50 protein-coding genes, 1 tRNA gene, 1 other RNA gene and 3 pseudogenes are annotated in these 46,191 nt (G+C 28.3%); 44 read left to right on the top strand and 11 right to left on the bottom strand.

Annotated elements, in window-relative coordinates:
• Together BM119_RS14135 and BM119_RS14140 are read right to left on the bottom strand one after the other, a co-directional pair.
• A pseudogene (locus BM119_RS14135) lies at positions 1–180 on the bottom strand (IS256 family transposase); the annotation flags it as partial.
• 263 nt (positions 181–443) lie between these two features.
• A pseudogene (locus tag BM119_RS14140) lies at positions 444–1,765 on the bottom strand (IS3 family transposase).
• A 152-nt stretch (positions 1,766–1,917) separates the two neighbouring features.
• Here BM119_RS14140 and BM119_RS14145 point away from each other — a divergent pair.
• From BM119_RS14145 to BM119_RS14185, 9 genes and pseudogenes are all read left to right on the top strand, one after another.
• On the top strand, positions 1,918–2,244 hold the full coding sequence (locus BM119_RS14145) for a hypothetical protein (RefSeq protein WP_090042396.1): 327 nt from the start codon (positions 1,918–1,920) through the stop codon (positions 2,242–2,244).
• Between the two features lie 74 nt (positions 2,245–2,318).
• Positions 2,319–2,561 (top strand): hypothetical protein, encoded by a 243-nt coding sequence (locus tag BM119_RS20130; protein ID WP_207647686.1) that lies wholly within the window; start codon positions 2,319–2,321, stop codon positions 2,559–2,561.
• A gap of 270 nt (positions 2,562–2,831) precedes the next feature.
• The gene (locus BM119_RS14155; protein ID WP_090042398.1) at positions 2,832–3,038 is read left to right on the top strand and encodes a hypothetical protein; all 207 of its coding nucleotides are present in this window, start codon (positions 2,832–2,834) and stop codon (positions 3,036–3,038) included.
• Between the two features lie 48 nt (positions 3,039–3,086).
• Positions 3,087–3,272, top strand: coding sequence for a CPCC family cysteine-rich protein (locus tag BM119_RS14160; RefSeq protein ID WP_207647687.1), 186 nt, complete (start codon positions 3,087–3,089; stop codon positions 3,270–3,272).
• Between the two features lie 81 nt (positions 3,273–3,353).
• Positions 3,354–4,079, top strand: a complete 726-nt coding sequence (locus BM119_RS14165) for a hypothetical protein (RefSeq protein WP_090042399.1) — start codon at positions 3,354–3,356, stop codon at positions 4,077–4,079.
• 417 nt (positions 4,080–4,496) lie between these two features.
• Positions 4,497–4,928 carry an NUDIX hydrolase gene (locus tag BM119_RS14170; RefSeq protein WP_090042400.1) on the top strand — a complete coding sequence of 144 codons (432 nt, stop codon included), beginning with the start codon at positions 4,497–4,499 and terminating at the stop codon, positions 4,926–4,928.
• A gap of 36 nt (positions 4,929–4,964) precedes the next feature.
• A complete protein-coding gene (locus BM119_RS14175) occupies positions 4,965–5,327 on the top strand; it encodes a VOC family protein (RefSeq protein WP_090042401.1) in 363 nt (120 codons plus the stop codon).
• Between the two features lie 13 nt (positions 5,328–5,340).
• Positions 5,341–5,598: pseudogene (locus tag BM119_RS14180) on the top strand (MBL fold metallo-hydrolase); the annotation flags it as partial.
• A 355-nt stretch (positions 5,599–5,953) separates the two neighbouring features.
• Complete coding sequence (locus BM119_RS14185; RefSeq protein ID WP_090042403.1) at positions 5,954–7,651, top strand: ATP-binding protein; 1,698 nt, start codon at positions 5,954–5,956, stop codon at positions 7,649–7,651.
• Positions 7,652–8,089: 438 nt separating this feature from the next.
• Here BM119_RS14185 and BM119_RS20250 read toward each other — a convergent pair whose 3' ends face one another.
• Both BM119_RS20250 and BM119_RS20255 read right to left on the bottom strand, forming a co-directional pair.
• On the bottom strand, positions 8,090–8,476 hold the full coding sequence (locus BM119_RS20250) for an ATP-binding protein (RefSeq protein ID WP_242948437.1): 387 nt from the start codon (positions 8,474–8,476) through the stop codon (positions 8,090–8,092).
• The gene (locus BM119_RS20255; RefSeq protein WP_242948435.1) at positions 8,473–8,709 is read right to left on the bottom strand and encodes an AAA family ATPase; all 237 of its coding nucleotides are present in this window, start codon (positions 8,707–8,709) and stop codon (positions 8,473–8,475) included. The genes BM119_RS20250 and BM119_RS20255 overlap by 4 nt, the downstream gene beginning before the upstream one ends.
• Before the next feature lie 199 nt (positions 8,710–8,908).
• Here BM119_RS20255 and BM119_RS14200 point away from each other — a divergent pair, with 199 nt between their 5' ends.
• Positions 8,909–9,235, top strand: coding sequence for an SdpI family protein (locus BM119_RS14200; protein WP_090042404.1), 327 nt, complete (start codon positions 8,909–8,911; stop codon positions 9,233–9,235).
• A 226-nt stretch (positions 9,236–9,461) separates the two neighbouring features.
• Here BM119_RS14200 and BM119_RS14205 read toward each other — a convergent pair whose 3' ends face one another.
• Positions 9,462–9,923 carry a rhodanese-like domain-containing protein gene (locus BM119_RS14205; RefSeq protein WP_177199440.1) on the bottom strand — a complete coding sequence of 154 codons (462 nt, stop codon included), beginning with the start codon at positions 9,921–9,923 and terminating at the stop codon, positions 9,462–9,464.
• Positions 9,924–10,255: 332 nt separating this feature from the next.
• Here BM119_RS14205 and mgtA point away from each other — a divergent pair, with 332 nt between their 5' ends.
• From mgtA to ric, 5 genes are all read left to right on the top strand, one after another.
• Positions 10,256–12,901, top strand: a complete 2,646-nt coding sequence (gene mgtA / locus BM119_RS14210) for a magnesium-translocating P-type ATPase (protein WP_090042405.1) — start codon at positions 10,256–10,258, stop codon at positions 12,899–12,901.
• A gap of 280 nt (positions 12,902–13,181) precedes the next feature.
• Complete coding sequence (locus BM119_RS20445) at positions 13,182–13,313, top strand: hypothetical protein (RefSeq protein ID WP_278336800.1); 132 nt, start codon at positions 13,182–13,184, stop codon at positions 13,311–13,313.
• Complete coding sequence (locus BM119_RS14215) at positions 13,310–13,657, top strand: CidA/LrgA family protein (protein WP_090042406.1); 348 nt, start codon at positions 13,310–13,312, stop codon at positions 13,655–13,657. The genes BM119_RS20445 and BM119_RS14215 overlap by 4 nt, the downstream gene beginning before the upstream one ends.
• 11 nt (positions 13,658–13,668) lie before the next feature.
• Entirely contained in the window at positions 13,669–14,379 is a 711-nt protein-coding gene (locus tag BM119_RS14220; protein ID WP_090042407.1) for an LrgB family protein, read from the top strand.
• 303 nt (positions 14,380–14,682) lie between these two features.
• Positions 14,683–15,396 carry an iron-sulfur cluster repair di-iron protein gene (gene ric / locus BM119_RS14225; RefSeq protein WP_090042408.1) on the top strand — a complete coding sequence of 238 codons (714 nt, stop codon included), beginning with the start codon at positions 14,683–14,685 and terminating at the stop codon, positions 15,394–15,396.
• An 89-nt stretch (positions 15,397–15,485) separates the two neighbouring features.
• On the opposite strand, the gene BM119_RS14230 is transcribed toward ric, so the two are convergent.
• The 4 genes from BM119_RS14230 to BM119_RS14245 all read right to left on the bottom strand — a co-directional run bounded on the left by BM119_RS14230 (position 15,486) and on the right by BM119_RS14245 (position 18,695).
• Positions 15,486–15,815 carry a thioredoxin family protein gene (locus tag BM119_RS14230; protein WP_090042409.1) on the bottom strand — a complete coding sequence of 110 codons (330 nt, stop codon included), beginning with the start codon at positions 15,813–15,815 and terminating at the stop codon, positions 15,486–15,488.
• 145 nt (positions 15,816–15,960) lie between these two features.
• A complete protein-coding gene (locus tag BM119_RS14235) occupies positions 15,961–16,422 on the bottom strand; it encodes a hypothetical protein (protein ID WP_090042410.1) in 462 nt (153 codons plus the stop codon).
• Between the two features lie 156 nt (positions 16,423–16,578).
• Positions 16,579–18,030, bottom strand: a complete 1,452-nt coding sequence (locus BM119_RS14240; protein ID WP_090042411.1) for a sensor histidine kinase — start codon at positions 18,028–18,030, stop codon at positions 16,579–16,581.
• Positions 18,031–18,032: 2 nt separating this feature from the next.
• Positions 18,033–18,695: a response regulator transcription factor gene (locus tag BM119_RS14245; RefSeq protein ID WP_090042412.1), complete on the bottom strand. Its 663-nt coding sequence runs from the start codon at positions 18,693–18,695 to the stop codon at positions 18,033–18,035.
• 392 nt (positions 18,696–19,087) lie between these two features.
• On the opposite strand from BM119_RS14245, the gene BM119_RS14250 reads away from it, so the two are divergent.
• From BM119_RS14250 to BM119_RS14295, 10 genes are all read left to right on the top strand, one after another.
• Positions 19,088–19,720 (top strand): VanZ family protein, encoded by a 633-nt coding sequence (locus BM119_RS14250; protein ID WP_090042413.1) that lies wholly within the window; start codon positions 19,088–19,090, stop codon positions 19,718–19,720.
• 69 nt (positions 19,721–19,789) lie between these two features.
• On the top strand, positions 19,790–20,050 hold the full coding sequence (locus BM119_RS14255) for a hypothetical protein (protein WP_090042414.1): 261 nt from the start codon (positions 19,790–19,792) through the stop codon (positions 20,048–20,050).
• Between the two features lie 185 nt (positions 20,051–20,235).
• The gene (mtnK, locus tag BM119_RS14260) at positions 20,236–21,438 is read left to right on the top strand and encodes an S-methyl-5-thioribose kinase (RefSeq protein WP_090042415.1); all 1,203 of its coding nucleotides are present in this window, start codon (positions 20,236–20,238) and stop codon (positions 21,436–21,438) included.
• 267 nt (positions 21,439–21,705) lie between these two features.
• Positions 21,706–22,761 carry an S-methyl-5-thioribose-1-phosphate isomerase gene (mtnA, locus tag BM119_RS14265; RefSeq protein ID WP_090042416.1) on the top strand — a complete coding sequence of 352 codons (1,056 nt, stop codon included), beginning with the start codon at positions 21,706–21,708 and terminating at the stop codon, positions 22,759–22,761.
• Positions 22,761–23,405: a class II aldolase/adducin family protein gene (locus tag BM119_RS14270; protein ID WP_090042417.1), complete on the top strand. Its 645-nt coding sequence runs from the start codon at positions 22,761–22,763 to the stop codon at positions 23,403–23,405. Before mtnA ends, BM119_RS14270 begins: the two co-directional genes overlap by 1 nt.
• A gap of 170 nt (positions 23,406–23,575) precedes the next feature.
• Entirely contained in the window at positions 23,576–24,493 is a 918-nt protein-coding gene (glsA, locus tag BM119_RS14275; RefSeq protein ID WP_090042418.1) for a glutaminase A, read from the top strand.
• A gap of 321 nt (positions 24,494–24,814) precedes the next feature.
• Positions 24,815–27,412: a DNA polymerase I gene (gene polA / locus BM119_RS14280; RefSeq protein ID WP_090042419.1), complete on the top strand. Its 2,598-nt coding sequence runs from the start codon at positions 24,815–24,817 to the stop codon at positions 27,410–27,412.
• Positions 27,413–27,429: 17 nt separating this feature from the next.
• Complete coding sequence (coaE, locus tag BM119_RS14285; protein WP_090042420.1) at positions 27,430–28,023, top strand: dephospho-CoA kinase; 594 nt, start codon at positions 27,430–27,432, stop codon at positions 28,021–28,023.
• A gap of 27 nt (positions 28,024–28,050) precedes the next feature.
• Positions 28,051–28,611 (top strand): lytic transglycosylase domain-containing protein, encoded by a 561-nt coding sequence (locus BM119_RS14290; protein ID WP_090042421.1) that lies wholly within the window; start codon positions 28,051–28,053, stop codon positions 28,609–28,611.
• Positions 28,612–28,883: 272 nt separating this feature from the next.
• Positions 28,884–28,969 (top strand) — tRNA-Leu (locus BM119_RS14295).
• 199 nt (positions 28,970–29,168) lie between these two features.
• Here BM119_RS14295 and BM119_RS14300 read toward each other — a convergent pair.
• The gene (locus BM119_RS14300; RefSeq protein ID WP_090042422.1) at positions 29,169–30,383 is read right to left on the bottom strand and encodes a CapA family protein; all 1,215 of its coding nucleotides are present in this window, start codon (positions 30,381–30,383) and stop codon (positions 29,169–29,171) included.
• Positions 30,384–30,603: 220 nt separating this feature from the next.
• Positions 30,604–31,194 (bottom strand): hypothetical protein, encoded by a 591-nt coding sequence (locus BM119_RS14305; protein WP_090042423.1) that lies wholly within the window; start codon positions 31,192–31,194, stop codon positions 30,604–30,606.
• 184 nt (positions 31,195–31,378) lie between these two features.
• Here BM119_RS14305 and ssrS point away from each other — a divergent pair.
• The 19 genes from ssrS to tnpA form a co-directional block, all read left to right on the top strand.
• Positions 31,379–31,573, top strand: a non-coding RNA gene (gene ssrS, locus BM119_RS14310) — 6S RNA.
• A 144-nt stretch (positions 31,574–31,717) separates the two neighbouring features.
• Complete coding sequence (locus tag BM119_RS14315) at positions 31,718–32,551, top strand: sulfurtransferase (RefSeq protein ID WP_090042424.1); 834 nt, start codon at positions 31,718–31,720, stop codon at positions 32,549–32,551.
• A gap of 101 nt (positions 32,552–32,652) precedes the next feature.
• Entirely contained in the window at positions 32,653–32,829 is a 177-nt protein-coding gene (locus BM119_RS14320) for an HTH domain-containing protein (RefSeq protein WP_090042425.1), read from the top strand.
• A 323-nt stretch (positions 32,830–33,152) separates the two neighbouring features.
• Complete coding sequence (locus tag BM119_RS14325) at positions 33,153–33,815, top strand: TVP38/TMEM64 family protein (protein ID WP_090042426.1); 663 nt, start codon at positions 33,153–33,155, stop codon at positions 33,813–33,815.
• An 84-nt stretch (positions 33,816–33,899) separates the two neighbouring features.
• Positions 33,900–34,388, top strand: a complete 489-nt coding sequence (locus BM119_RS14330) for a GNAT family N-acetyltransferase (protein WP_090042427.1) — start codon at positions 33,900–33,902, stop codon at positions 34,386–34,388.
• Positions 34,389–34,508: 120 nt separating this feature from the next.
• Positions 34,509–35,243, top strand: a complete 735-nt coding sequence (locus tag BM119_RS14335; RefSeq protein WP_090042428.1) for an SPOR domain-containing protein — start codon at positions 34,509–34,511, stop codon at positions 35,241–35,243.
• 217 nt (positions 35,244–35,460) lie between these two features.
• A complete protein-coding gene (locus BM119_RS14340) occupies positions 35,461–35,721 on the top strand; it encodes a DUF4321 domain-containing protein (RefSeq protein ID WP_090042429.1) in 261 nt (86 codons plus the stop codon).
• An 11-nt stretch (positions 35,722–35,732) separates the two neighbouring features.
• A complete protein-coding gene (locus tag BM119_RS14345) occupies positions 35,733–36,302 on the top strand; it encodes a Maf-like protein (RefSeq protein WP_090042430.1) in 570 nt (189 codons plus the stop codon).
• Positions 36,303–36,356: 54 nt separating this feature from the next.
• Positions 36,357–37,043: a RadC family protein gene (gene radC / locus BM119_RS14350; protein ID WP_090042431.1), complete on the top strand. Its 687-nt coding sequence runs from the start codon at positions 36,357–36,359 to the stop codon at positions 37,041–37,043.
• A 20-nt stretch (positions 37,044–37,063) separates the two neighbouring features.
• Positions 37,064–38,083 (top strand): rod shape-determining protein, encoded by a 1,020-nt coding sequence (locus BM119_RS14355; RefSeq protein ID WP_090042432.1) that lies wholly within the window; start codon positions 37,064–37,066, stop codon positions 38,081–38,083.
• A 2-nt stretch (positions 38,084–38,085) separates the two neighbouring features.
• Positions 38,086–38,919 carry a rod shape-determining protein MreC gene (gene mreC / locus BM119_RS14360; protein ID WP_090042433.1) on the top strand — a complete coding sequence of 278 codons (834 nt, stop codon included), beginning with the start codon at positions 38,086–38,088 and terminating at the stop codon, positions 38,917–38,919.
• Between the two features lie 41 nt (positions 38,920–38,960).
• On the top strand, positions 38,961–39,449 hold the full coding sequence (gene mreD, locus BM119_RS14365; RefSeq protein ID WP_090042434.1) for a rod shape-determining protein MreD: 489 nt from the start codon (positions 38,961–38,963) through the stop codon (positions 39,447–39,449).
• A gap of 15 nt (positions 39,450–39,464) precedes the next feature.
• On the top strand, positions 39,465–42,224 hold the full coding sequence (locus BM119_RS14370) for a peptidoglycan D,D-transpeptidase FtsI family protein (protein WP_090042435.1): 2,760 nt from the start codon (positions 39,465–39,467) through the stop codon (positions 42,222–42,224).
• Positions 42,225–42,352: 128 nt separating this feature from the next.
• A complete protein-coding gene (minC, locus tag BM119_RS14375; protein WP_090042436.1) occupies positions 42,353–42,985 on the top strand; it encodes a septum site-determining protein MinC in 633 nt (210 codons plus the stop codon).
• Positions 42,986–43,006: 21 nt separating this feature from the next.
• Positions 43,007–43,804, top strand: coding sequence for a septum site-determining protein MinD (minD, locus tag BM119_RS14380; protein ID WP_090042437.1), 798 nt, complete (start codon positions 43,007–43,009; stop codon positions 43,802–43,804).
• Positions 43,805–43,817: 13 nt separating this feature from the next.
• The gene (gene minE, locus BM119_RS14385) at positions 43,818–44,078 is read left to right on the top strand and encodes a cell division topological specificity factor MinE (RefSeq protein WP_090042438.1); all 261 of its coding nucleotides are present in this window, start codon (positions 43,818–43,820) and stop codon (positions 44,076–44,078) included.
• A 262-nt stretch (positions 44,079–44,340) separates the two neighbouring features.
• Positions 44,341–45,441, top strand: coding sequence for a rod shape-determining protein RodA (gene rodA, locus BM119_RS14390; RefSeq protein ID WP_090042439.1), 1,101 nt, complete (start codon positions 44,341–44,343; stop codon positions 45,439–45,441).
• Between the two features lie 19 nt (positions 45,442–45,460).
• On the top strand, positions 45,461–45,832 hold the full coding sequence (gene mgsA, locus BM119_RS14395) for a methylglyoxal synthase (RefSeq protein WP_090042440.1): 372 nt from the start codon (positions 45,461–45,463) through the stop codon (positions 45,830–45,832).
• Between the two features lie 169 nt (positions 45,833–46,001).
• A partial coding sequence (gene tnpA, locus BM119_RS14400; protein WP_143087332.1) for an IS200/IS605 family transposase occupies positions 46,002–46,191 on the top strand: 190 nt, incomplete at its 3' end.

The following is a 46,191-nucleotide window of genomic DNA, read 5'->3' on the forward strand; positions in this document are numbered from 1 at the left end:
TTGAGATCTTACATATCTTTCACGTTGAAGATGTTCATCCATCTCAACATCTAGAAACTGTTCAATAATTCCTCCAAATAGTCTGTGCATTAATCCATTTTTCCCAATAATGTCATTCATATCTCTGCACTTTGCTAATTCATCCTTTAAATTTATATCTAGTACTTGAATTTCTCTCATTTTTTACGCTCCTTAAAAATATTCTTATAGATATTATTACCATAAATACCAGTTACACATACAAAAAAATAAAAGTAGATTTGTTTTTACACAAACCTACTTACATTCTCTCATGCTCAGTTAGCAGTAAATTGTGCTATGACATTTACTAGCTTTATATTAAATTCATATATATATCAAAAAACTTTAAAAAAATAAAAAGCTGTTATTACAGCTTTTTTTATATTAAAATGGTACCTATGTAAAGGACATTTTGAAAAAGGCTAGGCAGCTAAAAGCTGGTTCCTGTATTGTACAGGGGCTAGCTTTTTAAGTCCACACTGATATCTATAATTATTATAGTAATTCATATAATTGTCGATTGTTGCTTCTAATTCTGCAAAGGTTGTACAACCTTTAAAATCTATTTCATCTTTCATATGACCAAAGAAGGATTCCTGTGGAGCATTATCCCAACAATTTCCACGCCTAGACATTGATTGTCCTATTTTATATTTTTTAAGAAGCTTTTGGAAACGTGGACTAGTGTAATGAACACCTTGATCTGAATGAATAAAAACATCTTTATTTAGCAATTTTTTATGATTTTTCATCAATTTTTTAATAGTTTCAGTAGCTATATCTAATGTAAGACTGTCTGAAAGTTGATATGAAAGAATTTCATTTGTAGAAGCATCTTTAATAGTTGATAGATACGCTCTATTTGATGCTCCATATGTCAAATAAGTTATATCAGTTAATAAAACTTTTCCGACCAAATCTTGTTTGAATTTTCTATTTAAGATATTAGGTACAACGGTATGTTCACGAGTTGCTTTCATCATTCTACGATAAGGATTAGCTTTTCTAATTGGACATACAATTTTATATTTTCTCATAATTCGTTGTATACACTTTCGATTTATTGTACAATTAAATTCGTGTTCTAAAACCATCTTTATTGAACGGGAGCCTTTCTTATAACCTCTATGATTAAATGCTTGAAGTATAATGTGCTTCAATTCTAAATCTCTTTTTTCCTTATAACTACATTTGTTACTTGATTTTAAATAATTGTAATACCCAGATCTAGATACTTTGGCTATTTCACATAAATGAGAGACCATATTTTTATAGCTATATTTTGAAATTATATCTTGTATGATCTTAAATATTAATATTCAACTTAAGTTACTATTTTTCACCTGCCTTTCTTGCAGCTCGATTTTTTTAATAGTTCTGCCTCCGCTTTCCAATAAGCAATTTCTGCATCCTTTTTTGCTATTATTTCTTCAACGGTCAGTTCACGTTTAAGTGGACGCCCACTATTTAATTTTCTAGCGTCTCTTAACCCCAGTTCTCCGGACTCATTATAACTACTACGCCATCGTTTGCTGGCACACCAGATTCTATTATTTCCAATAACTTCGACATCAAATCCTGCGTCTTGAAAAATATGAATAGGTAGTTTTCCTTTGCTACGCTCAGCGATAAACAATATTTTAAATTCATCTGTATATGTAATTCCACGCATACTTACAGATTTAACATATTTATTTTTTGATAGACTTTTAATTTCTTCATCTGAAAATAATTTCTTACTCATTCTTTTTACATTCTAACTATATTTATACTTATTTTATTGTACAAAAAAAGAACCTATTAAAATAGTCTTTTTTAAGTGTCTATTTCATAGATTCCATTTTATATAACAAGTAATAATATAATTGCTTAATTATATATAAGAGAGGGATTTTCGTGGTTAGAAATTATTATGATAATAGTATTATAAAAGCAGATGAAAAGGGAAGAGTGTTTATTGATAGAATTTATTGCTTAGATTTTCATAAATTTAATGATGATTTATGGAACAAACTTGGACATGTTTATAATTCACTGCCTTATAGAATAGATACTAGTTTTCCTAATTGGTATGGAATAGAAGGTGAATCAGAATCCTACTTGTGGGCATCTGTTGAATCATCTGGATTACAAATATCTGGCGAACTAAAGGAGGTAGAGTGGAATGCGTGGGTAAAAATTTTAAATGAGTGTCTAAATATGTTTCCGTTGTTTCAGGTATGAAAGAAATATATTTCTTATAAGTATTTTTTCGTAAATTAGTTTTTATTGTAATTTATGATAGGAGGACTTAAACAATGAAAGAGTATTTATTAAAAAATATTTATGAGCAAGAAGAGGAAATGGGGGATTCATTACCTGTAGTCACATTAGAACTATTTTTTGAAGAGAACAATGATATAGGATCAATAGTATGTAATCTATTAAATCATCCAGGAATAGAAGAGTTTTATTCTATATTAAAGCAAATAAGAAATAAGCCAAACGTGCAAGATGTTTTGGTAGAAATAATGGAATATGATGAAGGGGATAACATATGACCATTTTCGGAAAGAGTATATATACTTACAGATGCAGAAGAAGATGAAGTAATAAACTGTGTAAAGGAACTTGAAATAAGTGATGTTTCGGAAGGGTATATGTATGAACACCCTAAAGTTGCACCAAAACTTGGAGAAGGTTATAGAGTATATTCCTTGTGGTGGGATTAGTAGCAATGGTGTTGTAATACTTTGGTATCAAAGGAATTATTTTTGTTTAATAATATAGAGAAAAATAAGTGGCATCATTAGAAAATAAGGATGAGAATTATGGATAGAAAATTGAGTAAAGAAGAATTAGTAACAAAAATTTGTAATGTTTATGGCAATGAAGAGGAAATTGATAATTGGATAGAGATTCTTGAAAAAGAAAGAGGGTGTCCTGAAATAGCTGATTATATTTATTGTGATCAGGATAATTTATCACCAAAAGAGATAGTAGATAAAGCATTGTCATATAAACCAATATTATTATGATTAATAAATAATAATCAAAAAAGAGTCTTAATAAAGAAGGTGAGTTATATGAAACCATGCCCTTGTTGTGGATATAAAACTTTAGAGGATAATTCAATATATGATATTTGTGAGACATGCTTTTGGGAAGATCATATTGTTCAGTTTAATGATCCAGATTATGAAGGGGGAGCAAACACTACTTCTTTAAGACAAGCACAACTACACTTTATTAAATTTGGTGCTTGTGACTAAAATAGTTTGGAGAGTGTAAGAAAGTCTAATAAAAATGATGTGAAAGATATGACTTGGAAACAAGTTTGGGAGAGATAAATTATGAATTTAATAGAGTATTCGGATGTAGAAATAACAAGTCTTTGGAATGATTACGCAGAAACTAGAAATATAGGCTTAAAGAAAATTGCAAATATAAAGTTGAATAAATTAATTGAGTATTTGGAATCAAAGAGTAAAGATGATAAGCGAAAATTTGTGGAGTATCTTTGTAATGAAAGATTTGAAAAGGAAAATATTAAAGATTTTCAGCAGCCAATAGTAGAGAAGATAATATTACCTATAATTGTTGATGCTGTTGAAAATGACGAGATGCCATATTTAAGGTGGATATATCAATTACAGTTATATAGTTGCTGTAATTATAGGAACATATATAATATAGAATATTATAATTCAGAAGATATACTTACACGTGCAAATAACATAGATCCCAGTGACATTAAAACTGTTATTTTATTAGTAAAAGTATATATGGATAGATTATGGTTTGGAAGTCACCATTTACCAGAGTATATTTTAATAGAGGATAAAGAAGTGAAATTTTTATTAGAAAAGTTAAACCTATTATTGGATAAATATAAGAATAAAATAGATAGTATAAAGTTTATTTTAGAAGATATGAAATACTATAAGGATCTATATAAGAGTTGGTTTAAGTATAAAAGTGAAAATGAAAAGATTACATTTATTAAATGGTGCGAAAATAATGAGAAAACTTATTCATGGATTAAATCTTATTATTATGATAAAAAAAACCGTACTTAGAGTGGAAAGAGGATTGGGAGAGGTATAAATGAGAAATAAGGATATAATTTTAGGATTTATAAGAAAATCTGGAAATGAATATTATCGTGGTGATTGTTTATAAGAAATTTTAGACATTAATCCTAAACAACAGGTAAATAAAAAATGTAATGAACTCAAAAATGAAAATGAAATCACTAGGGGAAAAAACAATGTTTTTATTGTTCTAAAGATAAACTTATAAATAAATCAAAATAGGGGTGGTGAATATTGAAGAACAAACATAAAATTAATCCACTAAATGGGAATGAAACTGAAATTATACATGAGGAAAAAAGTAAAGAGTGGGAACTATTAACTTTAAAATTAAATATACTTATATAACACAACATCATGGGCAGAAAAATTTATTTTAGGTTTAATAAATGGAGGATCTATATGGAAACTAAAATATGTGATTTAGGAAGAGTGAATGATAATGAATTAAAATTTGCCGTTATAGTATCAAAGTTTAATGGTAAATTCGTATATGTTAGGCATAAAGAAAGAGAAACTTGGGAAATCCCTGGAGGACATAGAGAATTAGGGGAAGATATTAATGATACTGCAGCAAGAGAATTAAAAGAAGAAACAGGAGCAGTAAAATTTGAAATAAAGCCTATATGTGACTACTTATGTGATTACTCTTTAGAAAAAGAAAGTAACAATAAAAGTTATGGAAGAGTATATTATGCAGAAATTGATGAATTGGGAGAATTACCCGATTTAGAAATTGGAGAGGTTCAGTTATTTGAGCATATGCCAGAAAATTTAACATATCCACAAATTCAACCAGTTTTGCTTAATGAGGTGGTAATGAGAAGGAAATAATGAAAGTGATAAAATAGTTTTGAAAGGTTGATTAATATGGGATTGAATTTTAAGTTGAATTCATTATATATTTGTGTGAAAGACATGAATAGAGCAATTGATTTTTATGAAAAGTTACTTGAACAATCTGTTGAAAAAAGAGATGAAGTATTTAGTGTTTTTAATATTAATGGTTTTAGATTTTGCCTATTTAATAATAGTAAGATGCAAGAACAAGTAAATTGGGGAGATAATTGTTTACCAAGTTTTGAAGTCAATGATATTAATAAATTAATTAATAGGTTAGAAATACTGAATGCTAAACTAGTTTTCCCGTTAACAAAGATAAATGATAACTTAGTATTAGAATTTAAGGATACTGAAGGAAATGATATAGAAGTTTATTGTAGAATTTCATAAAGGGGATTTTAATATGGATGATTGGTTTACAATTGAGAAGATTGATGACGAAACTTATGCAATAAGTGAATATGGACATTGGGAAAAAGTACATTCATATTTACTAATAGGAAAAACATCTGCTCTTTTAATTGATACAGGTTTAGGTATAGGAAATATTAAAAATGAAGTTGATAAGTTGACAAATTTGCCAGTAACAGTAGTTACAACACATGTACATTGGGATCATATAGGTGGACATGGCTTATTTAATGATATTTATGTTCATAAAAATTTACCAAAGGTAGTTCTAGGGTAGTTAGCACAGGATAAACTTTTATTAGTTTATCCTGTTTGTTTTTAGTGTTTTATTTAAAATATATAAAATATAGGATATACTATTAGATATAAGGCACATTAAAAAAATAACAGTCAGTATGCTAGTATATTTTGTGCCATACTTCGTCAGCGATATTAGCCCATAGTCTATGCTATGAACTAATATCACTTACTTGTCTGACAGAAAATATACATGGCATCTTTGACTTGTTATTTTCTTTAATGTGCCTAAAGAAATTATATATTAAAGTAAATATATAATTTAAAGGTTTAGAGAATAAGTATAATTAAGTTAGGAGTGAGATTAAATGAAAAGAATACCCTACGGGATTTCTAACTTTGAAGTTTTGAGAGAAAAAAATTATCTTTATGTAGATAAGACTTCTTATATAGAATTATTAGATAGATATGCTCCTTATAATTTTTTTATAAGGCCTAGAAGGTTTGGGAAAAGTTTATTTATATCTATGTTAGAAAATTACTATGATATAAATAAAAAGAATAAATTTGAAGAATTGTTTGGAGATTTATATATAGGTAAAAATCCCACTGAAGAAAAAAATAAATTTCTTATTTGGAAAATAAGCTTTGCAGGTATTGATGCAGGAAATGGGGAAAAAGAGCTTAGAAAAAGTTTTAATTTTAAGGTTGCATCAGCAGCTAGAGAATTTCTATATAAATATGGGGATTTGTTAGGAGAAAAAAAATTACCATTTGAAGATATGAGTGCAGAAATGGTGGTAGCTCATATAAGTATGCTTAGTAAAATTAACAATAAGCAAGTATTTGTTTTAATAGATGAATATGATAATTTTGCTAATGAGTTGATTACAGGAGGAAAACAAAGTACCTATAGCAGTATACTTCATGGAGAAGGATTTGTTAAAGTTTTTTATAAAGCTATGAAAGATGCAACAGGGGATAATTTTAATAGAATATTTATGACAGGGGTAAGTCCTATAATGCTAGATGATTTAACTAGTGGCTTTAATATCACTATGAATTATACCTTAGACCAAAATTTAAATGCTATGATGGGTTTCACAAAAGATGAACTTTACTCTATTATGGATGAGGTGAAAATAAAAGATAAAGAACTTAGAGAAAAGATATGTACTGATATGACTCAATATTATAACGGATATAAATTTAATGAAGACAGCAACACTGTTTTTAATCCAGATATGTCTATGTATTTTCTTAATAATTATTCAGTGTATAATCGTTATCCTAAAGAAATGATAGATAATAATGTAAAAACAGACTATGGAAAAGTTAATCAGTTAGCTTATAATTTTAATGATAGAGAAGCTTTAGAGGAGATAATGACTAAAGGAGAAACCTCTACTATGTTAGTAGATAGATTTAATATCCATACTATGTATAGTGTAAAAGAAAATTTTAAATCATTATTGTTTTATCTTGGAATGTTAACTATAAAAGAGCAGGGTCCTATTGGAACTGTACTTAAAATACCAAACTACGTAATAAGAACTATATATTGGGAGCAATATTTCCAAAAGCTAAATGAGGACTATAATATTCAAATACAAAACGTAAGAATAGCTGTTAATGAAATGAGAATAAACGGAAATATACAGCCATTAGTAGAACTTGTAAATCATGTATTAGGGGATTTATCTAATAGAGATTTAATAAAAATGGATGAAAAAAATATAAAGATGATAATTCTTACTCTTTTAGGGGTAGATAGCACTTATTTTATAAAAAGTGAAGATGAAAACAATAAGGGTTATGTAGATATAATGCTTAAAAGAAAGATTCAATTTAAAGATATAACTAAATTCCAGTGGATTATAGAATTAAAATATATAAAAGAAAGTGAAAAAAATACTCTAGAAAAAGTAAAAGAAGAAGGATTAAAACAACTTAAGTCATATGGAGAAAGTAAGTTGGTTCAAGAAGAAATTGGAAAAGAGGATTTAAAGAAAGTATTAATTATTGTTGTAGGGAAAAAAGATATTTACACTTTAAATGTAAAATAAGATATATGAGTTAATCTAGGGACATAGGTAAGCATGTTGCAGCAGGGGCAAGACTAGATGATGATCCAATATTATTTTTTAAACTTAGAGAAATTGACTTTCAAGATATTCTTAAAAAATCAATGGAAGAAAAAATGGAAAATATGATTAAGAATGCAGATAAGAAAAGTAAGAGAGTTATTGATGACGAGAGTATATTCGATTTATTTGGAGTATAATAGTTAGTTTCATTTGTAGGATAACAATATGCTAAATCAAGGAAAGGGGTATTTGAGTTTAAGGATTTTAAGATATATATAAGAATTAAGTCCAGTACTTAGTAAAAAGGTCCTAAATACTGGACTTTTTATATATTAATTATAGAGATTTTGATATAGTCGTCATATTAATACTGTGGTATAGTTTGGAGAATAATAGGCTAGGCACATTCAATATTGTTTACTTAATACATATACTTTCAAAATTAAATTTAGGGAATAAATATATGGGAGTTGTGTAAATCTTATTATGAATTCCACCTTCTGTTAAGCCTTTAAGGTAAATTGCAAAATTTATTTTTCCATTTGTTAATGATTTAGTTATAGTTTTACCAACGTTTTTTCCAGCCTTAACTTCTATTCCATAGACAGAAACATTTTCTCTATTCCTATAAACAAAATCTAATTCTCCATCTCCATAAACTGTTGATATTTTTTCTGTTAAACAATGATATACAAAAGTTTCATTTACCAAACCATTAGATTCCGATGTTAATATGTTAGATTTGTTCATAATATAATTTGCCATTCCTATATCAGCTAAAAAATATCTTTGACGTCTCTTTATATTAGTTCTTCCCTTATTACATCGTGAATTGCTAGTAAGTCTTCTCCACTTTCTTCTAGTAAATTAATATAAATTACATTACTATAGTTTTCACTTGTAAATTTTTTTGCCAAATAAGTTTTTCCTACTTGTGTAGCTCCTTCTACTAATAGTACTTTATTATTGTGATTATTTTTCCATTCTATCAGCTTATTATAATCATCTCTCTTTAAATCGATGACTTTTTGTTCCATATCATCACTTCCTTACTATAACTATCATAAGCTTATTATATCCCAATTAAGAAGTTCTTTAAACTTCCATAGTTAATATTCTTATTATAAAAAAATATCGATGTATATATTTTAGGCTATGTTTTAAATTAATGTTGAAATTTGCTATGGGTTTAAGGTATGCTATAATTAATCCAAATTTATACATTAGGAGGCAAATATGATAATTATTTTAGGAATAATATTTATAATCATTGGTTTTATATTTAAGGCTTTTCCGCCAAAAAAAATCAATTCTATATTTGGGTATAGAACTCTATTATCAATGAAAAATCAAGATACATGGAACGAGTCACATAAATATTCAGCCAATACTTTTATTATATTAGGCTTTATTTTTATTCCTTTACAATTTGTTTTAAGTCAATTAAATATTAGTTATGGTTATGAAAAAATAATACTTTTAATATGTGCTGTTCTTATGATTATTACTAATGAAGTACACTTGAAAAAAGTTTTTAATAATGACGGTAGTAGAAAGATATAGTATAAATAAAAATTGCAAAACTATCTGGCGAATATTAATCATTCTTGTTATAAAAAAACATTGATGGCGTTAAGGATTCCAATTTGTTCGAAGCGAAGCAAGTTATTGGAATTTAGCTATCAATGTTTTTTATACCTTACAATACTTTATGTAATCAGCTAGCTTGTGTTGCTTATACCCGCACACTTTTATGAATTTCTATTTTCATGTTTAAATAAGTTGTTTTTTATTTTTCAAGAAGGTCTTCATAAGGCCAGCCTTTTTGTCCTTTTTCTAATATGTATAGACGATCCTTATCTATGCCTTTTTCTGATAAATAAGCAAAAGTTCTTTCAGCACCACCAGCACCACCAGGGCAAACAATTATTATAGGTGATGTAGATTTTTTAAGATCTGGAAGTACCTTTTCAAGTTTAGCTTTATCCTCATCTGACTTAACTGGATAAGCATATGTAGGAATAACTCCGTTTAGGTGATGTGCTTTAAACTCGTCCTCAACTTGAATATCTAATAGAATAATATCTTTCTTTTCCTCTATAGCTTTTTTAGTTTCTTCAGCAGTATAATATTTAAATTCTTTTTGTTCAGTACTGCTAGTAGAAGTTTTGCTTTCTTCTTTAGAACATCCAGTAAATACTACTGACAATGATAAAAAGATAAAGGCTGTTAATGATAATAGTTTTTTCATCTGAAAATCCCCCATTGTTAAAATAATATTTATTAATAACAAAATAAGTTTATTATTAACGTATACATGTTAACATTTTGGGAATTAATGTGTCAATGAACTTCCAATGAAATAACTATTTAAAAATATTATAGATAATAAACTAGTTATAGAAAAATATAATAAGCTTTATCAAGAATCACAAAGAACTGATTTGAAATCTTTGTAATTAAAAATAAAGTAAGATAAAACAAAAAACATATTTTTTTCAAGTTGAGGAATGATAATAATAGAATTTATATATTGTAATGTTTTAAATAGTATTTAATATGACTAAATTGGTGGTGTGAATTATGATTAAGAAAAGAAAGGTTAATGCTGAAAATGCAGCAAAAGAAGTTTCAAATAGACTCTATGATTTTAGCAAGATGGATTTGGAGATGGTATATAAAGAGTTAAACACTGATAGTAATGGATTAACAATGGATAAAGTAGATAATAGAGTTGAAATATATGGGTTAAATCAAGTGACTCACGAGAAGCCAACACCATGGTATATACAATTATTTCAATCATTTATTAATCCTTTTATTTTAGTTTTATTGGTTCTTGCAGGAGTATCTTTAATAACTGATGTTATTATTGCTGCTCCAGAGGAGAGAAGCTTTAGCACTGTTCTTGTTGTGGGTATAATGGTAACTATAAGTGGGCTTTTAAAGTTTTTTCAAGAATTTAAATCAGGTAAGGCCGCTGAAGAACTAAAAGCATTGGTAAGAACAACTGCTGCTGTATCAAGGAAAGAATCAGGAATCAATGAAATGAATATGTCTGAAATTGTTATTGGTGATATAGTATATCTTGCAGCAGGAGATATGATACCAGCTGATGTAAGGGTAATAACAAGTAAGGATTTATTTGTTAGTCAATCCTCTTTAACAGGAGAATCAGAACCAGTAGAGAAGTATTCAACCTTAAGAAAAGCAAATAAAGATTTAACTGTTGCTGAACTTGATAATATATGTTTACTAGGTACTAATATTATAAGTGGAAGTGCTACTGCTGTGGTTGTTGCTACAGGTAATGATACATATTTTGGCTCAATGGCATCAATACTAGCAGGAATCAAAAACGAGACAAGTTTTGAAAAGGGAGTAAACAGTGTAAGCATGTTACTTATAAAATTCATGGTTATTATGGTGCCTATAGTATTTGTAGTAAATGGCATTACAAAGGGAGATTGGATAGAAGCACTACTTTTTGCAATATCAATAGCAGTAGGGCTTACTCCAGAAATGCTTCCAATGATTGTAACGAGTAATCTTGCAAAAGGTGCTGTTGTTATGGCAAAGCATAAGACTGTAGTTAAAAAACTTGATGCTATACAAAACTTTGGCGCAATGGATGTTTTGTGCACTGACAAAACAGGGACTTTAACTCTTGATAAAATAATTGTTGAAAAGCATTTAAATATACGTGGAGAAGAGGATTTAAGAGTATTAAGACACGCTTATTTAAATAGTTTTTATCAGACAGGACTTCGTAATTTAATGGATTTTGCAATATTAGAGCATGGAAAAGACAATGGATTTAATGAACTTGAAAAAAATTATGACAAAGTAGATGAGATTCCTTTTGATTTTGCAAGAAGAAGAATGTCAGTAGTGTTAAAAAATAATGAAGGAAAAAGACAGCTCGTAACAAAGGGTGCCGTAGAGGAAATGCTTTCAATTTGTACACATGCAGAATGTAATGGAGATGTTGTGGAACTTAGTGAAAATATAAAAAATAAAGCTCTTGATATGGTAAAAAAATTAAATGACGAGGGTATGAGAGTTATTGCAGTTGCACAAAAAAATAATATACCAGATGAAAACAACTTTAGTGTGTCAGATGAAAGTCATATGGTTCTTATGGGCTATATAGGATTCTTAGATCCACCAAAGGAATCAGCATTAGAGGCAATTAAAGCACTTAATAATAATGGTGTAGAAGTAAAAATACTAACTGGAGATAATGATGCTGTAACAATAAAAATATGTAATGAAGTTGGTTTAAAAGTTAGTAATGTACTTCTTGGTAATGAAGTTGAAAACATAAGTGATGAAGAGTTATCAAAACTAGTTGAGGGTACAAATGTATTTGCTAAACTTTCTCCACTTCAAAAATCAAGAATCATAAAGATACTTCAAGATAAAGGCCATACTGTGGGTTATATGGGAGATGGAATCAATGATTCTGCTGCTTTACGCCAATCAGATGTTGGAATTTCTGTTGATACAGCTGTAGATATTGCAAAAGAGTCAGCAGATATAATTTTGCTTGAAAAGAATTTAATGGTACTTGAAGAGGGAGTTATAGAGGGGAGAAAGGTTTTTGGAAATATTATAAAATATATAAAGATGACTGCTAGTTCAAATTTTGGTAATGTATTTAGTGTATTGATTGCCAGTGCATTCTTACCATTTTTGCCTATGCTACCTATTCAACTTTTGATACAAAATTTGTTTTATGATATATCTCAAATTTCTATTCCATGGGATACAATGGATAAAGAATATCTAAGGGAACCAAGAAAATGGAATGCAGATGATATTGTAAAATTTATGGTTTTTATTGGGCCAATAAGTTCTATATTTGATATAATAACCTATTTAGTAATGTGGTTTATATTTAAAGCAAATACCCAAGAAATGCAATCATTATTCCAATCAGGTTGGTTTATTGAGGGTCTTTTATCTCAAACACTTATTGTACATATGATTAGAACTAAAAAGATTCCATTTATCCAAAGTAGAGCAACAAATCCTGTGTTGTTATTAACAGGTATTATAATGATATTAGGAGTTTGGGTTCCGTTTACATCCTTTGGTAACTCTGTTGGATTACAGGCATTACCCTTATCATATTTTCCATGGCTTATAGGCATTCTATTATCTTATTGTATGTTAACACAAATAGTAAAGAATATATATGTTAAGAAATTTAATAGATGGTTATAAGGCACATTTAAAAAACAGTTGTTAAAAATAAAATACAGAAGATGTTGGTGTGCAACAATAATTAAAAGTTATTTTGCACACTTTTTTTAGGTATAAAAGGTTTTTTATATAATTGATAAAATAATATCGAAATTTTAAGAATAGTAGAATTGTTTCGAGGATTTCAAGTTAATTAGTATGATAATATATATTTTTATCAACATAATAAGAGATAATAGGTTTGTTAAATTTAAAACTATTGTAGAATTATAATGGAAATGGTGATAAACTCAAATAATAAGTGGTAAGACCAATATCAAAATGTAAAGGTTTAAATTATTGGGGGGATGGTATGAAAAGATTAGTTTGTATTAAAAATTTATCTGAAAATACTAAGATAGAGGTTGATGAAAAGACAGGAGGGATAAAATGAAGCTTTTAAGAGAGATGTTTATAATAATCTTAATTTATTTTATAGGAGAAGTTCTTTCAAAATATGTTATCACGTTTATTCCAGGAAATATTTTAGGAATGATTATATTACTTGTTCTACTCTCAACAAAGCTTATGAAGTTAGAGGCAATAGAAACAGTAGCAAAGTTCTTTTTAGATCATTTAGCCTTTTTCTTTGTACCAGCAGGGGTAGGATTATTGGCGGCATTGGACTTATTGCAAGGAAATATAATAAAACTTTTGGTAATTTGTGTAGTTTCAACTTTTATAGTTATGGGAGTAACAGGAAAAACTGTACAAATGCTTATTAATAAGAAGAAATAGGGGGCATAAAAATGGAATCAATTTTAAATAATATTTTATTTCCACTTATGCTAACATTGTTAGCTTTTGAAATAGGCATACTTATAAGCAAAAAGACTAAATTTCCATTGTTTAATCCATTGCTAGTAGCAATTGCATTAGTAATAGGTACATTATGTGTATTTAAAATAGAGTATAAGACTTATAATGAAGGTGCAAAATTTATAAATGCATTTTTAGGGCCTGCAACTGTCGTATTGGCAGTGCCTTTGTATAAGCAATTAGAAGCACTTAAGAAAAACTTATGGCCTATATTAATTGGAATTTTTATAGGATGTGTAGTTTCTGTTACTTGTGTAATAGCTATGAGTTTTGCATGGGGACTTAGCCAGGAGTTACTTATTTCACTTATTCCTAAATCAGTTACAACACCTATAGGTATTGAGGTTTCAAATTCTTTAGGAGGAATAAGTTCTATTACAATAGTGGCAATAGTAGTAACTGGGATAACTGGTTCTATTATAGGACCTACAGTATGTAAGATATTAAACATAAAAAATGAAGTGGCAGCAGGTGTTTCTATTGGAACAGCATCTCATGCAGTGGGAACATCTAGAGCTTTTGAGATGGGAGAGAAGGTGGGTGCTATGAGTTCTCTTTCTATTGGAGTTGCAGGACTTATGACTGTGGTTATAGCTCCGCCTATATTTAATTTAGCGCAAAAGCTAATTGGTATTATTTAACAATTAAAAGTAAGAATTATAATATATATTAAATGTTTATAGCCCATATAGTCACGCGATATTAAATATATTAATTTAATATGGACATGCCTATATGGGTTATCTTGTTTCCCTGTTCCTTTGCACAGTATCTATGTCTACAAGGGCAACAGTTATTATGTAACTCTATAACTTGCTTTCATAAATTTATTATTATGTGCTTTAAATCACATAATAATAAATTAAAAATCCGTATACTTACATTATAGATCACATGATCATTAAATAATAAATTTTATAAATATCCATAGGAGGATGAACATTATGAATAAGTTTAAATCAGAAGATAAAATAGGACAAGTTGTTGCAACTTTTCCAGGAGCAAGTAATTTATTTTTAGATTATAAAATAGATTTTTGTTGTGGAGGAAACAGGCCTTTAATAGAGGCTATAAAGGAACAAAACCTTAATGAAGATGAAATAATAAATATGTTAAATAACAAGTATGTAGAATTTAAGAAACAAAATCAAGAATTTGTAGATTGGGTTAAAGAGGAACCAAGTAAACTTATAGATTATGTAGTAGGTAAACATCATCTATATTTAAATGAGGAATTACCTAAGATTAGTGAGCTTATACTAAAAATATTAAAAGTGCATGGAAAAAACCATGAAGAGCTATTTGAAGTTCATAAACTTTTTAATACTTTAAGAATAGAGCTTGAAGAACATTTAATAAAAGAAGAGGAATTTATATTTCCAGCTATAAAAAAGTACGTGGAAAATAAAAGTAAGAAAAATGCAGAAAACTTATTAAAGAACATTAATGATTTAGAACAGGAACATGAAGGGGCAGGAGATATAATAAAAGAGTTAAGAGAGATAACAGATCATTATACTGTGCCTCAAGATGCTTGTAGAACTTTTAAATTGACTTATACAAAATTAAAAGAGTTAGAAAAAGATATGTTCCAGCATATACACCTTGAAAACAATATACTATTTCCTAACATTTCTAATGAGATTTCAAATAATTAATAAAGTATAAGTTAATTTAAATTAAAGAATTAGAGAGTATATAACTTTAAATAAAAGGTTATATACTCTCTAAAATTTTATATAAGAATTTAATTTTCATAATATAAGTTATATAGTCTATCAATAGAAGCTAATAAGTCTCTTGTGCTTATATTTCTGGCTTCTCTTAAGTATTCTGTTCCATTTATATAAACTAGTACAACTGGTAATGTGAAAATATTGTGTGATGTAAAAGCTTCCATATTATCTTCTGCATATATTTTATATGCGTTTAATTTAGGAAATTTGTTTAGTTCTTTTTCAAGAATATCTTTGATTACTGTACATACACCACAATTATCCCCATAGAAATATAAAAGAGTAATTGTGGGGGAAGTTACAGCGGTTTTAATTTCATTTAAGTTAGCTAAGTTTTTCATAATTTCTCCTAATTTAAATTAAATAGTTAAAGACTATATATTTATTTTCATATGCCTAATATAGAGTGTATAATTTGTAATTATAGTTTTAACTAAACAATTCTTTTTAACCAAAGAAATTTATTGTTAAATTTTAATTAATTAGTTAATTAGTAAAAGCTTCTAGATTTTCTGTTTCGTTTAATTTACAGCTTCCTGTACCATTACCTTTTCCTGAGTGTTTACCATTACCATTTTTGTTGCCCTTTTTATTACCATTTAATTCTTTGTTTAAATTAAATTGCTCATGTAGTTCTTTAAATTCTTCAACAGAAGTACAAGCATCAAATTTTTCTTTTGTTTCATTCTTTAATTCTGTAGCTTTTTCAGCTGTTATTTTACCTTTTTCAACAGCAGCATCAATTTTTGAGTATCTGTTTTCTAATGCTTTAGTCTTAGCTTCTTCAAAAGTTTTACCTTCATTCATTAATTTTTCTACACAAGTGATTCTATTTTCATTAAATTTACAAGTTGATTGAGGTGTTGAAGCATCACTAGCAAATGCTGAAGCACTTAAACCAAGAGTTAACACCCCTACAAGACCTAATGTTATAATTGATTTTTTCATAATTAATCCTCCTAAAGTTCATTTGAATTTTTGGCATTTTAAATTTTCTTTGATTTAGTTAGTAAACATATGTTGAAAATTTATAATAACCTTATAGATTAATATTAATATAGAAATGTAACAATAAGGTCACAAACATATCATATTTGTTTAACATTAAACATCACTATAACTATTTAAACTTAGCCAAAACTCAACTCCTTTAGAAGTATTTATTACTCCTTTTTCTCCATTATGAAGTTTAATTATCTCTTTAACTATAGCTAACCCTAGCCCGACACGTTTTTCTTTATAATTTCTCACTTTGTCTAATCTAACAAATCCCATCCATATTTTATCAGTATCCTTAGGTGATATATTTTCGCCACTGTTAAATACGCTTACAATAACTTTATTCTCATGGTTAATAGCTTTTATTACTATTTCCTTATTATCATCTACATGACATAGAGCATTATTTATATAATTTGTTATAGCTTGCTCAAGTCTTACAGAATCTCCAATAACTTTTGTTTTTTCAATATTAGTTTTAAGATTTATATTTAAATCTTTAAACTTGAAGTTCAATTTTGAAAGAATTTTATTAAGAAGTATATCAATATCCACAACTTTTAGGGCTATCTTAAATGTATTAGATTCAAGTTTATATAGATCTAATACATCACTGACAATAATATTCATTCTTTCAATTTCATCCTGAATAACACTAAGATAATATGACCTATCCTCAGGTGTTTTTAATATTCCACTATCCAATGCTTGAACATATCCTGATATAACTGTTATTGGAGTTTTTAATTCATGAGATACGCTACCTACAAATTCTTTTCTTAAAACTTCATTTTTCTTCTCTTTTTTAATGTATTCTTCAAGCTTAGTATTCTTATAAGTTAGTTCACTTAAAGTTTTTTCTATTTTTTTTGATAAGTTATTAATTGTATTAGCTAATACGCCTATTTCATCCTTAGAATCTATATTTATAGAACTTCCAAAATCCAAGTTTTCTATTTTTGATGCCTTATCTGTAATAAGGATAATTGGATTAGTGAAGTTTTTTGCGAAAATAGAAGTCGCAATTAAGGATAGTATGGTTATTGGTATTAGAATTACAGAGAGCAAAATAACAGCTTTATGTAGACTATCATCAATGGCAGAAATAGGTGTTTTTATATTTATAGTATATCCTAATGAATTCTCAACTTTTTCTGCACTTAAAAATTCAACACCAGTAGATTTATCTAAAATAATGGATTGAATTACATTATCATTTATACTTAAAGTTTTTATAAGTTGAAATCTATTTGAATTCATAGATTGAGAGTTTTTTGAACCACCATGAGATCCATATAGTGATTTTCCTTTTTTCTTATCTATAATTTGAATTTGCAAATTATATTTATCACATAAATCATTAATATGTTGGATATTATCATCAAGAGCATTTGATGATAAAAAAGTATCAATTGATGAAATTACATCATATAATTCACTGATTTTTGAGTTAAGAAAATATGGCTTGAATAAAAAGGAAAATGATAAAATACCAAAGATGAATATGCTTATAATAAAGGTTATACCTAAAAATAATTTTTTCTTAATTGATTTCATAATTACTCCCCAAACTTATATCCAAAGCTTCTAATAGTCTTTAGATAACTTGAATAATTGCCAAGTTTATTTCTTAATCTATTAATATGAGTGTCAACAGTTCTTGTATAACCAAAGTATGATTCTCCCCATATAATTCTTAAAAGAGTTTCTCGCGAAGTTACTTTTCCAATATTTTTAATAAAATACACCAAAAGATCGTACTCTTTAGGATTAAGCTCAATGATAGTATTATCTATTTTTACAGTATGCTTTTCTAAATCAATTTCTATATTATTAAAATTTAAAATATTAGTATCTGATTTTAAATTTTTATCTTTAAGAAGTCTTTTGATTCTAGCTATTAGAAGAACAATATTAAATGGCTTTGATACATAGTCATCAGCACCTATTTCAAATCCAAAAAGCTCATCTAAATCACTGTCCTTTGCTGTTAATATTATTACTGGTATATTTGAAGTTTTACGTATTTCTTTACAAACAACCCAACCATCATAAATCGGCATCATAACATCAAGCACAACTAAATCAAAATCATAAAGTTTAAATAAACTAAGTGCTTCCTCACCGTCATTGGCAATTTCTACTTCATAGTTTTCATGATTTAAAAAATCTTTAAGAAGTCTAGTTATTCTTTCATCATCATCTGCTACTAAAATTTTCAATATTTAATTCCTCCATCTTTCATAAATTCATAATAACTGTTATATTTTTTTTGAAAAATATGACTCATATATTGAATTGGATTTTAGAAAATAATGTTTAAATGTAAAACAATATAAAATTATGTTTCAAAATAATAAATATAATTTAATTTAACATTAGTTAAATTAAGTTTTCAACCCTAAATAATGGGATATGTTACATTATTGAAAGGATAATATAACTAAATGTAAGCTATAAAAATGGCTGCCTTCTATTAAATTTTATATTATATAAGTATACTAAGAACTTAAAAAATCTAGTATCTGCAATAAAAAATTGAATTAAAAACAACTGTATCGCAGAATAAAGAAAAAATAATATTTAAATTTTATATAAGGAGTTGAAGTAGTTTATGATAAACAATTATATTATTCCAATAAAAACAGCTTTTAGTATAGCACCTATAATTATTTTACTACTCATGGGACCATTTTCAGTATATCAATATAAAAAATATGGATATATAAATAGACTTAAGACAATTGTATTAATATCATTTGTTTTTTATATAGTTAGTGCATTTTGTTTAGTTATTTTACCTTTACCATCGTACAATTATATACCTAAAGAAGCAATAAAGCCTCAGTTAGTTCCATTTACAGCATTAATGGATATAGGAAAAGAGTTTAATATTATGATAGATAAAAATTTTAGTATTGTACAAGCTATCTTTAAAAACAAAGCAATACTTCAAATTATTTTTAATTTAATGCTTATGGCACCTTTGGGATTCTTTATCACATATTATTTTAAAAGAGAATTAAAAACAATAATAGTAATAACTTTTATAGTTTCATTATTCTTTGAGGTAACTCAACTTACTGGAAATTTTGGAATGTATAATTTTGCATATAGATTGTTTGATGTAGATGATTTAATAATAAATACATTAGGAGGAATAGTAGGATATTATACAGTTCCATTAGCTAATAAAATTTTTCCTGAGATAAGTAATGAAAAAAGGGAATTCTGTAAAATACTGTAGAGCAAATTTTAACACATTAGCATAAATTATTTATATAAGTAAACAATTGCTTTAAGGGGGAATATAAAAATGTGTAATCAATTTAACAACCGCTCAGGTAACAGATGTAGAAACAACTCTTGTGGAAGAGGAAGGACAACCTTTAATAATAATAATATTTCTTGTCAAAGAGTTAATTTAGAATTTGAAGAGGAATCACATGAGGAAAATAAAAATGTGAATTGTCGTATGGTTGATTTTGATTTTGACTTTGATGACTGTGATGACGAGAATGATTTCAGATGTAGTTGTAATGACGAGAATGATTTCAGATGTGGATGCAGACGTTAAGGTAAAATAATATTTTGGTATAGAACTTATATTAATTTAATATGAATTCTTAATTATAAAAAATTGAGAAAGGTTCATATTTAATTAAGGTTCTATACCAATTTTTATTTTAGATTTAAGCATGTTAAGAGGAGAAACTTATATATTTATAATATAGGATAATTTTTAGAAAAGGAGACTAGTTTATGGAAATTTATAATATTATGGATGAAAAATTAATTGTAGATTATATAAAATCACTGGATATAGGAATTTTCCAAGAATCTTCAAAACTTATAGCAAAGGAAATAGGAGATGGAAATTTAAATTATGTATTTAGAATTAAAGATGAGGATACAAAAAAATCTTTCATTGCAAAACAAGCATTACCTTATTTGAAAATAGCTGGTGAGGGGTGGAAACTGCCTCTTGATAGAAATAGAATTGAGGCTGAAGCTATGAAAGAGCAAGATAGGGCATGTTGTAATATGGTGCCTAAAGTATATTATTCATCTAAAGATAAAGCTTTATTTATTGCTGAGGATTTAGGACATATGGATACCTTAAGGAATGCATATATGAAAATGAAAACATATCCTAATTTTCCGAAATTTATTGGAGAATTTTTAGGCAAAAATTTATATTATACATCGGATATTGGATTAGAGGCTAGAGATAAGAAAAATAAGTCTCAACTGTTTAATAATCCTGAATTATGTGATATTACAGAGAGATTAGTTTTAACAGATCCATACAGGGAGAGCGAGTCTAATGATATTAATCCTGAGATTATAGATAATGTAAAAGAAATCTGGAAGGATGAAAAAGTACTTTTAGAAACTGCTAAATTAAAAAATATATTTATGACAAAACATGAAGCGCTTATACATGGAGATCTTCATACAGGATCAATCTTTATAGATGAAAATGCGATAAAAGTTTTTGATTCAGAATTTGCATTCTATGGGCCTTATGGATATGATATAGGCCTTTTATTTGCAAACTTCATATTAAATTATGTTTCATGGGAAGGGATATATATATATTCAGAAGAACAGGTGAATGATTTTAGAGAATATCTATTAAAGAGTATTGAAGAGATATGGAATTCTTTTGAGAAAACTTTTAGTGGTCTTTGGGGGAAATCCTGTGAAATAACTACAAAATCTAAAGGATATTATGATTGTTATATGAAATCTCTTTTTAGTGAAACTATAGGTTTTTGCGGCTGTGAAATTATTAGACGAGTTGTAGGAATGGCACATGTTCCAGATTTAGATAGGATATCTAATCTTAAAGATAAGGCTAAGGCTGAGAGAAGAGCATTAAATATTGGACAAAAACTTATTACTAAAAGAGAAGATTTTTTAGTAATAGAAGACCTAACAACTTTAATAGAGATTTTATAAAAAGTTAAATTTTATTTATAAAGTGATTCTCATATTAAGAGTTTGATTAAATGAAATACATTAATTATTTCAGCTAAAGTCTAGAAGAATTTATTTTGAAAGTGACAAGATTCATTATATTGACAAATGGCAACTTATAGACTTTATGTTTAAATCAGAAAAGGGGTTGTCATAATTTTCAATTTATAATTGACAAGCTTAACAAGTGCTTATATACAACTTCTTAAAAGAATGTTATCAAGTGTAAAGATTAAAGGGAGGATTGTTATGGCAGAGTTATTAGCTATTAATTGGGAGGATAAAAGAGAAAAATTAATACTTTTAGATCAGAGAAAGCTTCCAAATGAAATTGAGTATATAGAATATGATACAGTGGAAGGAGTTTTTCAATCTATAAAAGATATGGTTGTTAGAGGGGCGCCAGCTATTGGCGTGGTTGCTGCATATGGAATGTACTTTGGCGCTAAAAATACTAACTTAGAAAGTTATAATGATTTCATTGAGAAAATGAACCAATATAAAAATTATTTAAATTCTAGTAGGCCTACAGCTGTTAATCTTTCTTGGTCAACAAAGAGGATATTGGATAAAACAAATATATGTAAAGATATGAAGAAAATTAAAAAAGATATAAAAAAGGAGGCAAGATTAATTCATGAAGAAGATATAGAGATTTGTAGAAAAATTGGAGAAAATCTCTTATCTTTATTACATGATGATATGGGCATACTAACACATTGCAATGCGGGACAACTTGCAACTTCAAAATATGGAACTGCAACATCACCAATGTATTTAGCAAAAGAAAAAGGATGGAATCTTAAAATATATTCAGATGAAACAAGACCAAGACTTCAAGGTTCAACTCTTACAGCTTTAGAATTATCCATTGCAGACATTGATGTTACAACTATAACAGATAATATGGCAGCTATGGTTATGTCACAAAATAAAGTGCAGGCTGTTATTGTTGGATGTGATAGAATAGCTGCAAATGGAGACACTGCAAATAAAATAGGAACTTTAGGAGTATCTATATTAGCAAAATATTTTAAAATACCAATGTATATTGCAGCTCCAACTCCAAGTATAGATTTAAATACATTAGATGGAGCAAGTATTCCTATAGAGGAGAGAGATATTAAAGAGGTTACATGTAGGTTTGGAATTTGTACGGTACCTAAAAATGTCAAGGTTTACAACCCGGCTTTTGATGTTACACCTTATGAAAATATAACGGCAATAGTAACGGAAAAAGGAATTGTCTATCCACCTTATGATAAAAACTTAAAACAAATACTTAATAAAGGTGGGGATATTTAATGAGTTTAGAGAGTAATATTAGAAAAGATATATTAGAGGTAGGTAAAAGGCTTAATGAAAGATTTTTTATAGCTTCTAATGATGGGAATATAAGTGCAAGAGTAGATAAAAATAGTATTTTAATAACACCTACAGGAATAAATAAGGGATATCTAAAAGAAGAACAACTAATAAAATGTGATTTAGAGGGAAATAAATTAAGTGGGGATTTAGAAGTTACATCAGAAATAAAAATGCATTTAGCTGTATATAAAAATAGAGAAGATGTAAATGCAATAGTACACGCACATCCACCAGCATCAACAGCTTTTGCAGCAACAACTTTAAAATTAGATGAAGATGTTATATTACCAGAAGCTATATTTAGTTTGGGCAAAATAGGATATTGTTCTTATGGGACGCCTTCAACTTCAGAGGTTTCTATTTCAGTTGAAAAAGAGGTAATGGATAGCAATGTACTATTATTATCTAATCATGGAGCTTTAACTTTAGGAAAAGATGTACTAAGCGCATATTATAAAATGGAGAATTTGGAGATGGTATCAAGGATAACTATGTATACTAAAATTCTTGGAAATACAAAAAAATTAAATGAAGAGCAAGTAGATAAACTAACTAAGATTAAATTGGAAAAAGGATGGTGATTATACAAAGTAAATAAGCCACATGAAAGAAAATAACAAATCAAAGATCCCATCTAAGTTAACTATTTAAAATAAATGTGAGAAAATTTAAATAATATCTTTTAAAAAATCTTAACAACATTTATAATGAAAGTGGGGAAACTATATTTTACGAATAGGTGGTATTTCAAATGAAAAACTTATTGGAAAGTCTTGTAGAAAATAATAGAATACACGTAAGTGAAGGTAAAGTTGCATCTTACATACCTGAACTTTCAAAGACAAATCCATCAGATCTAGGAATATGTGTTGTGGGGTTAGATGGAAAGGAATATGGTGCTGGAGACTTTGAGAAAAAGTTTACAATACAAAGTATTTCTAAAGTAATAAGCTTAATGCTTGCATTGCTTGATAATGGTAAAAGAAATGTATTTGAAAAGGTTGGTATGGAACCAACAGGAGATAGTTTTAATTCAATAGTTAACCTTGAGGTTAAAAGTCCAGATAAACCGTTTAATCCTATGATAAATGCAGGGGCAATTGCAACAACTGCTTTAATTGGTGGAGATAATCAAGAAGAAAAATCAGAAAGACTTTTAGAATTTACAAGAAAAATAACAGGAAATCCTGAGATTAATTACAATGAACAAGTTTATTTATCAGAAAAAGAAACTGGAAATAGAAATAGAGCTTTAGCATATTTCATGAAAAGTAACGGGATAATAGATGGAAATGTTGAAGAGATTTTAGATCTTTATTTTAGACAATGCTCTATAGAAGGTAATTGTAGAGATATAGCTAGGATAGGAGCTATGCTTTCTAATGATGGAGTAATACCTTGGAGTGGAGAAAGGGTAGTTTCCAGAGAAGTAAGTAGAATAGTAAAAACTATAATGGTAACTTGTGGAATGTATGATGCATCAGGAAACTTTGCTGTTCATATAGGAATACCAGCTAAATCAGGAGTTGGTGGTGGAATAATGGCATCTGTACCAAGAAGAATGGGCATAGGTGTTTATGGACCATCATTAGATGAAAAAGGTAATTCTATAGGTGGAGCTCATGTGCTTAAAGGTTTATCAGATGAGTTAGATTTAAGTATATTCTAAAGCATAATAATATAAAATAAAAGCTTGTTATGAAAACTTTTTCATGACAAGCTTTTTTTATTTTGTAACCATAATTTGTTTTAATTTTAAACTAATTATTGTATTATAAATATATGTGGCTAAAGGTGGAATATCAGCTTTAGATGGCAAGAGTATAATAATTATTAGATTTAATTTAAATTTTATGAAAAATAGTTTTATATATAAGTATAAAATAATAATTTTATAGAATAAAATTCTTGTAGGAAGCCAAGAATTTAGAAGAGGATATAAAGCAAATGAAGAATTATAATATTTTATTTAGAGCTTATGGAGGAGTTTATGGAAAAATTAGTGATTTTAGATAGTAATAGTCTTATGAATAGAGCTTTTTATGCATTACCACTACTTACAAATAGTGATGGAGAGTATACAAATGCAGTATTTGGGTTTGCAAGTATGTTGTTTAAAATAAAGGAAGATATAAAACCTGATTTTATTGTAGCAACATTTGACAAAAGGGCACCTACATTTAGACATTTAGAGTATGGAGATTACAAAGCAGGAAGGAAAAAAATGCCTGAAGAACTTGCACAGCAGTTTCCTTTAGTAAAAGAGATGCTGAATTTATTTGATATAAATATATTTGAAATAGACGGGTTTGAGGCTGATGATTTAATTGGTACTTTGGCAAAGCATGCTGAAAAAAATGGAATGGAAGTTTATATAGTAACGGGAGACAGAGATGCTCTTCAGCTAGCGTCAGATAATATAAATGTAGTTATAACTAAAAAAGGAATAACTGAAAAAGAAATATATAATAAAAATAGAATAATAGAAGAAATGGGAGTAACACCAACAGAGTTTATAGATGTTAAGGGACTTATGGGAGATAAATCAGACAACATACCAGGAGTTCCAGGTATAGGAGAAAAAACCGCATATAAGCTTATACAAACTTATAAAAGTGTGGAAAATGTTCTAAATAATATTGATGAAATAAAGGGTAAAAAATTAAAAGAAAATCTTATGGAATACAGAGAGCAGGCTGTATTTTCAAAAAAATTAGCAACAATTATGATTAATGTACCTGTGGAGATAGATTTAGATGAAATAAAATCTAATAAAAAACTTAATATAGAAGGTTTAAGACAAATGTTCTATAAATTGCAATTCAAATCTCTTATGGATAAGTTGCCAAAAGATTCAACTGAAGAGAAGGTAGACCATATAGAATTTTCTTTAATAGGAAAAAAAGAAGAATTTTTACAACTTAAAGAGAAATGTTTAAAAGAAAAAATATATATTAAGTTTATTACAGATAATGATGCAAAATACTCAAGTTTAAGTTTGCAATATGCAAGTATAAGAGTTAAAGATGAAATATATATTGTTAATATGGACAAAATAGAAAAAGATAACCTTAGCATATTAAAGGAAATTTTAGAAAATAAAGATGTTGAAAAAGTACTTTTTGATGTAAAAACACCTTACACAGCATTAAGAAAAATAGGGATATATCTTGATAATGTAATATTTGATGTGAAAATAGCTGCATATCTTATAGAGTCATCTAAATCAGAATATGATGTAAAGACATTAGTTAATGAATATATATATAAAGAGTGTAGTGGAGAAGGATTAGACCTTTTATGTAAGGAAACTTTCTATTTAAAAAATTTATATGAAAACTTTGAAGAAAAACTCAAAGAAAACAACATGGAAGATTTATTTTACAATATAGAAATGCCTCTTACAAAGGTATTATCCTATATGGAGGGTTATGGATTTAAAGTTGATAAAGATAAGTTGAACGAACTTGGGGAAAAATTCACTTATGAAATTAAGAATATACAAGAAGAGATTTTTAATTTATCAGAAGAGGAGTTTAATATAAATTCTCCAAAACAACTAGGTAAGATTTTATTTGAAAAATTAGATTTACCTGTTATAAAGAAAACAAAAACAGGTTATTCAACTAATGCAGAGGTTTTAGAACAACTTTCAGATAAACATCCAATAATAGATAAAATAACCTATTATAGACAACTTACTAAATTATATTCTACTTACGTTGAAGGACTAAAAAATGTTATTCAAGAAGATGGAAATATACATTCATCCTTTAATCAAACTGTTACAACAACAGGGAGACTTTCAAGTACAGAACCTAATCTTCAAAATATACCTATAAAATATGAAATGGGAAGAGAAATAAGGAAGGTATTTATTCCAGATAATAGTGAGTCATTAATACTTTCAGCAGACTATTCTCAAATAGAGCTTAGGGTATTAGCAGATATAGCAGATGATGAAAATTTAATAAATGCTTTTAAGGAGCACAGTGACATACACACAAAAACTGCATCAGAGGTATTTGGAGTACCAATAGATGAAGTTACATCTTTACTTAGAGGCAGAGCAAAGGCTGTTAATTTTGGTATTGTATATGGAATAAGTGATTTTTCATTAGCAAAAGATTTAGGAATAGCTAAAAAAGAAGCTAAACAATATATGGATATATATTTTGAAAGATATCCAAAAGTTAAAGATTATTTAAAAAACATTGTAGAAGAAGGAAAAGAAAAAGGGTATGTAACAACTATTGTTAATAGAAGGAGATATATACCTGAGATAAATGCAAGTAATAAGATTGTAAAGTCCTTAGGTGAAAGATTGGCTATGAACACTCCCATACAAGGAAGTGCTGCAGATATAATCAAACTTGCAATGATAAAGGTGTTTAATGAACTTCAAACAAGAAAATTAAAGAGTAAGCTTATACTTCAAGTTCATGATGAACTTATTATTAATGTGTATAAAGATGAATTAAAAGAAGTTGAGGAAATAGTTAAAACACAAATGGAAAATGTTATGAATTTAGATGTTCCATTAGAAATAGATATGAATATAGGGAATAATTGGTATGAAGCTAAATAGGAGGTAAGAAGAAGATAATGTTGAGAGTGGGTTTAACTGGGGGTATAGGTTCAGGAAAAAGCACTGTTTCAGCAATGTTTAGAGAAGTTGGTTTTAATATTATTGATGCAGATTTGGTTGCGAGAGAAGTGCTGAATATATATCCAGAAATATTAGATACAGTAAAAAAGGAGTTTGGAGAAACTTTTTTTGAAGATGAAGGTTTCAAAAGAAGAGAGTTTGGTAACTATATTTTTAAATATCCAAGGGAAAGAATAAAATATGAGGGGATTATACTGCCTTATATAAAAAATGCAATATTTAATAGGTTTGATTACTATGAAAATTCAGGTGAAAAACTTGTAATATTAGATGCACCAACACTTATAGAAAACAATTTACATAAAGAAATGGACTACAATGTTCTTGTTTATGTAGGTAAAGATACTCAAATATCTAGAGTAATGGAAAGAGATAAATTAACTCATGATCAATCATTACTTAGAATTAATTCACAGCTTCCTTTGGAAGAGAAGACAGAATGGGTTAATTTTATCATAGACAATAGTGGTGATATTATAAATACTAAAGAACAGGTTTTAGAAATTGCAAATGTTTTAAAGTTAGTATAAAGAAATAAGCACACAGAGGTATAAGAAATGAAACATATAAAAAACTACATTTTAGCTTTCATATTAGTGCTTGTATCTTTTTGTATAATGTACAAAGCAGCTAAGTTTATATATCCATTTAAATATGAGGATTATGTTGTAAAGTATTCTAAGGAATACAATATAGACCCATATCTTGTAACGGCAGTTATAAAAACAGAAAGTGGATTTAAACATAATGTTAAATCTCATAAAAATGCAATTGGTTTAATGCAACTTACAGAAGAAACAGCTCAATGGGTGGCAGAAAAAATGAAAATAAAGGATTTTTCTACAGAAATGTTGGAAAATCCGGAAGTGAATATTGCCATGGGCTGTTGGTATTTAGATAATTTGAAAGAGGAATTTAATGGAGATATTACATTAACTTTAGCTGCTTATAATGGAGGAAGAGGGAATGTTCAAAAATGGTTAAAGGATGACAGATATTCTGAAGATGGTAAAACTTTAACGTATATTCCCTTTAAAGAGACAGACAAATATATAAAAAAGGTGGAAGTGAATTATAAAATTTATAAGATGCTTTACAAAAATCTAGATAAACAATAAAATGTAAATAACAAAATAGCTGTGATTAACATAGCTATTTTGTTATTATATTAAAATACTATTAGTTTTTTAAGTTAAACATATAAGATGCTATATAGGAAATAATATGTATATAAAAACAGAAATGTATAAAACTCAAGAAGTAAATAAAAAATCATAGTCTTGACATTATAATAACTCTTGATATAATAAAAATATCTTAATTATTTGTAGGATATAGAATGAATCTTCATTAAGGTGGTAGTCATCAGATAAATACAAATATTTTATATGCAGATGTGGCGGAATGGCAGACGCACCATCTTGAGGGGGTGGCGAGAGTAATCTCGTACGGGTTCAAGTCCCGTCATCTGCACCAAAAAGACACACTATGAAAATAGTGTGTCTTTTTGGTGTGTAAGCTAGTTGTAAGTTAATGATAGTTTTATTCACAATGTCCAGAAAAACAAACCTTGATTTGTAACTTAAACAGGTTATTCTTAAGTAGAAAACTATACTACAATGAAATTTATGGATAACTTTGCGAAAATGATTTTTTATGCTTTACAATACTCTGTTTAGTCGGTTAGTTCAACAAATTCATCTTTAATAGTTCCTTTTAAGCTAGGAGATAAATCATTTAAAGTTTTTAATATAGAATCTTTTTTACTTCCGTCCACTGGTGTTGGAGCATAGTCATTTTTATAGTCTATAGATGAAATAGATGCTGGTATAACCTTGAAAGTATACCCATCCAAATTATCGTCAGTAAATTTAAAATTTAATTGAAGAATAAATGTTCTTTTGTCACTTGGATTAGAGTTTCCTCCAAAACTAAAATTTGCCAATGAGTATGTAATAAGTTTTCCTTTGTAATTTTCAAGGCTTTGCATAACATGAGGATGAGATCCAAGAATTAAATCTGCACCATTATCTATTGTATATCGTGCAAGATTTACTTGATATTCTGATGGAGTAGTTTGTTTTTCAATTCCCCAATGGAAATAAGGAATTATAATTTTAGCTCCTTCAGCTTTTAAATCATCTATATCTTGTTTAATAGAAGATCTTAGTTTTTCAGTATCTTCCCAAGCTTGGTATGCTAGAAATCCAAATTTAATACCTTTCAAATCTTTAGTGAATTTATATCCTTCTCCACAAAAATCAACATTTGATTCTTTAAGTACGTTTATAGTATCATTAAATCCTTTATCACCATAATCATATATGTGATTATTAGCAACTGTAACACCATCTATATTAGAAGTGGTTAGTATATTTACAAAATCTTTGGGCCCTTTAAAATGAAAAACTGTACCATCACCTTTATTTGCCTTTTCCTTGGTATCTGTAAAAGTAGTTTCAAGATTAACAATAGTGTAATCATCATTTTTAAATAAATGGTTTACATTTTTAAAAAAATAAGAATAATCATTACCTTGATTTTGAAACATGGTTGGAAGACTTGTAGCAGTACTGAAATTAGTATCAGTTCCAAGGGTACAGTCCCCAGCTGCTGTCAAAAGAATATCTTTTTTTTCGTTTTTCTTTAAAGGTTCTTGGGTAGCTGGCTCTTCAATTTCGTTTTTTTCTAAGGAAACTGAATTTTTATCTTCTTTTTTAGATTTTAAGTAAGAAACCCCTTTAACTGTTGAATAACCTAATAATATAAAAATTATAACAAGAAATATACTTACACCAATCCGTCTAACTTTATATTTACGGTTTTTTTTTCTGCGATTAGCCCTTTTCAATTGTATACACCTCCTAGTAATTAATACTATTACACCCATTGTATTATAAGTACTATGTATTTTTCAATAAGATAATAACAATATAAAAAATAAGTACAAAATAAAACTACAGTAAAAAGAATATTTATCTTTATTTAGGCACATTCAAAAAAATAACAAGTCAGTATGCTAGTATATTTGGCTTGTTATTTTCTTCCATGTGCCTTGCTGTAGTTTTATAAATAAAAATTCAATTAAGTTTAAGTGCTTTTGTTTAGCTTTACTCAATACTACGTAGTAAGTAATTCATATAGGATTTATACCATTTATTATATAATTTACAATCATATTCTTTAAGGCAGTCTAAGAAAAGATCTAATTGATTACGTTTTTCTAGACCTTTCATAAGATGTTCAGGAGTTAAAACTTGTTTGGTATAGCACTGTTTAGGATCAATAATCATAAGAGTAAAATCATCCTGAACATATAAATCCTTGCAACGAGTATCCAATTTTGTAAATCCAAGTTTTTCAAATTCTTTTATTAATTCAATTAGATTTAAACAAAGAATTTTATTTAAATTATGTTTTCGTAAATATTTATCTAGACGATAACCACCTACATAATCGCGTATCATATAGTTATCCCCACGTTCATATACTTTAGGAAAGTGAGAGCTTTTTTTATTTACTTTCTTTAATATATAATGCTCATCATCGCATACAGATTTTTTTCCGAAGATTTTCATAACTTTGCCATTAGGTAATAAATATACAATCCCATTATTACCATGTCCTAAAACTTCACTTTCCCTTAGTATTTTCTCAAGATTAGGACTCCATTTAAGACAAAAACCTTGTCTCCTTGTCATACACAGAACCTCTCTAAATTACTCTTATGATAATATATTCATTTAAAGTGGTATTAGTTACAAATAGTTCCTAGAATAATAATTTATAATATGCTCATAATAAATTCATAAGGTTTTTAAAATTATATATTGAAAAAATGAAAGAGTGTGATATAATTAAATCATAAAAAGCAGACAATTTGTTTACTATCTGAGATATACGTCAAGCTCTTATTTTGAACCTACAGTATTTAAATGGGAGTTCAATATTTAAATGTGGATGTGTACTCTTATAAGTTCCTAGCACTGCTAGGCATAGAGAGATTGAAATGTTTGTGCGGGCACCCCCCTATCTTCGTGATAGGTGTCAAAATCAGGGCAACGGTATTTTGGAGTTTACAAAGTTAATTAAAGGAGAGTGAAAACTCTCCTTTTTGTTATGTGCATTTTTAAAAAAATTCAGTAAATTCATATTGTTGTTATTGGAAATTATATAATATATAATTATTTTATAAATAATAATTTAAGCACATGGGGTGATTTTATGAAAAATTTGGTTTCAACTGAATGGTTACATAATAATATTGGAAAAGATAATACTATAATTTTTGATTGCAGATTTGATTTAATGGATGCAGGATATGGATTAAAATCATATAAAGATGGACATATAAAAAATGCTATATTAATAAATTTAGATTATGATTTAGCTGGAGAAAAACAACAACATGGAGGAAGACATCCATTACCTGAAATGGAAAAGTTTAGAGATCTTCTTGAAAATTCAGGAGTAAATAATAAGTCTAATATAGTTATATATGATGATGGAGATTTAGCAGGAGCTTCAAGACTTTGGTGGATGATGAAATATATAGGTATTGATAAAGTGTACATCTTAAGTGGTGGAATTAAACTTTGGAAAAATAGGGGATATGACGTTACCACAGAGGAAACATGTGTAAAGAGTAAAGGTAAAATAAATTTAAATATTCAAAAATACATGGAAGTCAGTATGGAACATGTAAGAAACAACTTAAAAAATAGTGAGAGTTTAATTATAGATTCTAGATCAAAGGAAAGATATTTAGGCCTTATAGAACCTGTGGATAGCAAATCGGGACATATACCAGGAGCTAAAAGTTTTGATTGGCAAGAAAATTTCAAAGATGGTTTAATACTGGACGTTAAAGAGTTGAAAAAAAGATTTAATGATATAAAAGAATACAAAGAGATAATAGTTCATTGTGGTTCTGGAATAACAGGATGTGTAAATATATTAGCATTGGATGAAGTAGGAATAGATAGCAAGCTTTATGTTGGTAGTTGGAGTGATTGGTCTAGCTATGAAGAAAATCCTATGAACACTACAGAAGAATAAAAATTTAAAGATAATTACTATTGAATGATTTTAATTATTGTGTTATTATAATTAAGTAATAGATTATTATAATTACATGTAAATTATAGGAGGGAAATACAATGGAAGTTAAAGATTTAGTTTTTAATTTATTAAAAGAAAGTTCAGAACCTTTAAAAGGTGGAGAAATAGCAGAGAAGTTATCAATAGATAAAAAAGATGTTGATAAGGCTATAAAAGAATTAAAAAAAGAAGAGAAAATATGTTCTCCTAAAAGATGTTTTTATAGTGCTAACTAATAATAAATATAGAAAATTTTTAGTAAGGTTTAAGTTATAAAATATTATTTATAACTTAAACCTTATTTTATGAATAAAACCCCATTAATTGTGGCTAAATAATAAAAAATTGGAATTAAGTTTTTGAATAACATAAAAAGCTATAATAATATATAAGTAAGAAGTGTTTTTGTTATAATGTATAAGTTGTTTGAATCATCATATAAAGTATTAAGATAGAATATTGTATATTATCAATGTATAAGATATAATTTCATAATAATGATGATTTAAAATTTACATAAATATAAAAAATGTTTAATAAGGGGAAAGGATTTTGGTATATGGATAAAAGCAGGGGGAAATTTATAGGAAAAATAGTTGTTGTTATTGGAATAATAATAGCGTTGTTTTTTATATTTAAATCAGGAAATGGAATTAAACAATTTAGAGACTTAGATTGTTTGATATTATTTATTAAAAGAAGAGGAAAATATGCAGTTTTAGCTTTTCTATTAATATTTGCATTGAAACCATTGGTTATGGTTATACCATCCACTATAATGTCTATAACAGCAGGAATATTATTTGGACCTTTTTATGGGTTTATGATGAGTCTTACTGGTTTCTTTATATCAGGAACTTTTGCATTTGTATTATCAAGATTTTTAGGAAAAGATTTTGTAAATAAAATACTTAAGGGAAAAGCAGTTACTCTAAATAAAAATTTGAATAAAAATGGATTTAAGGTGCTATTATTATTAAGGCTTCCGCCAGTGCTACCATATGATCCAGTAAGCTATGCATGTGGTCTTAGTGAAATGAAGTATTTTGACTTTATAACAGCCTCAGTAATTGGGGTCATGCCTGAAACATTTTGTTATTCTGTAATAGGAGAAAATTTTCGTGATCCTATGTCAGCGAAATTTTTATTACCTCTTATATTCATAATTGGAGCAACGGCTGTATCAGGGTTTGTATTTAAAAAAGCAGGTAAGAATAATTAGAATAGAATTTTTTGTGTAAAAATTTCATGGAAAATAAATTTTTATTTAAAAGGATTTAAAGTGAATATGTAGAATTTATTTTTTATGAGAGGTGATGGTGTGGTTGATATTAATTTCAATGTTAATGATTTTAGAGTTAAAAGTGTTGACTTAAATAATATTAGCAATGTTAATAAATGGTTACATCAAAATAAATTTGAAGTTAATGATTTATGGAGTAGCTTTATATCTTACTATATAACGGACGGAGAAATATTTTTAGCTATAGAAAGACTAGATGGTTCTATAGTTGGAATCTTAAGAGGAACAATTGAAGATGAAAAAAAAATATTTATAACTTGTTATATATTAGAGGAGAATTGTTCTAACGATAATATAAAGCATGACATATTTGAATGCTTAATAGACTATATAAATGAAAGTGGAATTAGTGAAATATTTATAGGTATTTCAGATGATGATTTTATTTCAAGACAATTTTGGAAAGATAAAGGATTTACTCAATTAAGAAGAATAAAGAGTTATTTTTCATTTGAAAATACATCAAGAGACTTGCTTATTTTAACAAAGTAAAAGTGAAGGTGCTGATTAAAGCATCTTCACTTATTTTTTGTGCATTTATTATTCTAAAACATTAAATTTATTAATATAAATGAAATAAGTAGTTAATTTAATTTAGAGGAGTGATTGAGAATGAAATACACAAGATACAATCCCAAAAAGAAAAAAGAAAATGATGGACTTAAATTTCTTTTTGTACTTATATTAATAGTTTTTGCAGCCTTTTTAATAGGAACTCTTATGTATAGAGTTTTTATAAAGGAGAACATAGAGGGTGGGGATAGAACACCTAAACCTATAACAGAAGACATAACGAAGGGAAATCAAAAGAATGATGATAATGACAATAGTAAAGTAGAAAAATCTTCTACTGAATTTAAACTTTATGGAATTCAATGTGGGGTATTTGCTAACAAAGATAATGCAGATGAGTTAAGCACTAAATTAAAATCGGCATATAATGTTTTTTATGGAGAGGATAACAGCAAGTATAGGGTATTAGTAGGAATATATGAAGGCGATGATGGTATAAAAATATTAGATACTCTAAAGGGAGAGGGATACTCCGTGGCAAAGGTATCACTAGAACTTAATGTTAAAGATATTTGCGATGCAGAAATAGGAGAAATGATTAGAGCTAACCTTAAACTCCTAAATAAATTAGATGAAAAAGATGTTCAGTCTGTTAAAACTAAAGATTTAAAAGAATGGATAAAAACACTAAAGGAGGTTGATGGAAATAGCAAAAATTTTGAAGTGTTTAAAGAGACTAAAGAATTTATAGGGAGTTTACCAGAAAATTTAACTAGAGAAAATTCAGGTGATAATTATACTAAGATTTTCTCAGTAATAAAGAAAATTAAATAATAAAAAAATCAAGAGAAGGGAGTAATACTACCCTTCTCTTATTTTGAAATTAAATAGAAAATTTCAACAAAATAACATAAAAAATAACACAGAAAAGCTTAAAAGAAATTAAAGTTTGACAAATTAAATACGATTAATTAAATTTTTCTTAAAATGATAAATATACTTGTTTATTAAAATATTAAATGGTAAACTATATACGGTGGAGGTGGTTTAAGTGCGTGATCTTAAAGGTAAGGCAGGGTTATCATTGGTATTGATAATTCTTTTTGCTATTTTAGGAAATCTACTTGGAGAACTCCTAGGGAATAACATTCAAACTTTAACGTTTTTAAAAGAATTTTATTCTATAGGATTTACAGAACCACTAACATTAGATTTAGGAATAGTAAGTACTACACTAGGTATAACATTTAAACTAAACATAATGTCAATGCTGGGTATAATATTTGCAATATTTGTTGTGAAAAAATTCTAGGATGTGATAAATTGGAAATAATTTTAGCTTCAGCATCAGAAAGAAGACATGAACTTCTAAAAAGACTTTTTGAAGAGTTTACAATTAAAGTAAGCGATTTTGATGAAAGCAAGGTGTCTTTTAATGGTGACTTTGGCAAATATGTAGAAGAATTGTCAAAGGGCAAAGCCTTAGATGTTTCAAACAAAGTAAAAAAAGATTCTTTAATAATTGCAGCAGACACAATTGTTGCATTTAAGGGAAAGGTTCTTTTAAAACCTAAAGATGAAAATGATGCATATAATATGCTAAAAGAACTAAGTGGTAATATTCATGAAGTTTACTCAGGAATAACTGTTTTAAATTCAAAAACTAAGGATTTGAATTGTGATTATGTAAAGACTAAAATAAAATTTTCAAATCTTACTGATAATGAAATAATAGATTATATAAAAACAAAGGAACCTATGGATAAGGCTGGTTCTTATGGCATTCAAGGTTTTGGTGGAGTTTTTGTTGAGGAAATTCAAGGATGTTACTATAACGTAGTAGGGCTTCCTTTAAATAAGTTAAAACATATGATAGAGACTTTAAATAATTAAATTTATACATATGTGAGGGATGGGGTAAATCATAGTTATATTAAGGAGAATTTTATGAGTACAAACCTAAAAATAACAGATTTACCTATACAGGAAAGACCTAGAGAGAAGCTTGTAAAGTATGGGGCTGATACTTTGTCCAATGCTGAGCTTCTTGCAATAATACTTAGAAGTGGAACAAAAAATGAAAATGTAGTTGAGCTTAGCAATAGAATATTAAAAGAATATAAGGGACTTAATTCTTTATTAAAACTTAATTATAAAGATCTTACATCTTTAAAGGGAATAAAAAATGCTAAGGCAACTCAACTTATGGCCATGATAGAGCTTTTTAAAAGATTTAATTCTTTTAAGTCAGGGGAAAGTAATAGGATTACTTGTCCTAAAGATGTAGCTAATCTTGTTAAAAATGAAATGAGTATGTTAGATCAGGAAGTTCTAAAAATTTTGGTTTTAAATACTAAGAACATTGTTATTAGTGATAAAAATGTTTTTAAAGGAAGTTTGAATTCCTCTATAGTTCACCCTAGGGAGATCTTTAAAGAGGTTATAACCAAAAATGGAGCTTCTTTTATAATATGTCACAATCATCCTTCAGGGGATGTAACACCAAGTAAAGAAGACATAAATGTAACCATTAGATTAAAAGAATGTGGTAAAATATTTGGCATTGAGCTAATAGACCATATAATAATAGGTTCAGGAGATTATTTGAGCTTAAGAGAGAAAAGTTTACTTTGAACACGAAAGGAGATATATAAATGGGACTATTCGGTATAACTAAGGATATGGGGATAGATTTAGGAACAGCTAACACATTAGTATATGTAAAAGGAAAGGGGATCGTTTTAAGAGAACCTTCAGTTGTTGCAATAAACAGTAACACAAAGAAGCCTTTAGCAGTTGGAGCAGAGGCGAAATTAATGATAGGTAGAACACCAGGAAATATAGTAGCTATAAGACCAATGAAAGACGGAGTTATAGCAGATTTTGATATAACACAAACAATGCTTAAGAAATTTATAGAAAAAATAACTGCTAAATCAGCATTTGCAAGTCCAAGAATTATAGTTTGTTTTCCATCTGGAGTAACAGAAGTTGAGAAAAGAGCTATATTAGAAGCTACAAAGACTGCAGGGGCTAGAGAAGTTGTTCTTATGGAAGAACCAATGGCTGCTGCAATAGGAGCAGGACTTCCAGTTGATGAGCCAACAGGAAGCATGATAGTTGATATGGGCGGCGGTACTACAGAAGTTGCTATAATTTCTTTAGGAGGAATAGTTACTTCTAAGTCTTTAAGAGTTGCCGGTGATGAGTTAGACCACGCAATCATTAGCTACATAAAAAAAGAGTACAACTTAATGATCGGTGAAAGAACATCAGAAGCTGTTAAAATGGAGTTAGGATCAGCATTTAAAATAGAAGGTGAAGAAGAAAGAATAATGGAGATAAAAGGAAGAGATTTGATATCAGGACTTCCTAAAATAATAGAGGTTAGTGAAACACAAATAAGAGAATCTCTAAAAGAACCAGTAGCATCAATTATAGAAGCTATAAAAACTACATTAGAAAAAACTCCACCAGAACTTTCAGCTGATATAATGGATAAAGGTATTATGCTTGCAGGTGGTGGTGCTTTATTAAGAGGACTTGATGAACTTATAAAGTATGAAACACATATGCCTGTATATATAGCTGAGTCTCCTCTTGATTGTGTTGCTCTTGGTGCAGGTAAAGCACTAGATAACTTTGATAGTATAGCAAGACAACAAAGAGGCTAATTATGAAATTCTTCAAGAACAAACTGGCAGTAACTGTAGTAGTACTGTCAGTTAGCTTTTTAGGTATAATTGTTTTTAGTGTCAAGAGGGATAACAAAAGTTTTATAGAAAGTGGAGCAGGAGCAGCATTAAACCCGATACAAAAAGTTTTTTATAAAATAGGTGATAGTGTAAAAGGATCAGTAGATTTTGCTCTTAATTTTTCAAAAGTAAAAAAAGAAAATGATGAACTCAGAGGAAAGAATGATGAGTATGAAAATATGGAAATAGAATATAACTCATTAAAAGAAGAAAATGAAAAATTAAGAGATATGGTCGATTTTAAAGAACAGTTTAGTGACTATGATTATTTGGGAACTAATGTTATTGGAAAAGTTGGCAATAGTTTTTTAGATGGATACCAGATAGATAAAGGATCTAAGGATGGCCTTGAGGTTGGTATGGTTGTAATAACATCAAAGGGATTAGTTGGTCAGATAACATCTGTAGCATACAATTGGTCTGTAGTTCAATCTTTAGCAAATGAAAATATATCTGTTGCTGCAAAGGTTCAAAGTACTAATGAAATAACAGGTGTAGTTAAAGGATATAAAAATTCTCAAAATAAACTACTTGCTAAAGTATATCATCTTCCTATAGATTCGGAAGTAAAGGAAGGTGATGTAATTTTAACTTCAGGGCTAGGAAAAGTTTACCCTAAGGATTTAAAGATAGGAAAAGTAGTTTCCATAGATGAAGATAAAGGTAAAGTAATGAAAATTGCAACTATAGAACCATATGTGGATTTTAATAAGCTAGAAGAAATGTTTATTGTAATACCAAAAGATAAAAGATAAGAGATAAATAAAATAAATAAAATAATTAATTAGGTGATTTTATGAGAAGGTTAATTTTAGCATTAATGTGCATAGGCTTTACAATACTTGACAACACTATAATGCCACTCTTATCTTTTAATGGAGTATATGGAAGCATACTATTTTCATTTATAATATGCTATTCAATAGTTTCAGATGAGTGGGATGCCTTATATGTGGCTCTTATTGGAGGCTTGCTTCAAGATCTTTATATGTTTAAAGGGTTTGGAATAAACTGTCTTTCTAATATGCTTTTATGCATATTGGCATGTAAAATAGGAACGAATTTATTTAAGGAAAGATCTCTAATACCCATAGTTATCAATTTCTTTATGGGTATATTAAAGGGAGTATTTGTAGTTGCACTATTATATATGTGTAAACAAGGAACAGATATACAATCCGTGGCCATAATGGGTATTTATAACTTAATTATCTCCATTTTAATGTATAAAAGAGTGTTTAAGTTAAGTCAGAAACCTTACATGAAAAAGGATTGGAATTTTTAATGCTTGGGTGATTATATGAAGAAGAAAAAAAAATGGGATAGATATAGGGTAATGCTTGCCATAATGGTAGTTATATTTTCTTTATTGGTTTTAAAATTATTTTATGTTCAAGTAGTAAGTTATGATGATTATAAGGAAATGGCTACTAATAGGTCAACAAAGCAGATAGCCGAGGCAGCACCAAGAGGAATGATTTTAGACAAAAATGGTGAGGTCCTTGCTAAATCAGAACAAAGTTATGCCGTAGTTTACATGGAAACTAGCGAAAATAAAAAAGACATATTTACAACTCTAGAAAATTTATTTAAAGTTTTAGATGAAACAGGAGAAACAATAAGGGATGATTTTAGTTTAAAAATAGATCCTTATAGATTCGAATTTAGTTCCACTGATCCAGATGTGAAAAGAAACATGGAAATTAGATTTAAGCGAGATAGAGGATTTCATGAGGAAATAAAGAGAAAATTATTTAAAGATGTAGAAGAACTTACAGAAGAACAAGAAAGTCAAATTAATGATGAACTTTTAAAGATTACTCCAGAAGAATGTTTTGACAAGTTAGTTAAGGATTATGAATTGTATAAGCTTATAGGGTTAGAGAAAAAAGATGTAACAGATTCTAAAACAAATAAATCAATTATGAGTGGTACAGAAATAAAAGAAAAACTTCTTGAAAAATATAGTTTAGAAGAAATAAGAAAATACATGCTTGTTAGAGATACAATAAAAATGCAAATGTTCACTGGATACAAACCAGTAATTCTTGCAAGCAACGTAAAAAAAGATTCAGCATTTATTTTTCTTCAAAAACTAAATGAAATGCCAGGAATAGATGTAAGTATTCAACCTACTAGAGTATATCCATACAATAATTTAGCATCATCAGTAATCGGATATATAGGTTCTATTAATAGTTCTCAAAAGGATAAATACGAAGAAAGAGGATATGACGTATCAGTAGATAGTATTGGTAAATCAGGTATAGAATCAGCTTTTGAAGATAGGCTTAAGGGAGCTAAAGGTGGAACTGTTGTAAAAGTAAATAAAGATGGTAGAAAAACAGAAGAATTATTTAAATTAGATCCATATCCAGGACAAAATGTTCAGCTTACTATTGATAAGGATGTACAATATGCAGCTGAAAGAGCATTGGATGACACAATGAAGGAATTACAAAGAGGTGGCGGTGATCTTAATACTAAAAATGCCACAAGAGGAGCGGTTATTGCCCAAGATATAAAAACTGGTAAAATAATTGCCATGGCATCAAACCCTTCTTTTGATCCAAATTTATTTGCTGTTCCTGGAAGATTAAATGATGATCAAATAAAAGAATATTTTAGTCCAGATCTTGAGAAGTTTGGTAATGATTATATTAAAAAAATGGGTCTTAATAAAACAGTTGATGACTTATTCCCAATAGATGAGGATATGAAACAAAAGGGTGTTACTGTTAGAAAAGATACTTATGATATATATCCAAAGCCATTTTTTAATTATGCTACTCAAGGTATAGTACCTCCAGGTTCAACATATAAAGGAGTTACTGCCGTGGCAGGATTAGAGACTGGAGTAATAAATGTCAATGATACAATCAATGATACTAATAGATATAACATTTACGATGATATAAAAGACTTTAAAGGAAAAAATGATGGTGGTGTGGCTCATGGACCTATAAATATTGTAAATGCATTAGCTAAATCCTCAAACTTCTTTTTCTTTGAAACAGGTTATAGGATGGGAAAACAGTATGGATTAGATAAACTAGCAGAGTATTCATGGAAATTTGGATTAGGATATAATCCAGCGGATGGACAACATTCTACTACTGGAATAGAAATTGAAGAAGCAACTAATGGTCAGGTATTTAACTTTGAAAGCAATAAAGAAGCTGTATCAAGACTAATACTCTTTGATGTGGTAGATAAATTTAATGCTGGTAGTTTTGGTAGAAGAAACTTTACTCCAATTGATATAGGTAAAAAAGATTCTGATAGTGAAGAGATTGCAAATGCAAAGCAAGTGATTAAAGACTCTGTTTCTAATACAATAACAATAGAAAAAGCTCCTAAAGTTGAAGATTTAAGTAAGGAATTAAAAACCAAATTAGACCTATATATAAATCTGTTATCAGAAGGAGAAAAAGAAGCATATTTAAAACAAACTGATGCCATGGCGTATGATCTTGCAGCATATATAATTTTTGACATAAGAGCAAATACCTTTGGTATATATAATGTTTTAAATGCTGCCGTAGGACAGGGTGTCAATCAATTCAATCTTTTACAACTTAGTAACTATATTTCCACAGTTGCTAATGGTGGAACAAGGTATAGGACTCACTTAGTTGACAAAATAACCGATGCAGAAGGTAATATTATTGAAGAAATACAACCAGAAGTGTTGGAAAAATTAGATGTTAAACCTGAGAACCTAAATATAGTAAAAGAAGGATTTGAAAAGGTTGATAGTTCAGATGGTACAGCAAGAGCAACGTTTGGGGAAGGTTTTCCAATAAATACAGCTGGTAAAACAGGTAGTGCTACATTTAGAGAGGATGGTGTTCAAGAAGAAGTAGGTAGAACATCTTATTCAGTTTATGTAGGTTATGCCCCAGCAGACAATCCAGAGATTGCAGTATCTGTTATTATATATGACGGTGGTCATGGAGGATCAGCAGCTCCAGTTGCAAAGGCTATCTATGAAAGATACTTTAAAGAAAGACTTGATGCAATTGGATATAAGCCACAATATGACTATAAATTAGAATAATAAAAGGAGCTTGACTACTCAAGCTCCTTTTTTGTAAAAACTTCTTAAAAAATTATGGAGTAATTTGAAGGATTTTATTTATTATATGTTGAAATATATGTTAAGCTATTACTGCATGGAGGTTTTATATGATTAATGATGGTATTATTATAAAGGGGAACAAAGAAGGATTAAATGCAGTTATTAGGCTAGACCAATATAGAGACCTTGACGATGCAATTGATGCTTTAATAAATAAACTTTCAAAGGGAAAACAGTTTTATAAAGGATGTAGCCTTAAAATAACTACTGATTTAAAATATTTAAGTCATAGAGATAAAAGAAGATTAGAGCATGTATTATTTGAAGAATTTCTTATAAAAGAATGCATTTATGAAAATAGCGATGAAAAGGATAATAAAACTTTTAATGGAATATATGAAGGAAGAACGAAATTTATAAGAAAAACAGTAAGAAGTGGTCAGTGCATTTCTTATCCAGGGAATATAGTAATAATTGGGGATATTAATTCTGGTGCAGAAGTTTATGCTGGTGGTAATATAATAGTTTTAGGTGCAGTGAAGGGAAATGTACATGCTGGGAGTAGTGGTAATTACAAATCCATAATAGCAGCATTTTCTTTAGAACCTCAAATTCTTGAAATAGCAACTTTGCTTACTATTTCACCAGATGATGGAGAAAAACCTCTTTATCCAGAAGTAGCTAAGGTAAAGGATGGAGCTATTATTGTTGAACCATATTTAGTTAACAAATATATTTAGAAGTGTGGAGGTAAGAATTAAATGGGTGAGTCTATTGTTATAACTTCAGGTAAGGGCGGAGTAGGAAAAACTACTACTACAGCTAATATAGGAACTGCGCTTGCATCTTTAGGTAAGAAAGTGGTTGTTGTGGACGGAGATACAGGGCTTAGAAACTTAGATGTTTTAATGGGTCTTGAAAATAGAATTGTGTATACGGTGTTAGATGTTTTAGAGGATAGATGCAGATTAAAACAGGCTCTTATAAAGGATAAACGTTTTAATGATTTATGTTTATTACCAACAGCTCAAACAAGAGATAAAAATGATATATCTCCTGAGCAAATGTTGACGCTTATATTAGAATTAAAAAAAGATTTTGATTATGTTATAATAGATTGTCCAGCAGGAATAGAGCAAGGGTTTGAAAATGCAATTATAGGAGCTGATAGAGCTATAATTGTAGTTAACCCTGAAGTAACATCTGTAAGAGATGCAGATAGGGTTATAGGAAAGTTAGATGCTAAAGGTTTAGAAAATCATCAACTAGTTATAAATAGGTTAAACTATGACATGACTCAAAAGGGTGAAATGCTAGATATTTCGGATATAGTTGAAATTTTATCAGTAAAGTTACTTGGGGTAGTTCCTGACGATAGAGATATAACTATTTCTACAAATAGAGGGGAACCTGTAGTTTTAAACGATAAGGCTAAAAGTGGAGAAGCATTTAGAAATGTAGCAAGAAGAATATTGGGGGAAGAAATCCCTCTTATGAAGTTTGAAAGTGAAAATGATGGATTTTTTAATTCTTTAAAAAAATTATTTAAATTAAAATAGGAGGTATCTACTTATGGAATTATTTAAGAGAATTACCTCTAAAAATGGTTCTAAAAAGACTGCTAAAGATAGACTAAAACTTATATTGATTCATGACAGAGGAGATATACCTACAGAGGTTATAGAAAAGATAAGATGTGAAGTATTAGAGGTAATTTCAAAGTATGTAGACATAGATAATGAAGATGTCGAAATAGCTATAAGTAGAAGTAGCGAAGAGAGTGGAGCTACACCTGCACTTATTGCTAATATTCCTATAAAAAACATTAAGTAATACTTAATTTTAGATAGAATTATTCTTAAAATGAATACATTACTATAGCTAAAGATTATAAGAACTTATCCAAGAGTTTATAAATGCTTATTTTTAACTTAAAAGGTTTGGATATTAGTAATGATGGCTACAGGATAAAAGAAAAACAGAAGAATAAAATATTAAGAGATATTGCTTTCTCCACAGTTAGTTAATACCTTGTAAAGTTTTATGTAATTAATGTATTTTATACTATGAGATGAAATTGAGTGGAGGGAGAAAAGTGCTTAAAAAGTTAAAATTAGATTCAAGATTATTAAAGGAACTAGATTTTGGAATTTTAATAATTTCAATAATTATATTAGCATTTGGAATGTTAAACATATATCTTGCAAGTGGTATATCAAATATAACAAGGCAAATAGCATGGATTGGAATAAGTTTAGGTGTAGTTTATGTGTTAATACTTATAGATTATAGTTTAATAAAAAATGCAGTTCCTGTGTTTTATTGGGCCACGGTAGCATCGCTTATTTTTACAAGATATTTTGGGGTTGTGGTAAATGGTGCAAGAGGATGGCTTAGATTTGGGCCACTTTCTGTACAACCAGCAGAATTTGCAAAGCTAGCTATAATTTTAATGGTAGCTAAGAAGTTAGATGATATGGATGGTAACATAAATGATGTTAAAAACTTTTTAATATTAGCTATTTATGCAGGAATACCAATGCTTATAATAGTATTACAGCCAGATATGGGTCTTACTATGATTTGCTTCTTTATTGTACTAGGAATGTTTTTTGTGGCAGGACTAGATATGAAGGTAATAGTTGGTGGATTTATGTCGATTATCACCCTTGTTGCTATTGTTTGGAATTCACCACTTATGCAACCTCACTGGAAAAAGAGACTATTATCTTTTATAAGTCCAGGAGCAGATGAACTAGGAATAGGACTTCAATTAAAACAATCAATGATAGGTATAGGATCAGGTGGAGTATATGGAATAGGACCTACAACGGGAAGTTATGTGTCACAGTTTGTTCCTGAAAGTCAAACAGACTTTATATATGCGATTATTGGAGAACATTGGGGCATTATTGGAGGAATATTTTTATTGCTTTTATATGGAATAATACTATATAGAGTAATAAATATAGGCAACAGTTCTAAGGATGTATTTGGTAGTATGATTTGTGCTGGTTTTATATCAACATGGATATTTTCCATATTACAAAATATAGGTATGACAATAGGTTTAATGCCTATAACAGGAATAACTCTTCCATTTATAAGTTATGGAGGAAGTGCTGTTTTAACAAACTACATGGCTTTAGCTCTTGTTCTTAATGTGGGGATGAGGCGTAAAAAAATAAACTTTTAAAAAGTAGGGGTGGATTTTAGTGAGGATAGCTTTAATAGCTCATGACAAAAAGAAAGATGATATGATTGATTTTGTAAAAAGATACAAAGAAGTCTTTAAGGAACATGAGCTCGTGGGAACTGGGACAACCGGAAGGCTTGTAAGTGAAATTGTGGGAATTAAAGTAAAACAGTTTTTATCAGGACCATTAGGTGGGGATCAACAAATTGGTGGAAGAATATCAGAAGGAAAAGTAGATTTGGTTATATTCTTAAGGGACCCATTAACATCTCAACCACACGAACCAGATATATCAGCACTACTTAGAGTATGCGATGTTCATTGTGTACCAGTAGCCACTAACCTAGGAAGTGCAGAAGTGTTTTTAGCTGCATTAAAAAAAAGAGATTAATAAAAAATCCTTTGAAATTTTTCAAAGGATTTTTTTGTTGTGTAACGAATACCACGGGCTATGCCCGTGGTTCTAAAAAGCTTATAGCTATGAGTAGAAAAAAGAAACCCCCTTTGTTAAACTCAAATTAGGTTCGCCAACCGAAATGAGAACAAAGGAGGTTATCCAAATGGATACACAAAGTTTAGCACACAGCAAATGGAATTGCAAATATCATATAGTATTCGCACCTAAGTATAGAAGGCAGATTATATATGGAAAGATAAAGGTTGATATAGGAAAAATATTAAGAAAGCTTTGTGAGTATAAAGGCGTAGAAATAATAGAAGCAAATGCATGTCAGGATCATATACATATGT

The organism is Clostridium frigidicarnis (assembly GCF_900111985.1).
Taxonomy (GTDB): domain Bacteria; phylum Bacillota; class Clostridia; order Clostridiales; family Clostridiaceae; genus Clostridium_Z; species Clostridium_Z frigidicarnis.

Bases quoted from the DNA above. Each gene is read 5' to 3' on its own strand.
- mtnK (WP_090042415.1), top strand. From the start codon at position 20,236: ATGGAAATTTATAATATTATGGATGAAAAATTAATTGTAGATTATATA.
- BM119_RS14160 (WP_207647687.1), top strand. From the start codon at position 3,087: ATGAAACCATGCCCTTGTTGTGGATATAAAACTTTAGAGGATAATTCA.
- BM119_RS20130 (WP_207647686.1), top strand. From the start codon at position 2,319: ATGAAAGAGTATTTATTAAAAAATATTTATGAGCAAGAAGAGGAAATG.
- mtnA (WP_090042416.1), top strand. From the start codon at position 21,706: ATGGCAGAGTTATTAGCTATTAATTGGGAGGATAAAAGAGAAAAATTA.
- BM119_RS14255 (WP_090042414.1), top strand. From the start codon at position 19,790: ATGTGTAATCAATTTAACAACCGCTCAGGTAACAGATGTAGAAACAAC.
- BM119_RS14320 (WP_090042425.1), top strand. From the start codon at position 32,653: ATGGAAGTTAAAGATTTAGTTTTTAATTTATTAAAAGAAAGTTCAGAA.
- minC (WP_090042436.1), top strand. From the start codon at position 42,353: ATGATTAATGATGGTATTATTATAAAGGGGAACAAAGAAGGATTAAAT.
- BM119_RS14300 (WP_090042422.1), bottom strand. From the start codon at position 30,383: ATGGGTGTAATAGTATTAATTACTAGGAGGTGTATACAATTGAAAAGG.
- BM119_RS14165 (WP_090042399.1), top strand. From the start codon at position 3,354: ATGAATTTAATAGAGTATTCGGATGTAGAAATAACAAGTCTTTGGAAT.
- BM119_RS14250 (WP_090042413.1), top strand. From the start codon at position 19,088: ATGATAAACAATTATATTATTCCAATAAAAACAGCTTTTAGTATAGCA.
- BM119_RS14240 (WP_090042411.1), bottom strand. From the start codon at position 18,030: ATGAAATCAATTAAGAAAAAATTATTTTTAGGTATAACCTTTATTATA.
- BM119_RS14215 (WP_090042406.1), top strand. From the start codon at position 13,310: ATGAAGCTTTTAAGAGAGATGTTTATAATAATCTTAATTTATTTTATA.
- BM119_RS14330 (WP_090042427.1), top strand. From the start codon at position 33,900: ATGAGAGGTGATGGTGTGGTTGATATTAATTTCAATGTTAATGATTTT.
- minD (WP_090042437.1), top strand. From the start codon at position 43,007: ATGGGTGAGTCTATTGTTATAACTTCAGGTAAGGGCGGAGTAGGAAAA.
- BM119_RS14370 (WP_090042435.1), top strand. From the start codon at position 39,465: ATGAAGAAGAAAAAAAAATGGGATAGATATAGGGTAATGCTTGCCATA.
- BM119_RS14220 (WP_090042407.1), top strand. From the start codon at position 13,669: ATGGAATCAATTTTAAATAATATTTTATTTCCACTTATGCTAACATTG.
- BM119_RS14175 (WP_090042401.1), top strand. From the start codon at position 4,965: ATGGGATTGAATTTTAAGTTGAATTCATTATATATTTGTGTGAAAGAC.
- BM119_RS14290 (WP_090042421.1), top strand. From the start codon at position 28,051: ATGAAACATATAAAAAACTACATTTTAGCTTTCATATTAGTGCTTGTA.
- minE (WP_090042438.1), top strand. From the start codon at position 43,818: ATGGAATTATTTAAGAGAATTACCTCTAAAAATGGTTCTAAAAAGACT.
- glsA (WP_090042418.1), top strand. From the start codon at position 23,576: ATGAAAAACTTATTGGAAAGTCTTGTAGAAAATAATAGAATACACGTA.
- BM119_RS14355 (WP_090042432.1), top strand. From the start codon at position 37,064: ATGGGACTATTCGGTATAACTAAGGATATGGGGATAGATTTAGGAACA.
- coaE (WP_090042420.1), top strand. From the start codon at position 27,430: ATGTTGAGAGTGGGTTTAACTGGGGGTATAGGTTCAGGAAAAAGCACT.
- BM119_RS14270 (WP_090042417.1), top strand. From the start codon at position 22,761: ATGAGTTTAGAGAGTAATATTAGAAAAGATATATTAGAGGTAGGTAAA.
- BM119_RS14155 (WP_090042398.1), top strand. From the start codon at position 2,832: ATGGATAGAAAATTGAGTAAAGAAGAATTAGTAACAAAAATTTGTAAT.
- BM119_RS14170 (WP_090042400.1), top strand. From the start codon at position 4,497: ATGGAAACTAAAATATGTGATTTAGGAAGAGTGAATGATAATGAATTA.
- polA (WP_090042419.1), top strand. From the start codon at position 24,815: ATGGAAAAATTAGTGATTTTAGATAGTAATAGTCTTATGAATAGAGCT.
- radC (WP_090042431.1), top strand. From the start codon at position 36,357: ATGAGTACAAACCTAAAAATAACAGATTTACCTATACAGGAAAGACCT.
- mreC (WP_090042433.1), top strand. From the start codon at position 38,086: ATGAAATTCTTCAAGAACAAACTGGCAGTAACTGTAGTAGTACTGTCA.
- BM119_RS14185 (WP_090042403.1), top strand. From the start codon at position 5,954: ATGAAAAGAATACCCTACGGGATTTCTAACTTTGAAGTTTTGAGAGAA.
- mreD (WP_090042434.1), top strand. From the start codon at position 38,961: ATGAGAAGGTTAATTTTAGCATTAATGTGCATAGGCTTTACAATACTT.
- BM119_RS20255 (WP_242948435.1), bottom strand. From the start codon at position 8,709: ATGGAACAAAAAGTCATCGATTTAAAGAGAGATGATTATAATAAGCTG.
- BM119_RS14200 (WP_090042404.1), top strand. From the start codon at position 8,909: ATGATAATTATTTTAGGAATAATATTTATAATCATTGGTTTTATATTT.
- BM119_RS14305 (WP_090042423.1), bottom strand. From the start codon at position 31,194: ATGACAAGGAGACAAGGTTTTTGTCTTAAATGGAGTCCTAATCTTGAG.
- BM119_RS14235 (WP_090042410.1), bottom strand. From the start codon at position 16,422: ATGAAAAAATCAATTATAACATTAGGTCTTGTAGGGGTGTTAACTCTT.
- BM119_RS14325 (WP_090042426.1), top strand. From the start codon at position 33,153: ATGGATAAAAGCAGGGGGAAATTTATAGGAAAAATAGTTGTTGTTATT.
- BM119_RS14335 (WP_090042428.1), top strand. From the start codon at position 34,509: ATGAAATACACAAGATACAATCCCAAAAAGAAAAAAGAAAATGATGGA.
- mgtA (WP_090042405.1), top strand. From the start codon at position 10,256: ATGATTAAGAAAAGAAAGGTTAATGCTGAAAATGCAGCAAAAGAAGTT.
- ric (WP_090042408.1), top strand. From the start codon at position 14,683: ATGAATAAGTTTAAATCAGAAGATAAAATAGGACAAGTTGTTGCAACT.
- BM119_RS14205 (WP_177199440.1), bottom strand. From the start codon at position 9,923: ATGAAAAAACTATTATCATTAACAGCCTTTATCTTTTTATCATTGTCA.
- BM119_RS14315 (WP_090042424.1), top strand. From the start codon at position 31,718: ATGAAAAATTTGGTTTCAACTGAATGGTTACATAATAATATTGGAAAA.
- BM119_RS14230 (WP_090042409.1), bottom strand. From the start codon at position 15,815: ATGAAAAACTTAGCTAACTTAAATGAAATTAAAACCGCTGTAACTTCC.